A 57,671-nucleotide genomic window follows, 5' to 3' on the forward strand; every position below is an offset into this window, starting at 1 on the left:
AAATAAGGAAGTCCCAGAAGGCATAAAAGCTTTTTCCCTGCGGGCTGCCCCGCAACTCGTCATAGGCTTCAAAGGCATATCCCAAAATAGCCCCTTTGTGCTGCTCTGTACGGGTATGGTGCTCTACGATGGAGCGGTGTATCTGTTTAAAATTGTCTTCCACTTCCCGGAAATCGCCTACCAGCTCATAACACAAACGGGTAAACAGTTCCAGCCTCTCCTGTACCTGTGAATTGCTGTAGCTGTCCGGCGCAATGCCCAGCTCTATAGCTTTGATCTCCTTGTCTATCTCCGCCCGCTTGTCCTTGAGCATTTCCAGCCTTTTACGGGCATCATCCTCCGTATGCTCTACAATGTCCCGCAGGGAATTGAACAGCAGCTTAAAACGGCTTTCTGTGCCCACGTGATGCCGTTTCTGCAGGGTGCTGAACCACTGGAACACACGTTCCGTGTGTGCGCTCAGCTGGTATTGGATCACGCCCTCGGCATCGTTAAAATCCTGCAGGATACGTTTCTGCACCCAGTTCAGGATATACTTGCGGCTGCGGGCCTCTTCATTCTCGCCAAATACTATATTGGCCTCCTCCAGGTTCTCCGTACCGTCTGAATGGGCTGACAGCGCTTCCGCCACCAGCTGGATGAATGTCTTCTCCTCCACCAGGAAACGGTTCTCCTCCTTAAAGACCTTGTACAATAATGGCAATACCCACCGCGCATTCTGCAGCCGTAGCATCTGGAAAGCCGGGTGGGTATTGAGTGTATGTGAAATGTCTTCGCTATGCATAGTGTATCCTATTCATTCTACGGTTTGGCCTGTATGTATTTTGCTGGGATGGGCAGGAATATGACTGCCAGGGGAATATATAATTACATGACTGTCAACGTCTCTCCCCTTGTTTTGACCGGTAGCAATCTGGCAAATATAATTAAAGTATTCAGGCTAAAAACGCGCTGCCGGCAGGAGTTATACACAATTGTGGAAAGCTGTCAGCCTCGCCTGAACGCCGTCATCCACACGGAAAACCCCGGCCGTTCCACACCCTGCGCGGCACAAATTGTCACAAAACTGTAAGACACTACCCCGGATAGTTTACTTATATTGCCATCGCAAACCCGCTTTATTTACCCTTAAATAGCTTGTTTTAGCGATCTAACACATTGAACGATAGCAGTAACCATCACAAAACAGACATGTTAACGCAGTGCGTCAGCTTTTTGAACGCCATCGGTATTCCAACCCTCTTCAGGAAAATTGAGAAAGAAAGTTTTCTGCCGGGCTTCCTTATTGAGCATGGCGCCATCGTTATTGACGAGCAGGCGCTGGAACAACCCGGCGATATCCTGCATGAAGCCGGGCATATAGCCGTGGTGCCGGCGGCAGACCGTCCCAAACTGATGGGCGCCACGATCATTGACCGCCGTGACCGCGAAGCGGAAGAAATGATGGCTATCGCCTGGTCCTACGCCGTTTGTATCTATTTACAGATAGATCCCCATTTTGTATTTCATGATAAGGGATACAATGGCGGCAGCAGCTACATTACGGATACCTGCAGCAAAAACATCTATTTTGGCATACCCATGCTCCAGGCAATCGGGCTAACGGCTAACGACTATCCGGACGTGGTGAGGTGGCTGCGGGAATAATTGGCAATCCTCTCCCAGATACCCTATCTTTAGCCGCTTATTCCATCGATATGAACAAACGCCTTTGGTCCGTATCCTTTTGCCTTATATCCGGTATCATCCTGTTATCTCAATGCATCCGCAAAGCCAACCAGCAGCAAGACCTGCGCGGGCCGCAATTTGCCGGCTCCGCCGCCTGTGTAAGCTGTCACAAAAGCATTTATGAGTCTTATGTAGCCACCGCCCATTACCATACTTCCCGCCCGGCCTCCCAGGCTACCGTAAAAGGCGGCTTTAATGCACCGGGTAACATCTTCCAATACAGCAACGGCATGCAGGTGCATATGGAAGCGCGGGATAGTGGCCTGTTCCAGGCAGCATATATGAACAATGCCATCCAGGAGGCCCACCGTTTTGATATTGCCGTGGGCTCTGGCCGCAAGGCGCAAACCTATCTTTACTGGACAGCGGGAAAGTATTTCCAGCTGCCCCTGTCTTATTTTGTAACAACACATAGCTGGGCCAACAGCCCCGGCTTCCCTCCTTCCTATCCAAAGTTCGACCGGATGATACCCGGCACCTGCTTTGGCTGCCATAGCTCCATGGTGGGCATTAAAAGCACGCAGATGGTAGGCCGGCACATGCAGGAGGAGTTCGAAAAAAACCAGCTGATCTACGGTATTGACTGCGAGCGCTGTCATGGCCCCGCCCTGGAACATGCCGTTTTTCATACAGACCATCCGCAGGAAAAAGAAGCGCATTATATCACCAATATCCGCTCCCTGAAAAACCAGCAAAAGCTGGATATGTGCGCCGTATGCCATTCCGGCCTGCAAACGCCGCAGAAATCCATCTTCGGCTTCCGCCCCGGCGATGCCTACAGCGACTATTTTTATCCGGATATTATGGGCCCCGGTAAACCGGAAGAGCTGGATGTACATGGCACCCAATACCAGCTGTTTACCGGCAGCAAATGTTTTAAGCAAAGCGTGAACATGAACTGTTCCACCTGCCATAATCCGCATACCAGTGAAAGGAATGTGCAAACGCTCTCCCAACGCTGTATCAGCTGCCACCAGCCTGATAGCCATCCCTGCAAGCTTACTTCCCTCCCGGCGGAGGTACTGGCGCAAAACTGTGTAGACTGCCACATGCCTAACCTACCCTCCGGCAATATCACCCTGCTTACCAACGGGCAGCAAAGGCCCACCGCCGATTCTATGCACACGCACCTGATCACGATTTATCCCGAGGCAACCGAGAAGATCATGCAGCAACTGGCTGTTAGCCATTAGCAACAAAAAACATCCCCCAAAACCTTTCGGCCGGGAGATGTTGTACTTATAGGACATGATCAAAACCCGTTGATCTACTGCAGATGAAGCTTTAACTCCGTATACAATTGCCGTAAGGAAACCTGTACCGCCGGCAAATGATTGATCGCATTCAGTAACTGAAAATCATGGATCATACTATTGTACCGTACCGTAGTACATTCCACGCCGGCCTCGCTTAATTTTTTACCATATGCTTCGCCTTCATCCCGCAGCGGATCATTTTCTGCCGTTTGAATAAGCGCGGGGGCCACGCCCTTCAATTGCTCCAATGTTGCCTGTAAAGGCGCTGCATACCGTTCCTTCCGTGTAGCGGCATCCGGCGCATACATAGACCAGCCATACTGCATAAAAGCCCTGGACAGGAAACGTTCGTCAGCAAACGCCTTGTAGGATCCCGTTTCAAAGTTCGCATCCAATGCAGGATACAGCAATGCCTGGAAGCGTATGGCCGGCGCGCCCTTATCCCTGGCCATCAGCGCCACGGCGGCCGCCATGTTGCCGCCCACGCTGTTGCCCGCTAAAGCTATACGCGAGCCATCCGCTTTGATCTCGCTGCCGTGCTCAGACACCCATTTAGTAGCGGCATAAGCCTGGTTGATCTGCGTGGGGAATTTTGCTTCGCGGATGAAAGTATAGTCAACAAAAACGCCTACAGAATGCGTGTTCACCACCAGATCGCGTACCAGCCTTTTGTGATTTTCAAAACTACCGGCGATCCATACACCGCCGTGAAAGAACATAATTACGGGCAACACCTCCTGCGTACCGCTGGGCCGCAGGATATAGATAGGCACTTCTACCCCATCCTGCGTAATGGTCCGCTGGGTAATATCCACACCACTAAGATCTACCTGGGTCTTGTTCTGCAAACCAGTGAGGCCTTCGCTGGGGCCTTTACCCGGCAGCAACCAAAGCGGTGTGGTATTTTTACCAGCTTCGTTTAATTCCTTTAAGAAAGGACGGATAGCAGGATCAATATTGGGATCCTTTGATGCGTCTACATGTTGTGCGGTAGCGCCAATAGATATGCCGATCAGAGCCATAAGAAATATGAGTTTAGTTTTCATGATCCATTTTTTTTTGCAGTAAACAGAGATGGTTTTTGTTTCGTACAATGCTGTTGTTTTATTATGATAACTCAAAGTTAGCTATGCCAGGCGGGCCCCATTTGTGATATTCACCAGATATCAGGTAATTTTCGTGGACCGTTATGATCCGGGCGCCCCAAAAAAAACAGGTAAGCAGCTGTTGCTATCAACAGCTGCTTACCTGTAAATTTTAAACCTTACTGCTATAATTACTTTGTTCTTCCGCTTACACTATATGGAACAGGCAACCACTCATAACCGTTACCCGCAGCCCTTAAGCGCCCAAGGCCAGGATAAGAAAGATGGTCTGCTGCAATCAGGTAACCCCGCGCAGCCGCCTCCTGGTATAACCGTTTCCGCTGGGCTATGCCTTTTTCCTTGTCTACATCAAACCCGTCCGGAATACCCGGATCCGCAAACTGCACGCCACCTACATGAATAAGATCACCCCAGAACACCAGCTTATCTCCATCGCTTTCCAGCACATAGATAGTATGGCCAGGCGTGTGCCCCGGCGTAGGTATACGTTGTATGCCCGGAAACACCTCCATACCCTCCGTAAACGTTTTGACCTTGCCGGCGCTCAGGTAAGGGGCAAACACTTTTTGTGCATTGATAAATGATTTCTTGTTAGAAGAAAGGGCAACCGTATCCGCTTTTTCCATCCGCTCCTTATCCAGCCAGTAATCAAGATCCAGTTTGTTTACATGTATAACGGCATTGGGGAACACCATTTTTCCCTGTATGCTCAATCCGCCGGAATGGTCGTTGTGAATATGCGTAAGCAGGATATCGCTGATCTGCTCCGGCTCGTAACCTGCTGCCCGCAGGCTACTCACCAGACGGCCGCCATAATGAGGCCCAAATAATTCGCCGGAGCCGGTGTCCAGCAGGATCATTTTATCTCCGGTATGGATCAAAAATGCATTAATGGATACTTCTATCGGATTATTAAGATAAGCGGAGCGTAACAACGCCGGCGCTTTGTCCGGTGCTTTTGTATGCAGCAATTTTTCTGCATCCAGCGAAACAGTGCCGTCGGATAAAGCAATCACTTCCACACGCCCTACCTTGATACGGTAATACGCCGCCTGTTGGGCAAGTAGGGTATTAGTGGCAATAGTAAGTAAGAATAATAAGATAACGTGGATAGGATACATCGTTTTCATTGTTCAATATTTTATGGTATCCCAAATGTAGATGTAGCCGGTGAGAGCCACTGGTAATATTCACCATAGGAACGGTAATATTCGTGAATCTAATGACAACTTCCCGCCCTGGCAAAGGAGTTCCGGAAATCCTCCGGCGGCAGCCCCGTTTGTTTTTTAAAGAATTTAGAGAAATAGGAAGCGTCCTTAAAGTTCAACTGGTAGGCAATTTCTGATATGGATAGATCTATATTGGTGATCAGGCGTTTTGCCTCCAGCACCACGCGGTCCCGGATGATCTCCCCCGCCGGCTTGGCGATGATCGCGTTACAGATCATGTTTAGATAATTGGGCGATATACAAAGCAGGTCAGCATATTCACTGGGAAGCCGCAGCGTGGTGATGTTCTTGTCTGTGAGATCAATAAACTTCTTAAAGATATTAAATTGTGGATGGTGGAGTTTCAGATGGAGGTTTTCGTGCTGTAGCCGGCCAAGATTGATAAACAGCGCTACCAGCAATACCTTTATCATATCCGCGCTATTGGGCTGATTGGCCTCTGATTCCTGCACGATACAGGTCATGAGCCGCAGGATTTCCGGCTGCAGTTCCTCCGGCAGGTATATCACAGAAGTGGATGGCTTTCCGCAGAAATAAGGAAATTGGTCAAGATAACTGGGATTTAATAAAAATGCTTTGAAGAAAGGAGCCGTAAAATTGATCACGATCCCATCCACTTCCCCTTCAAAATCCCAGCTATGTACCTGTCCGGGAATCATAAAGTACATCTGGAAAGGCGTTACGGGAAACGTTACAAAATCGATCGAATGTGTGCCTCCTCCCTTCGTAAAAAGCAACATATGAAAGAAATCATGCTTATGCGGCTGGCATAAATTGGGATGCGTCTCCAGGTAGGGAGCAAATCGGCTGACAATAATATCCTCACTCTTAAAATCCGATATTTTTCTGATGTTGTAAACGGGCAGGTCCTTTTTCATATGACGTAAAGATTGTTGCGCAGATTGGAAAGAAATGGCTGGCTGATGTTAACTTAATGTTATTTCCCGTATTGTTTCAGTAAAATGGCACAGGCCGCATGACATGGAACTGCATAGCAGCATGGTGATCAAATTTGCCATTTGGTCTTGATGTTTGTTCACTGTTTGCCTTTAAATAGCTGAAAAACAATTACATATGAAACAGCCTTTTAACCATCTTCAAGAGGGGGCTTAAGAACCTTGAAGCGCTGTACCCCAAATGTAAGTTTTGTTTTAATAAATCCAATACATGCAGCGCCAATTAAAAATCCCCCCATCGTAAAGACGGGGGGATACATCGCACTTATCAACCATCAGGGAACAGGGACAGGACGCATAGGATAGGTGTCAACCTTTTATCAGTACTTATTTTATCGCAAACTTTCTGGTGATCTTGTCATTCATCTCCCGCAGGTGGATCCTGGTGATATTATCCAGCCCCGGGTTTAACAGGCTCTTTTTGATCAGGGCCTGCTGTGTGCGCAGCTCCTCCCGCAGTATGCCCTGCAGATCGGAGTAGGTAGGGTGAAAAGACCCTATGGTGATATTATACTGGTCATCCGGGGCAAATGCCTGCTCCAGCACGCGGTTCAGATAAGTCTCCTGCAGGTTGCGGCGGTATACTTCCACATTTTTGCCCTGGTACAGCTCTGTATAGATGGACTTATCCATATCAGCAAAGAAATCCTGCACGCCATAGGCTTTTTTACCCTGCTCTATCTCTGCCGTCAGCAGGTGGCTCAGGCGCGCACGGCTTATGAGGCTGTTCATGGCAGATATCTGCAGGTCGGAGAGCTCCATCGTAAAGTTTACCTGGCAACGCTCTATCAGGCTTTTTTCGTTCAGCCACATGGGGGTGATAAAGAACTCCCGGTTGATGAATGCCATGGCTTCCTGCTGTTTCGCCTTGCTTACGATCTCCTCTATAGGGCCAGGCTGGGCGCCCACTTTAGGGGTATGGTATACGCCGCCTATGTTCTTCATCACATGGCCTACATACATAACATATTGGCTCCATATTGTGCCCAGTTCATCCTTCACCCCTTCAGATGATTCTTGCGGAGCGGCGTTCCAGGCGGCCACCTGCGGCATAATACGTTGCAGGTTCTTAATGCCGTAGGCGCTGGCCTTCATGGCGTTGTCGCCCAGGTCTTCGTTCTGACTGCGCGGGTCTGCCGGCTCCATTTCGCTGCCAAACCACAGACGCGGGTTGCGCAGGCTGTCCGTCACGATCTTTGTCAGCGCCAGCTGCTCTTCCCAGGGCGTTTTATACTCCGGCCGCCAGCGGTAACCCCATTCAATGGCCCAGTTATCATAGTCATTAATACGGGGGAACAGGCCAGCCGCGCCAATATGATCCTCCGGCTGCGCTACGTAGTTAAAACGTGCATAGTCCATAATAGAAGGCGTATGGCCATGGGCTTCCACCCATTGTTTGTTACGCAGGTTCTCTACCGGCACGGTGGAGGAAGCACCAAAATTGTGCAGCAATCCCAGCGTATGTCCTACTTCATGCGAGGATACAAACCGGATCAGCTGTCCCATCAGCTCATCGTCAAACTCGCGTTTACGGGCGCGCGGGTCCACAGCGGCGCACTGCACCATGTACCAGTCGTGCAACAGCTTCATAACATTGTGATACCAGAAAATATGGCTTTCGATGATCTCGCCGCTGCGGGGGTCGCATACGTTAGGCCCCATGGCATTCATGATATAGGAAGGGCGGTAGATGATAGCAGAATGGCTGGCGTCATCCAGGCTCCAGGTGCTGTCTTCCTGTTCAGAAGGCGCTTCCCTGGCATAGACCGCATTTTTGAAACCGGCACGCTCAAAGGCATGCTGCCAGTCATTTACGCCCTGTATCAGGTACGGTATCCACTTCTTTGGCGTGGCAGGGTCTATGTAAAACACGATGGGTTTGGCCGGCTCTACCAGCTCTCCCCTTTTGTATTTTTCTACGTCTTCCGGTTTGGGCTCCAGGCGCCAGCGGCGCGCATACACCACTTCTTTTACGCCCTGCGGGTTAGCGTCAAAATCGCGGAAGCCTGTGGCAAAATAGCCAACACGCTCATCCCGCAAACGGCCCTGCATGGGTTTTTCCGGCAGCAGCACCAGGGAGGAGTTCAGCTCCAGCGAGTAATTGGCCCCGGCAGGATTGAGCCCTGCCGCATAGGTTTTCAGGGCCCGCACCTCCAGGTTGTTGGTATAGGTATGAACGTATTTTATGTAGCTGCGGTCATTCTGCTGGCCGCTAACGCCGGCACGCTCCTTTATCTTCTGATGCTGGAAATACAGGATCTCATTATCGCTGTTCAGGAAATCAGTTACGTCTATCACCATAGCACTGGAGTCCGGGTTAAAGGCCAGTATAGGGAATGCGGCGGCAATAGGCTGCACGTTATTCTTTTGCACGGCGGCAAACATGGCACGGGTGCTGTCAGAAGTGTATTCAGAAAAAGACATCCTTCTCAGGAACAACTTATTTGAAGGCCCTCTTTCAAAGCTGTACACCGCTTCGCCTATCTCATCGCCAGCCAGGCCCCAGGGACCGTTACGCATGTCTACAGAGGCTTTGGCAATACGGTTCACGGTTAGTATATCACGGCCAAACAAGGACCTGGGGATCTCGAAATAGAATTTATCATCCTTACTGTGCACGGTAATAAACCCTTTACAGGTATGCACATCTTTGGTGATCACTTCCTCATACTTCTTGATGGGAGTGGCTTCTTTTTTCTTGGCGGAATCAGCTGCCGGTTTATTGGCGGAAGGAGCAGCGGCCGTTTCCTCTTTTCCATGTTTCCGTTTCTTTTGAGCGATGGCGGTGCTGCCTGCGCTGATCACAGCGCACAACAATAGCACGCCAAAAATACTGGTGCTTCGTTTCATTATAGAGCTATTGATTGTTTGATGGTCATCCGACCAGTTTTCGTTACTTTTTACTTACCGCGGGTTTTGTGTGATCTCCGGGTTCATAGTGATATACTTGTTGGCGATAGGGAACATATAGCGGTTGCCGTTAGGTTCCAGCGTATAGGTTTGCCCTTTGAAGCTGCGGGTAACCGTAGCAGCAAAAGCGGCCTCTTTGTTCAACCGCTTCTGGTCAAACCAGCGGAAACCGCGGCCCATCAACTCCAGGCCCCGCTCATCTATAGTCAGGCGCAGGGCGGCGGCAGGGTTAGTTGCCTGCAATGGCGTATAGTCTTCCGGTTTAAAACGGTGCCGGCGCAGCTCATTCAGCACATCCAGCGCGGCGCCGGTATTACCAGCCCTGGCGGCGCATTCTGCTTTTATCAGCATCATTTCCGGAACAGAGGGCCCTACAAAGGCGCCTTCGTTGGTGATCCTGGGCCGGTAATAACCGCGCCCTACAAAACCGTAGTAACCAAATACTACGCCATCCGCGGTAAATAACTGGTAACGCAGGTCATGGGTGGTATCAAACTTTTGCAGCAATGATTCGCTGAGCGGAAAATTATACGCCGTGCTATTAGCCAGCTTCTTTTCGAAAATGATCTCCGGGTCCTGCAGCTTCAGCGGCAGTTTGGAAACATCTGCCGCATAATCTGCCAGGTTCAGCAACGTATGCTGGCGGGCCAGCGCGCTATCGGCATATTTACCGGCATTGGGATAATCGCCCTGTTGCAGGCAAGCCCTGGCCAGCACGGCATAAGCGCCCGCACGGGATGGGGTGATGGAATAGGCTGGCAGATCGTCCAGGTCTGGCATAGCTGCCTGCAGGTCCTCTTTTATATGGTCGTATACGGCCTGTACAGAGGCCCTTTGCAGGCTGCCGGTAAAATCCGGCGTTACCGGCATCGGCACGCCAGCATCAGTAGCGGCCGTGGCAGCGTCATATTGTTTGGCATATACGTTTACCAAATTCAGGTAAGCCAATGCCCGGTGTACCAGGGCCTGGGCGTTGATATTCTTTTTCTCCGCGCCTGTACCGCCATCACTGTCTGCTACGCCGGCAATGACCAGGTTGCAGTAATAGATCTGCTTATACATGATATTCCAGTCCGGATCATCATTATCCACGTATATATCCGGCGCCCAGGTATACACGTTCACTGCGGCCTGTGGTATGCGGGTCTGCAGGTTATCATCCAGCGCGCCAATATCATCTGCCGCTACCATCGGATAAAAGCAGGCATTCTCCATGGTAAGCTGATCGTTTAGTAATCCCTGGTAATCTTTGGTCAGGTGCAGGGTCCTTTTACCCACCTGCTCTATTTCCACGTATTTGCGGCAACCGCTGCCTGCCAGCAGCCACAGGCCCAGCAGGTATATGATATATCTCCTATTCATGATTGGCATAGATTAGAAAGTAACATTGAGATTAAATGAGTAGTTCTTCGTAGGCGCCCACCCGGTATAAGATCCGGCAAACATGTAATCCGGGTCTATATGCTCCTTGTTCTTGCGCCAGATGATACCCAGGTTATTCACGGAACCGTTCACCACCACTGATTTTACCACTTTTAGCCGGGTAAGCGCTTTGCCGGGCAGCGTATACCCCAGCGATAGCATCTGCAGGCGTATATGATCCGCATCAATAACGTTGGCAGTAGCGTTCATATAACGGTTAATACTCGTTCCGTTATAATTTGTAAGGCCAGGAATGTTGGTAAAGGCTTCATCTCCGGGCTTGCGCCAGCGGTTCACCAGGTCTTTACTGGTTTGCAGGAACCCCTCGAAGGCGTCGCCTGTGGGATAGAAAGAAGTATTAATGCCCTGTTTCATCACTTTATAACCCAGGTAATAGGCGGCTGTTATATTCAGCGACAGCTGTTTGTAACGCAGGCTTTGCGAAAAGCCGCCAAAATAAGCCGGCGTGGTGCGCCCCACATATACCCGGTCTTCCGGTTTCAGCTCCGTATCATCAGCGGAGCTGATGATCTTCCCCTGCGCGTCATAGATCTGCGATTGCCCCGCATTATCCAGGCCTGCCCAGCGGTACAGGAACAGGTTATCTACCGGGTAACCGGCAATGGGCATGGAGTTAACGTACGGGCTCAGGTTCGAAAAAGGGAAACGGTTGTCTGTTACTTTGCTCGTGCTGTGGCTAATGTTATAGCTGGCCGTCCATGTCCAGTTCTTTGCGCGGACAAGATCTCCCGTCAGACTCAGCTCCACGCCATTACTGTGCATATCAGCGGTATTATACGCCAGCTCAGGCCACCCATAGGTTGGGTTTACCGGCAGCGAAGCCAGTATGCCGTAAGAATGTTTGCTATAGATATCAAAAGTGACCATCAGCCGGTTTGCAAAAGCGCCGGCGTCTATGCCAAAGTTCAGCTGCCGGGTGGTTTCCCAGGTAAGGTCACGGTTGGCGGGTATCCCTAAGGTGGCAGACCCCGTAGGTGAGTTCAGCGGGTCTGCGGCATTGATATTGACGATGGCAAACGGCGTGGCGGTGGAGGGGATGGTACCACCCGTTCCCAGTGAGGCGCGTAAGGATAAACCGCTCAGCCATTTGTTAATAGCCGCCCGCATAAACGACTCGCCGCCCACATTCCATCGTAAGCCGCCAGACCATAGCGGAATAGCCCTTTTACGCCGCTCTACCCCTACCAGGTTATGATCGTCAAACCGCACGCTGCCGGATATAGCATAACGGTGCTGGTACTCATAAGAGGCATTGCCGAAATAAGAGAGATAACGCAATTTATACACGGCTACGGAGGTATTCTGGCCGCCAATGATAGAGGTAGCGCCATAGATGTTCTTATACGGCGTGGTAGGATTCACAGATATAGAGGTATAGGTTTCCTGGTCAAATCCGTAGTGCGACTGGCTATAGGCACTACCGGCCGACTGCCGGATCTCGCTGCCGCCGATCATGCTGATATGATGTACATCGTTAAAGGTCTTATCAATATTCAGCTGCGCGCGCAGGGAATAATCTTCCGTAAGGCTATGACTGGTATATAGTATATCTCCCTTCGGAAAACCGTACACCGGCTTGCCATTGGTGAAGGTGGTGCCTTCATTGATCTTGTTCTTTACCACATAAGCGCTCATTTGCTGCAGCGCATCCATATCTACGATATTGCGCTGGTACATGCCGGCAAAATCCACATGCAGCCAATCTGCGATATTAGCCCGTATCTGCGAGGTAAGGCGGGTACCTGTAGTTTTGTAGCTGTTACCGGATTGCAGCTCGTCAAACGGGTTATAGGTCCAGGGCAGGTAACCCATCCGGGTAAAACTGTCTATCACCTCCGGTTTAAAGAGGAGAGCACGGGTAATAGGCTGGCCCTGCTCATCCACCAGCAGATCATAGGGGCGCAGGCCAAACTGGCCGGGGCTCATTGCCTGCTGGGCGGCGCTGTTCACTCTACGGTCGCTGTATAACTGGTTCAGCCCCGTGGTCACCGTCAGCTTTTTATTAAAGAAATCATTGGTAAGGTTCGCCAGCAGGGAATAACTCTTACTGTCATTGTTCCTGAACACCGGCGTGTTGGCAGAGTAGTTGCCGGATATATAGTAGCTGCTGTTCGCAGCCCCGCCAGACAAAGAAAGATTGTGTTGCTGGGTAATAGCCTGCTGTAACAGGTATTTACGGATCTGGCCCACATTGTTGCGCTGTGATAGCTGCTCCAATCGGGCGTCCATCTGCGCGGCCGTAATATCCCCGCGCTGGGCGGCATACATGATATTGGAGGCTTCGCTTACATTAGGATTACGCCAGTAGCCAACAGGATCGCCGCGCAGGTAGCCTTTGTCAAACAGTTCTTTCTCAAAATCCACATACTCCCGGCTGTTCATCATGTTCAGGTTGTTCATATCCGGCATGGCAGATACGCTCAGGGTGGAGTTGGCATTCACCGTGGTACGGCCACGCAACCCCTTCTTGGTCTCTATCACTATTACGCCATTGGCCGCCCTGGAGCCCCAGATGGAAGCCGCTGCGGCATCCTTCAGGAAGGTGATGCTCTGTATATCTGCCGGGTTAAATACGCTGAGGATAGTACTGTTGGTAATAGGGATACCCGTGTTGGAATTAGGATTGATAGCGCCCTCGCTAAACGTGGAACCGGGGTAGTTGGCCAGGTTCTGTTCTATGGCAGGAAAACCATCAATAACGATCAGCGGCGTGCTGCTGCCCGCGCCAAAATTATTATCCCCCCGGATCTGGATCTTGTTTTTAGCTACGTCAAAACGTACGCCCGGTACTTTGCCTTCCAGCCGCTCCATCAGGTTAATGGAAGGATTGGCCTCTATCTCTTTGGCCGTGATCAGCTTATAGGATCCGGTATTGGCGGTGGGGTCTATCTTCTGATAGCCCGTGCTGGCTGCCGATACGTCCACACCGGCCAGCTCCCGCCGCCGCGAATACATACGGAACACAGTGTATTCCGTTTCGCCTTTCATCTTCAGCTTCTTTGTTTGTTTAACATAGTTTACATGCGTAATGGTGAGGGTATAGTTGCCCTCCGGTATGCTGTCAAAACTGAACGATCCCGTAACATCCGTTACCCGCTGCTTATTCAGCGGCTGCAGGGTCACAGAGGCGCGTTCAACAGGCTGGCCTTCCTCATCCTCCACCCTCCCGTAGAAAGGCTGGGTTTCCTTACCGGCCGCCTGTTCCAGCAGCTGGCTCACCAGCGATTTTTTACTGACCACGATCGTTCTGTCTTTCACCGTATAACTCAGCGGCAGATCTTTCAGCGCTTTGTTCATAAAGGTCTCCAATGGCTGGTCCTTTGCATACAGCGTTACGCCTGCCAGCGTATCCAGCACGGCCTGGTCATAAAAGACCACATACCCTGTCTGTTGTTTGATCGCTTTAAATACATTCATTAATGACTCGTTCCTGCAGGCATAGGTGACGGTCTGCGAATAACTGCTGGCGCTTACCTGTAAAAAGGCGGTCAGCAGGATGATGGTTGATAACTTCATAACACGCAGTGCTAGAATGGTTAACCGGCAACTGTCCTTAAAATTTCGCGCCGGTATTTGTCTACTACGGCTTCCGGGCATGACAATACTTTCCCGGTTACAAAAAGCCTTAAAATGCATACTTTTGTAAAGGTTTTTGGTTGATAATAAAAATGATGTCTTCAGCAGACCTTATTTACATACCGGCCGGAACCATCCGCCGTTCTACCTCCCCGTAGAACGGTTTCTTTTTCCAGCACGGTCTTTACCGGTTATCCCGGTAGTACGATCACTTTCTTTTCATTTTCTATTTTAAATTTTACGTCCATTGTTTCCAGTATCTCCAGTACGGCAGAAAGGGGCAGGCTGCGTTGTATTTCACCGCCAAACTTGCGTTCCGGCGCTTTACCGGCAAACACCACTTCTATATCATACCAGCGGGCCAGCTGCCGCATCACTTCCGTTAAGCCCTTGCCGTTAAAATTGAATACGCCGTTCTTCCAGGCCACTGCCTGCTCCGTGTCTGCATGATCCAGCACGCGCAGCTCATTCTCCCCACTTGTCTGCGCCTGCTGTCCCGGCCTTAGCACAACGCTTTTCCCGGCGCCGGCTGCCACCCGTACGCTGCCCTGCAACAGCGTGGTATTGATGGCCGCTTCATCTGCATAGGCATTTACATTGAACTGTGTGCCCAACACTTGTATATCCGTAGCATTGTTCACCTTTACCATAAACGGTTGGGCAGCATTGGCGGCTACTTCAAAATATACCTCGCCGGTCACGGCCACCTTACGCTCCTTACCGGTAAACGCAGTAGGGTAAGTGATGGACGAAGCGGCATTCAGCCACACGCCGGTGCCATCCGGCAGCGTAAGCCGGAACTGTCCGCCCTTGGGCGTACGCAGGGTATTATTACTTACCATCGCATCGTTATTGCCGGCCTTGTACACCAGGCGCCCACCCTGCTGACTAACCGTTGTCCTGCCCTGTTGTATCACCTGGCGGCCGGTACTGTCCAGCATTACGGTGGCCCCATCTGCCAATACCAGCACCGCCTTATTACTGCCCGGCAATATTACCGGCGCCTGCGCCTGGCTGATCTGCGGCGGCGCCGGCATACGCTGCTGCCATAGGATAATGCCAGCCATGATCAACACCAGTATCACCGCTGCGGCAGCCCAGCCATGGCGGTATAACGGTATCACACGTTTGTTACCGCTGCCCAGTATATGCTGTAATATCCCCGCGCCCTGGTCCGCGCTAAACTGCGGATCGGCTACCGGCAGTGATTCCCAGTGCCGTTGCAGTAAAACCGGCAATACCTCCCGCGCAGCGGGGTCCCCGGCGATTAACGCCATCAACTCAGTTTCCTCTTCACGGCTGATCCTGTCTTCGTAATAAAGCTCAAACAAATGTTGTATACGTTCCCTGCTTGTCATGGATGAGATGATTGGTGGTTTGTATAAGGACAAACCCAACCGGCAAAAAGTAGATATGGGAACAGGAATTTTTTTAAAAAAACTTCCGGAGCAGGAAAATGGGGATGGCCAGCAGGGGATGTCTGTCCTTAATATAATCGCTGATAGATGCAACGGCCAGCTGCATGTACTTCTTTACCGTGGCTACGGTAAGCCCCGTACGGGCGGCTATCTCTGCCTGCCGCAAACGCTCGCGGCGGCTTAACAGGTAGATCTTCTGTTGCTGGGGCGGTAACTGGCGGATGGCTTCATCGATCAGCGAGTGCAGCTGCTGCAGGTCATCATCCACGCTGTCTGTTTCCGTTTGTCCTTGCAGGTAGGCCGTAAGATTGCTGCGCTCCCGCGCTGTTTTCTGCAGGGCATTTAATGCACGGTGTTTGGCGATCACCCACAGGTAGGCACGGAACGCCGTTACATGGCACAGGCTTTCGCGTGTTATCCATATTTTAAAGAATACATCCTGCACAATCTCTTCCGTTTCCTGTTGGGAACGGGTAATGCGGAATACATGGGTAGACAACAGCGGATAGTATTGGTTGAATAGCTGGGTAAAAGCGGCTTCGTCTCCGGCTGCTACCTGTAGCAGCAACGCCCGCTCTTCCTGTTGTGGATCCACTGCGCTCAAAGATTACCTCCTGGATTTACGTACCGGGGGCTAAAAATAATAAATGCAGCGCTTTTTTTCTATATCCTCACCACCCCGGATATTTGATTTGCGCAAACATTGGATTGAATCCCGCAAACAACACCCCTCCTGCTCACGGTAACTTTGTGCTACCGAAAAAAGGAATATATCATGGACTTAAAATTATCAGGTAAAAGAGCCCTTGTCACCGGCTCCAGCGCAGGGCTGGGCGAGGCCATTGCCCGCCTCCTGGCGGCAGAAGGCGTAGCAGTGATCGTGCATGGCCGCGATGAAGCCCGCACCCAGGCCGTAACAAAAAGCATACAGGCAGCAGGCGGTAAAGCCTTCGCCACTACCGGCGACCTCTCCACAGACGCCGGCGCGGACGCCGTGGCAGCGGCCGCCCTGGCAAACGGCCAGATAGATATACTGGTGAACAACGCAGGCGCATACCCGCATAGCGGCTGGACAGACACCAGCTCCTCCAGCTGGGTAGACACCTACGAACAAAATGTAGTATCCGGCGTGCGCATGGTACAGCGTCTATTGCCACAGATGCGGCCACTGGGCTGGGGCCGTATTATCCAGATTGGCGGTGGCCTGGCCGTACAACCTATCGCCTCCCTGCCCCATTATAACGCCTCCCTGGCAGCCCGGCACAACCTGGCTGTATCCCTGGCCCGGGAGCTCAAAGACTCCGGTATTACCTCCAATGTAGTGGCGCCGGGCGCTATCCTGCTGCCCGGCATAGAAACATGGCTCAGGAACATAGCCCCCAAATTCGGCTGGGGCGATCAGTTGGAGGATATGGAGAAAGGGGCGGTGCGCGATATAGTGCCCAATGATATTGGCCGCTTTGGCCGGCCGGAAGAAATTGCCGCCGCAGTGGCGTACCTGGCCAGCCCCTGGGCAGATTATGTGACTGGTGAAGTGTTACGGGTAGATGGTGGTACTATTAAATCAGTATAAGAAAATGGATGTAGACCTGGTAAGAAAGGCGGTTGTGCTCAGGTCCTCTACACCGAAACAATTAATAGTACGCTACCACTCTTTTCTTACAAAATTCAAATAATCTCAGGCCCTGTACTTCAACGGGGCCATCCCCGCTTCCTTCTTAAAGAAGTTAGAGAAATGCGCCACTTCATCAAATCCCAACGACCAGGCGATCTCAGAAACCGTCCAATCCGTTTGTTTCAACAGGATCATGGCCTCTTTAGTTACCCGGCCGGAGATCAGGGCTGTAGTGGTTTTACCCGTTTGTTCCTTTAATACTTTATTCAGATGGTTTACATGCACCGCCAGCCGGTCCGCATAATCTTTGGCCGTCCGCAGGCTTAGCTGCTGCTGCGGAGACTCAATAGGGAACTGTCTTTCCAGCAATTCAATAAACAGGGAAGATACCCTGGCAGCCGCATTATGCGTAGGATACAACGCCGTAGCCGGCTGCAGCTTTTGCCCGTAATGGATCAGCTCTAATACGTAATTACGCAACAGATCGTATTTATAGGCATAATTAGAAACTAATTCCCGGTGCATCTTTACAAAGATCTGGTTCAGCTCCGCTACCTCTTCTGCTGATACCTGGAAAACAGGATAACCGCCGGACTTAAATATAGGCAGCTCATCTAGCATAACGCCACTCTTGGTCCTTACCAGGAACTCATCCGTAAATATGCAGAAATGCCCTTTCTGGTCCAGGTTCTCCGGCAGCCAATGGTAGGGCACTTTGGGCGTACCAAACAACAGCGCACTATCTTCAATTTCAATCACCTTATCTGCATACTCCGCCCGGTTACGGCCAGTGATCAGGCTTATCTTGTAATACGCCCGCCGGTTATACGGCATAGTGCGGTCTTTGCGGATGCCCTGCATCACCTCCGCTATGTTAAATACATTAAAATGGCCTATCTCTTTATGGATATCAGGCGGCAGTAAGGAACTCAGATCAACACCTGTTGCACCCGTAAGGTCCTCGTAGAACTTTTCAAGTGATCTATTCATGATGCACCTTTTTTGCAAATTTCAAATGTAAAGGTACATCATCCCGGCTAAATCACCGGAAGATGTCGCCAGATCACTTACTCATCTGTAAAAAAAACGGGGGGCATCTTAACAGACGCCCCCCGTTTTATGAAGGTACTGATAGTCATGATCTTTATTGATCCCGCTGTCCTTTATGGCGGGCCACCATCCACCCGGGATACTGGGCAGGCAGGGGGCTCACCGCATCCAGCTTTTTCAGATCATCTGCAGACAGCATAATATCTGTGGAAGCGATATTGGCATGCAGCTGTTCGGTCGTTTTAGCGCCAATAATGGTGCTGGTAACGCCCGGTTGCTGCCGTACCCAGGCCAGCGCTACCTGCGCAGGCGTGGCATTGTATTGCTGACCAATGGTCTTCATCACATCCACCGTATCATATGCTTTCTCCTTGTCGATTGGCGGAAAGTCGAACGTTTCCCTGCGGGAACCGGCAGATCCGCCTTCCCGGGTAAATTTACCGGTCAGGAAACCGCCTGCCAGCGGGCTCCAGGGGAAGATAGACAAGTTATGGTTTGCCGCCATCGGTACCAGCTCATGCTCAATATCACGGCTTACTACAGAATAGTAATGCTGCAGCCCCATGAATTTATGCCAGCCGTTATAGAATGCTATTGCCTGGGCCTTAGCTACCATCCATGCAGGCCAGTTACAGATCGCAATATACCGCACCTTACCGCTGTTCACGATATCGTTCAGCGAACGTAAGATCTCTTCTATCTCCGTATAAGGGTCTACGCCATGTACGTACAGGATGTCCACATGATCCATCTGTAAACGTTGCAGGCTCTGATCTACGGAATTAAAGATATGATAGCGGGAAAGCCCTACATCATTGGGTTTTTCGCTCATCCTTCCCAGCACTTTGGTGGCTATCACTATCTCATGCCTGGGAATACCCAGGTCTTTCAGGGATTGCCCCAGCAGCTGTTCTGATTGTCCAAGGGAATATACATTGGCCGTATCTATAAAGTTGATGCCTGTTTCGATCACGGTCTTCATCATATCATTCACATCCTGCTGCTGCAGTTTGCCGATATGTCCCCATATACCTGCACTCTGGCCGCCAAAGGTCATGGTGCCAAAACACAGCTCAGATACCCGCAGGCCGGTGTTCCCTACATAATTATACTTCATCTGTCAAAAAAGGGTTTAATAGTATTTACTGTAAACATACATTCACAGCAATGGATTAATAATCTTTGGCTGTCAGCATCAGTTGCCGGCAATAGACTTCATGTCTATCACAAAACGGTAGCGTACATCGCCTTTCAGCAGGCGTTCGTAGGCTTCGTTGATCTGCTGTATGTTGATCAGCTCAATGTCTGAAACGATCCCGTGTTTGCTGCAGAAATCCAGCATCTCCTGGGTTTCTGCAATACTGCCAATGGCGGAGCCGCTGAAGTTCCTGCGGGGCAGTAACAGGTTAAACGCAGCTACCGGCAGTGGATGCTCCGGCGCGCCCACCAGCGCCAGTGTGCCATCCAGCTTTAACAGCTGCAGGTAAGCATTGATATCGTGGCTGGCAGAAACGGCGTCCAGGATAAAGTTCAGGCTCTTGGCTTTTTTAGCCATTGCATCGGCGTCGCTGGAAAGTACCACTTCATCAGCGCCCAGGCGCATAGCGTCTGCACGTTTGCTTTCTGAGGTGGTGAATACGGTTACATGCGCGCCCATGGCATGCGCCAGTTTAATGGCCATATGCCCCAGACCGCCTATACCTACCACGCCTACTTTTGTGCCGGGGCCTACATTCCAGTGCCTTAACGGGGAATAGGTAGTGATGCCTGCGCATAATAAAGGCGCTACAGCGGCCAGCTCCAGGTTCTCCGGTACGCGCAGCACAAATTTTTCGTTCACCACAATGCGCTCAGAATAACCGCCAAAGGTCCGTTTGCCTTCCTGGTGCAGGTCCGGATCATTATAAGTGCCGGTAAAACCTACCTCGCAGTATTGCTCCTGCCCTATCTTACATTGCTCGCATTCCTGGCAGGAATCCACCATACAACCCACTGCGGCCAGATCACCTGTTTTAAAACGGGTTACGTGATCACCTACCCGCACTATCTTGCCTACGATCTCGTGGCCAGGCACACAGGGGTAAACAGTGCCATGCCATTCGTTGCGGGCAGTGTGCAGATCAGAGTGACAAACACCGCAGTACATGATCTCGATCTCGACATCATGCGGGGTGGGCTCCCGCCGTTGAATAGACATAGCAGCCAGCGCCTCATCAGCCGCATTGGCGCCAAAAGCCCTGACGTTTGTCGTTGTTACATTTGTAGTTGCCATAATACATTGATTTTTTAGCAGAGCCTTGCAAAGCTCCGTACGGTGATTGATCTTTCAACAAAAAACATGAATTGGATAATAGGAAACAACTACCGGCCTGCCCGTTAACGATAATTTTAACTGCCGGGGCCTCACAGGCGGAAAGCCCGGAGCGATTGCCGCGCGTTTTCCTCAAAGAAGCGGATAAACTCCGCAGGCGCCCTAAATCCTAACGCCGTGGCGATATCTGCAATGGGCCAGTCCGTATGCTTCAACAGTCCCTGCGCTTCCTGCAAAAGCCGGTCTGTGATACATGCGCTGGTACTTTTATCCTGCTCCGTCTTTAATGCCCGGTTCAGCTGCGCTACAGATACGCCCAGGCAACGGGCAAATTCCGCCGGCGCCCGTAATATGGCCCGCGGCGGGTTGGGCCGAACGGGAAACTGTCTTTCCAGTAACTCCCTGAAACAAGCACTTATCCGGTCGCTGCCTTGCTGGGTGAATGCCTCCGCCGGCTGCAGTTTAGGAGCGCGGTGCAGCAGCTCCAGCACAATGGCCCGCAGCACATCGTATTTATATGGATAGTTGCTATTGATCTCCGCCTGCATCCGCGCAAAGATGCCCGCTATCTCCTCCTTTTCCCCGGCATTCAACTGGTAAACAGGATCGCCGCCCGGCTTAAACACCGGGTAATCCTGCAATACGCCCAGCCCCTCGAAGAATGCCGCGGTAAACACACAGCAGTACCCGGATTGATGCAGGGGATCCAGCTGCTCAACACTATAAGGTATCAGCGGGTTGCCAAAACACAATGCAGGCGGCTTTGTTTCAATAGAGCGGTTGGCATAATGATACACATTCCGGCCCAGCACCAGGCTTATCTTATAATAATCCCGCCGGCTATAGGGCCATGGCTGCGGATGCACGCCTATATAGGCATCCAACGGAAATACATTGAACTGGTCAATATCCTTTTTCACCGCATCCGGCAGCAATGCATCCTTATCCCTGAATGGAGCTTTCACCGGTTCAATGGTTCACCATCTTCGCGTTGAACTCATTGTACCGTTCCCCTACATTGGGGTATTGGGCCAGGATGCCCGCAATGGCGGCCTGGTCTTCCTGTGATAGCTGAATATCTGCCGCGGCCGCATTCTCTACCAGGTATTTCTGTTTCTTGGTGCCGGGAATGGGAATAATGTCGTCGCCCTGGTTCAGTACCCAGGCAAGTGCCAGCTGTGCGGCTGTCCAGCCTTTGCTTTCCGCAAACTGCCGGAAGGCCTGCGCCAGCGACAGGTTATTTTGCAGATGGTCGCCACTATAACGGGGAGAGGTTCTCCTGAAATCATTATCCGGCGCCTGGCTCATATCAATACTGTCATTGGTCATAAGACCCCTGGATAGCGGGCTGAATGGCACAAACGAAATACCCAGCTCCCGTAAAGTGGGCAGTATCTCCGCTTCTACGCCCCGGGTAAGCAGGGAATATTCGCTCTGCAGCGCGGCAATTGGATGTACCGCATGCGCCTTACGGATGGAAGCCGCAGATGCTTCTGACAGCCCCAGGTACTTTACCTTACCCTCTTTTACCAGCTCAGCCATAGCGCCTACCATCTCCTCTACCGGTACATTGGGGTCAATACGGTGGGCATAATAAAGATCTATCTCATCAATGCCCAGCCGCCGCAGGCTGCCTTCTACCGCCGTTTTCATATAGGCGGGAGATACGTCCAGCGTGGCGCTCATATTGCCGCCGCCCAATGCCATATTCGTAAATCCAAACTTGGTGGCAATAAATACTTTGTCGCGGTTAGGTACCAGTACCTTTGATATCAGCTCCTCATTTTTACCGGCGCCATAGATATCCGCCGTATCCCAGAAATTAATACCCAGGTCCAGCGCTTTATGCAGGGTGGCGATGGATTCCTGGTCATCGGGTACGCCATAGGCATGGCTCATGCCCATGCAACCCAGGCCTGTAGCAGATAATGCTACGTCTGTATTTCCTAGTTTCCTGTATTTCATGATGGCTATTGTTTGATCTTGCGTGCACAAAGTTCAGGGTTATCTGCTTGCTTTGTATAACCGCAATCAAACAAAAAATAGCAAAATTCAAACAAGTCTTTTATTTCCGGAAAGCATTGGGGGTTTGCTGCATGTTCTTCTTAAAGAAGGCTATAAAATGGGATGGTTCTTCAAATCCAAGACAGTAGCCAACTTCAGCAACGTTCCAGTCCGTATGTTTAAGCAGGATACGCGCTTCCTGGATAATACGCTCCGCGATGAGCCCGGAAGTGGTATGGCCGGTCACAGATTTTAAAGACCTGTTCAGGTGATTAATATGTACAGAAAGATGGGTGGCAAAGTCTGCCGGCGTACGCAGCTGCATTTTCTGCTGGGGCGACTCAATAGGGAACTGCCGCTCCAGCAACTCCACGAATAAAGACGCAATACGGGTATTGGCATTGCTGTCAGTAAAAAAGGTGGTATCCACAGGCGTCATGCGCATGGCTTTATGGATCAGTTCCAGCACCAGCGCCCGTATCAGATCATATTTAAAGGCATATTCTGTTTTGATCTCCGCAAACAGCCGCTCAAAAATAGCCTGCACCTCCTTCAGCTCCTCACCCTTCAGTGAGAAAAAAGGGCTGGTGCCTGGCTGAAAGACAGGATATTCCCGGATATTGCCAAACTGCGAAAAGAAGGCTTCTGTAAAAATGCAGAAACAACCGTCCTGCTGCTCATCCAGGTGCTCGCATTTGTAGGGGATCATCGGGTTGGAGAACAACAGCGCAGCATCGGCTATCTCAACCGTCTTATCGGCATAGAAATACCGGTTCCGGCCCTTAACAAGGGTGATCTTATAAAAATCCTTACGGCTGAAAGGCGCCGGCGCCGCATTAGGGCCAACAAATTCCTTCATCCGGAAAACATTAAAATGGCCTATTTCCCGTTTCAGGTTGTCTGGCATCCAGTTTAGTTTCCGCCGGTAAAATTCTTCTATATTCTCCGTCTTTTCCATGGCTATACTACTTATAACATGCAAAACTAGCAAAATTCAAACAGATTAGCAGACAATCGCCAAAACCGGTCATGCTACGCTGCCTTCCATTTTCGTGGCCCATTCCCTACATTTGTCACAATCCAACAACATTCATGAAAAGCTTAACTGTATTCTGTGGTTCCAATACCGGCAACCACTCCTCCTATCTCCAGGCCTGCGACCAGCTGGCAGAACTGCTGGTAACCCGTAATATGGAACTGGTATATGGCGGCAGCCATCTTGGCCTCATGGGCAGACTGGCAGACGCCGTTCTCTCCAGGGGCGGAAAAGTGACCGGCGTGATCCCGGAAAGACTGGTGGAAAAGGAAATTGCCCATACAGGCCTCACCATGCTGGTAGTGGTAAAGACAATGCACGAGCGCAAGGCCCGGATGGCAGAGCTCTGCGACGGGTTCCTGGCGCTGCCCGGCGGCATTGGCACCATTGAGGAGATCATGGAAGTGTATACCTGGAACCAGCTGGGCTACCATGCCAAACCCTGTGCCCTGCTGAACATAAATGGCTATTATGATCATTTGAACAGCTTCCTGGATCATATGGTGAACGCCCGGTTCCTGAGGGAGGAACAACGCTCATTATTGCTCAGCGGCGACAATATCGAAACGCTCATCGACCAAATGGCCAGCACGAAAATTGAATTCCAGGATAAATGGATCAATGGTAAATAATATATCCCGTCTCCATCAAATACCTAAATAAAATAGGGTGTACCATACCTGATACACCCTCCATAAGATCGCCTGCAAACAAGATCAGGCATAAGTAACGCCCAGCGTAATGGGCACGCTCAGCGCTTTTGAAATAATACAACCTGCTTTGGCGCCTTCCGCAATCTCTTTAAACTGGGCCTCGCTTACGCCGTCAATAGGCGCGCCTTTGATCTCCAGGTGGATACCGGTCACGCTCAGTGACTGCATATCCAGGTCCAGGATAGCCTCTGTATTAAGATCATTAGGGGTAAAACCAGCCTTGGTTAAGGCGGCGCTTACAGCCATGGTAAAACAACCGGCATGCGCTGCTGCCAGCAGCTCTTCCGGATTGGTACCTATACCATCAGCAAAACGCGTCTTAAATGAGTAATTGGTATTATTCAACACGGTGCTCTGGGAAGTAAGTTCTCCCTGACCTTCTTGTAATGAGCCGTTCCAATGGGCTTTGGCTGTACGCTTCATAGTTGTATATTTAATTGGTTACGCGCCAAAGTTAGGCATTCACCCGTCATCATCCATTGTAATATTTCTGTTAATTATTGTATTTTTTATAAGGCATGCCCCGTCATTAAAAAGGGCCGGCCAGATATCCCTGGCCGGCCCCGCTACGTTCACCAAAAAACTGCTATTTGAAAAGCAGTACGTTAAACATCTGAACAGACGTTTGTACGTTGCTGTTAGACAGCTTTGTATTCCTGAACCGGATATTGGTGAAGTTATTGCGACCGGTATAAAAAACATTAAAAGGTTGGGTGATCTGCTCGCCGGTAGAGAAAGATACCGTAGAGATACCGGTATAAGTATCGCCCGCAGCCAGCACAAACTGGATATCGATCCTGAAACTAACGTCGCCGGTAAATACCTGGTCAAATAACACAAACTCATGGTGCAGATCCCGGTCAGCGCCAAACACTAATACCAGGTCATCAGCTGTAGCTGCTTCCGGATCTACATTAGAGATCCTGCCGGAGCCGGATAATTGGATAACACCGTCTGCATTGGCCAGCTCACGGTTATCAATGGTGGCTACGGTGGAGATAACGCCGCCGGCAGCCGCATCACCGGATCTGCCTAAATGGCCTGGGGTACCTTGATTGAGGGAATTGTCTACCTGCTGGTAAATTCTTGACTTTAACATAACTGATTACGCTTAATTTTTAATAATGGTGTAGAGATAGCTGCTGTCACGTTCTATGCGCCGGTGACAGCGCCGGAAATGAGCGGCGCGCTCAGGAACAGGGGTCCTTTTGGGGAACGGGTTACATTTACATGGTTTTAAAATCGGGTTAAACAATCTGGTAATGTTGCAACGTTACTTAACAAAGATACCAGACGGGTACGCAACCTTTATGCGTAGTAGTAAGGAAGAAAAATTTGTCCATGATCTTTCGTAAAGCGAGGAGGTGTCGCCATTATCATGACATTACCTCTCCTCTGCAACCGCTTTCATTTTCGCCAGGCTGGTCTTCGCCACCAGCAAAGCATCCTGCTGGTAGTAGCTTTTATTAAAAACTTCCAGCGACAGCACGACCGGATGATCAGGGTATTGTATACTGCTTAGTAATTGTTTCAACGGCGCTATGCCATCCCCGGGATAAATACGGTCCGGCTCTGAGATCTTATCCGGCTGTATGCCCGCAGGATAATCGTTGATATGCATGATATCCATCGCCTTCCGCCCCACCAGCGGTACGCTGTCAAAACTGGAACCGCCTTTAAATATATGAAAGGTATCAAGTAAGACTGTTGCGTCTTTATGCCCGGTTTCTGTGGCTACATACATCACCTGGCTGATCTTCTTCAGGTTGGGTGATGAGCCCCACATTTCCAGGATGGGTTTTACCCCGGTCTCCGCTCCCATCTTTAGGATGGTCAGGTATCTTTCCGTAATTACATTCAGGTCTATTAACGCAGCCCCGCTGCTGTTAGCGCCCGCCGGCGGCGCCGCTACCCGCTTGCAACCTATCTTTGCCAGCATCTCCATTTCCTGCTGTAACTGCGCAAGGCCCGACTTGCGCGTGGTCTCATCATCCACGATCCAGCGGGCAAAACCAATGGCATTTTCAATCGTCAGCCCCAGGTCTTCAATGATCCTTTTGGCCTCCGTAGCCGTGCCGCCATTCCGCAGGTACGCCTGCAGCGTATCTATCCATATTTCTACGGAAGAAAAGCCGGCTTTAGACGCAATTTCCAGCTCCTTTACAAAGCCCAGTTTCTGCCCGCGGATGGTGCTCATATTAAGGGAGTATTTAAAGGCCTTTCCTGATACGGGACGATGTGCCTTTGCAGTGGCGGGTAATTTGAGCAAGCTGGCGCTTAATCCTACACCAAGGGTCTTTAATGCCTGACGGCGGCTGAATGAGATACTGGTCATTTTAACAGGCTTTTAAACGTGAAAATATAATCCCCCAAAATAACCATATTTATGATATATGCAGGCCGCCGGCAATATTCACATGATAACATCCTCCAATATTTTATCCTTTTACTATACTAATAGTTGCCAAAGTCAAATAGTTTAAATTACCTTTGATCTTTAGGTGAGATCCTTCACAAAGAAACATTTATACATGCCCAACGTTCAGCTTAAAATAGCAGCAACAACCCGTGACTTCGAACAAGCCAGGATATTATTTGAAGAATATGCCCGTTCTTTAGATTTCGATCTGAGTTACCAGGATTTTCAGCAGGAACTGGACGGCATTGCCCAACAATATAAAGCGCCCGAAGGGGCCTTACTCCTATGTTTCGTTGACAATGAAAACGCTGTAGGTTGTGCGGGGGTACGCAAGTTTGCAGACGGGATAGCGGAACTCAAACGACTGTATGTAAACCCTGATCACAGAAGTTTGAAAATAGGCAAACAGCTGCTGGAAATGGCGATCCGGACGGCCGGGCAGCTACATTATGAATATATGCGCCTGGACACGGTCCCAGGGCAAACAAAAGCGCAGGAATTATACCATTATCTGGGCTTTTATGAAATAGCGCCATATAGATACAGCCCCATTAAAGGCACTATTTATTTTGAGAAAAGGCTGGTTGAAATTTGATAACCGCGCCCCTGATACTTCTTAGATTGAAAACCATATGGCAACAATCGGGCGGATGATATATGCACCCCTGTTAGCTCCATTCCATCCCACGGGTGCAGCCTGCAGATAATTACGTATTTTTAATACAAACCATTACCACCATGCCCTTTTCCAGAAGAGACTTCATCATCACCGGTTCCAAAGCCGCGGCAGTTGCCGGCCTCACCCACCTCGCTCCCGGCGCTTTGGCAGCGGCACAAACTGCCGCTGATGACAAGATCAATATCGCCCTCATCGGATGCAGGAATATGGGCTTTGGCGACCTGCAGAATGCCCTTAAATTACCCGGCATAACCTGTGGCGCCCTTTGTGATGTGGACCAGGACATACTGGATAAACGCACCGCAGAAGTGGAAAAGATCCAGGGCAAACGCCCCCTGCAATACAAAGACTACCGGAAACTGCTGGAAAATAAGGATATCGACGCCGTTATCATTGGTACGCCAGACCACTGGCATTGCCTCCCCTTTGTGGAAGCCTGCCAGGCCGGCAAACACATCTATGTCGAAAAACCACTGGCCAACAGCATTGCAGAATGCGACCTGATGGTAAAAGCTGCCCGGAAACATCAAAGGATCGTACAAGTAGGACAACAACAGCGCAGCGGCACTATCTGGAAAAATGCCATGGACCGTATAAAAGCCGGTGACATTGGCCAACTCCGGAAAGTGAATATATGGGCCAATTTCAACTATGGTATTGGTCAGCCTAAAATGCCGGACGAGCCGGTACCTGCCGGCGTTGATTACGACCGCTGGTTAGGCCCCGCCCCTGCCCGGTCCTTTAACCGTACGCGCTTCCATGGCAACTGGCGTATGTTCTGGGACTATGGTGGCGGCCTTATGACAGACTGGGGCGTACACCTGCTGGATATGGCCCTCTGGGCAAAGGACACCCGGGACCTCCCGCTCTCCGTAGTAGCTGCCGGTGGTAATTTCAGCTACCCGGATCATGCCCACGAGACCTTTGATACCATGCAGGTCACCTACCAGCTAAAGGATCAAATCATCAGCTGGGAAAATACTGCCGGGGTCCAGAATGGCCCCTATGGCCTGTCATACGGCCTGGCCTTCATAGGCAACGATGCCACCATGGTAATTAACCGGGAACAGATGGAGATATTCCCTGAAATAGTAGACAACAAACCCAAGGTACCCGCAGTACCCAAACAAACCGGCACTGACTCCCACGATCTCCACATGAAGGATTTTATCGACTGTATACGCACGGGCAAAGAACCGGTATGCCCTGTTGAAACGGGCCGTCTGGCAGCCGTATATGCGCATATGGGTAATATAGCCCTGCGCACCGGATCCACCCTCACATGGAACAATAACGAGCACCGTTTCAATAACAATACCGCCGCCAACGCGCTCATCACGCCTTCCTACCGGGCTCCCTGGAAATTGCCGGCCTTATAGGCCTTATTCACTCCAGGGAGAGGCCAGGATGGCGTCGCAAAAGTTCCCTCTCTGGTAATCGGGTATCATAAAAGCGCAGATATCGGCATTGATAGTGCCATAGGTGGTGCCTGGCTTATGCTTGAACCCTTCAAAGAAGGTAGGTATGATCTGTTGCTTGAAACCGGTACGCGGAAACTGCTTAACGATATCTTCCCGGTGTTGTGCGGAGAGGTCCTGGTATCCTCTTCCCACTACATCCAGCGCCACGGCATAATTCAATAACGCCACTTCCGCTTCTTTATACGGCGCCACGCCAGGGATGGTATGCAAGGCAATGGCGTCCCAGACCAATTGCAACGCCTGGTGTGGTAACCCATGGCTCTGTAGGAAATCACGCGCCGCATTGGCCCCGTCTATTTCAAATCCCTTATCCGGACTGCTATAATGTGGCGTAAGTCCCAGGTCATGAAAAACCGAACTAACATACAACAGCTCCGGATCATACTGTACCTTTTTGTTCACTGCTCCCAGAGAGGCGAATACAAACGTCCGCAATGAATGATTGTACAAGAACTCTGTACCATGTTCAAGCAACAATTCAGTAGCCTGCCCGGCTATCGCACTGTCTGGTATCTTAATGCCGGCAACGGCTTTAGGTTTATTGATACTCATATTACCTTATTTTAAAAACTGATCCATCTACCCCGGAAAACCGGGGAAAGCGCTTTCTCAGGATACTGTCGTCTTTGTGGAAACACCTACGCGGTTCAAAAAGTTGATATGACAGATGCAGATAATGATATCCGCTATTTCGCTGGTGTTAAAATAAGCCTTTACCTTTTCATAGGTTTCATCAGCCACACCATGAACAGAGATATGGGTGATCTCTTCCGTCATTTGAAGCACCGCTTTTTCGCTTTCGGCAAAGAGAGGGCTTTCCTGCCAGGCGGAAAGGGCAAAGATCCTGCGCTGCAGTTCCCCGCCCTTTAAGGCTTCGTAGGTATGGTAATCAATACAGTAAGCGCATTTATTGATCTGTGAAGCACGGATCTTAATAAGCTCTATGAGGCTGTTAGGCACAGATGATTCATATATGCGTTTTTCTATAGCTGCAATATGATCCCAGTAGGATGGTTCTTCTTTCCAGACATCTAAACGATGTTTAATAACTTTTGACATAATTGAGCATTTTTGTTTGCTATGGCAAAGTTGCGTAACAAAAATGTCCTGGCCCTTAAACTGGTTTAAGAAAGCTGTTTTATAGGCCTCCTTAGGGCCGTACAGCCTAAAAAAAACAAAGCCGCTCCTAGAACGAGCGGCCTTTTTCCTTAACGCCTATTTAAACAAATACGCCCCATCATCCGGCACATGGCAGCGATGGCTTAAACTATGGTCCGCCAGTGCAGTCTTAACATCTGCCCGGCTTTCGGTGGATGGGTTAACGGATTCCATATGTACCACATACACCTGGGCCAGGGGAGCGTATTTACAGACCGTGATAACATCGGCAATATTCATAATGATGGGATCTCCAATAACAAAACGGGCTGCGCTGCCGTTCAATACGATCCGGTTAGGTCTGAACCTGTCCAGTGTTTGCGCCACTTCATCGCACCAGATGCTATCCCCGGCAATATAGAGCCGCTCCTCTCCTGCTGTGATCACATAACCGGATACGGCCCCCGTTAGCTGCGTAATGGCGCCCACACCATGTCTGCCAACGCTACGGTAGATGGTGATGCCTTCCCAGCACAATTCATCCGTAACAGGTATTACATTCGTAAAACCGGAGGCCCGGATCGTTTCCGCGTCTACCGGCTGACAAAATACCGGCAGCTGTTTTGGCAGCATTTGCTGGGCAGCCGGGTCCCAGTGATCAATGTGCAGATGCGTGAGCAATATAGCATCCGTTTGGCCAATGAGCGCCTGCAGCTGGGCTTCATTTATTGGCAGGTCTACTAAAGGATTTCGAAGGCCATTATCCGTATATGGGATAGGATCATAGCTGTCCCTGGCCCCCAGCATGGGATCTACCAAAATAGTCTTACCGTTGACCTGCACAACAAGCGTAGCATTCCGCAATAATTGAACGTTCATAAAATGAATTATATTTGAGTGGCAAAGATGAATAGCTTCATCGCTGCCGCCAAGAAGGTCACATATATGTAACCTGTTCACAATTTGGTAACCATGAAGAATAACGAGTACAAGCATTGTGGCCTGAATGTAGCCCTGACAATACTTTCCGGGAAATGGAAGCCAATGATCCTGTATTATATCTCCCATACCCCTGAAATGCGTTTCACAGAGCTATGGCGTATCATACCAAAGATCACCAAAAAGGTTTTACTCGATCAGTTAAAACAACTGGAAGCCGATGGGCTTATTCTGCGACAAGAGAAGTCCGGTTTTCCGCCGGAGGTGTCTTACCAGATTTCGGAAAAAGGCCACGCGTTGTCGCCCGTGCTTTCAGCCCTGGAAGAATGGGCCAATGTGCATGTAAGTGAGAAAGTAGAGCAATTTGAACAGGAATCAGGAACCCGGCGTTGGAGAAGGAATGGCCGGTAGCACGCATTCATGACCATTTTGCTGATATCAGCAAAATGGTCAGATAAATAGGTTACTCCAGCTCATTAGGATAATCAATTTCTTCCAGATCTTCCTTTAGCTGTTCCCAGTGATCAAATTCTTTATTAATAGTAAGCACCATGGCTGTTGTTAAGGTATGCCCCTGGTATATGTCCGTTATCGTTTTCAGCACGTCTTCATTGGCCTCAAAATCATCTTCATAGTAATCTGTCGCCCAATCAATATACGTTTCAGGTTGGCCGTCAAATATCCCCAGCAGCCCCTCCGAACCATCTGCAAAACTCTCCGGCTGCCCAATTTGCCAGGCGCCATCGCTGTTTGCCCAGATACAGAACGTGGTCCCGATGGTTTGCACCGGCTCGCCAAACATAAACTCGTTATAAATTCCAGGAAGCCCTTGTGTCAGTTTTGCTTTATCCTTTGGATAAAATTCATGCGCAAGACCATTTATTACACATCCGTCAGCTGTGAACAGCACTAACATTTCATCGCCGCTTCCATCCCTCATGCTTGCTACCTCCTTATTTTTCGCCCATTTGGAATTATAGGTATAATAACGGTCATTCCAGTCTTCCGCTATGATGGCCTCAATTACGGCAATACTTTTGCAGATGTTTCTTAACCGGTTCCTGTCAGGTAGTGCGGAATAATTACTTGTAGAGATCATATTTCCCATTTTTTTAACAAAGCCTAATATAATAAATTTATTCTATCTGAATAAAGTCTATGCTCCCTTTTTATATGTACGCTTTGCCTGCGCATTGTCAAAATAATAATGCCCGCCAATCCTTATCAGGGATGCCTCCAGCTCATAAGTGCCCCAGCTGAAAGACGAGCTGACCCGCACCGTTTCCTTTTTCACCGCCGGTGGCGCCTTAGTGCCGGGATGGACCAGGAACTCTTCCATCACCCGGCCATCCATAGCGGCAGGAACCGGGATATGCCGCAGCATTAACACCGTAGGCACAATATCAACATTGGAAGTGGGCAGATCAGACACATAATGTTTCCTGAAAGCTGGCCCGGACAGGATCAATGGGATATGGATCTCATAAGGACTAAGCCCTCCGTGGCTGGCTACCCCTTTTTTCTCTGTGATCCCTTTAAAATGCCAGGCGTTTTCCCCATCATTCCAGGGCGAAGCGATCAATATATCCGCGGCCCTGTTTGGATGGCCCCAGTGAATAACGTCAAAAGACAGCGTTCCTTTTACTACTCCTTCATTGCCGCCTCCTTTCTTAGCGGGGGTAAAGATCGGCCCAACCCATGGTTGCCCCTGCAGCCCTTCCACCATTTTGCGGATGAGGGCCGGATCATGATCCTTCACAAAAATGGCCCCGTCTACCACCACCACATCGCCGGAGGTTTTGTCCCTTTTCCATCCTTCTTTGATGAGGAAACCCGTCAGCGATGCGTCTGATCCTCCCCCATTAGTGATGAAACCATGATCTGCGGTGATAATGATGTTGAACTTATCTGTCAGCTGGCGTGCCTGTAAGGTATCCAGTATACGCTGAAACTGCTCATCCACCCCGGCAAGCGATTTTATAGTGGCCGGCGATCCCACCCCCGTGGCATGGGCCGTTTCATCCGGATCGGAATACCAGATGGCGCATACTTCCGGGCCGTTATCCGGCAATCCATAATGAAACAGCGCATCTGTGGCCCAGCGATGCAATCCTATAAAACCGTCCGTATGATTGGGAGCGGGCGCTTTGCCTAAAGTCTGGATAACATCCGCTTTCAACGCTGCCGGCAAAATAAGCTCCGGGTTGATAACCCCGCCGTTTACAGTATGATTCTGCAATAGTGCCTGTCCGCTGGAGCCGGAACTAAAAACAAACATCTTTTGTCCATTGTCCCGCAGTATCTCTCCCAGTGACCGGGTAGTGAGCAGATGCCCGTTCGTAGCGCTGTCAATCGCCATCAGGTCCCTGGCGTTCCCGGTATTGAAGATCCGTAGCGAGTCCACCATCGGCAGGAATATATTATTACCCAGGATCCCCGTCTTCCAGGGGTAGGACCCGGTAGCATACCCGGAGGAGTTAACCCGGGTAACACACGGAAATACGCTATGGCTGGCATTGCCGTAACTATTTGCCTGCTTAAAGCGATACAGGTTGGGCATGATCTCCGGCGTAATATAATCCGGCCGTAAACCATCAAAAACAACGATCAGATTCCTTGTTTGCGCCTGTACACCCTGGCAGAACACCAGGCAACAGCTAATTACTGTCAGCAAAAGATACCGCTTACCGCTCATAACTTGTTCAGTTTAATACCCGTATAAAAGGCCGCAAGTTTTAGCTTTTGCGAAAAAAAGGGAAGGGAAAATTAATTGATAACCTAAAGATAATGAAGCAAAAAAAAGCCCATCACAACGAAGTGACGGGCATGATGTGTCCTAATGAAAGCAAATTTAAACCGTATCGTTTGCAGTACGTTTCTGTAAGCCTGAAATTTACTACAGATCCTGGAAGTATTTTCCAGCGATTGGAATAAGCGGGCTGTTCGCTGGAATCAGTGGTACGATCCGGGGAATAAGGCATTACAGCACCTCATTCCGATTAGTCTTTAAACAATCTTGACAACAACCAGATCACACTGGCCGTAGTATGCGTCCATATCTCTTTATACGTGGCATTTACCTGCATAGGCATATAAGGCGCATCCTCGTTCTCAAACGTTTCAATCCCCACCGGTACCGCCCCTACTACATCTCCGGCATATGCGCCATACAGCGGCGGGTAATCATAACCATCCCCGTAGATCGTGCTCATGGCAAAGGGGTTATACCCAATGATATACTCCAGCTGTCTTGTTCCGATATCCCTCAGATATCTATCCTTTAGCACATCAGCCAGTATAAAGGCTGCCTTGGCCTTGGCCATCAGCACCGCATGAAAACCCCTGAACTGATAAGCCACCGGAAACCGGCGCAGATAAAAACCGCCGCCCAGCGGTATCCCGTTTTTCACCTGTGCATTATACTCCTCCATAGTTGGCATACCTACTTTATCCCCTTCATGGTAAATACCGGAATAGTCTGTATTATTCACCTCGTAGATACCAGCAGACAGTATTTCATAAGGTTTTATGCCGGTGGATATATCATGCAGATAATCTGCATACGCCTGACAAGAAGCTCTCCACAAAGCCGCATCCGGATGCGAAGGCGCATCCGTTAATAACATGGCCAGCCCTTCCACCATAAACTGTTCGTCACTACGATGGAAATAAGTAAGTATCCTTTTCTTCTTTCTTGATTCATAGAAGAATCCATGCATGGGAATGGACCAACTGCTGATCCGCTCCTGTTGCTGACAATCCATTACCACCCGTGCATATTGAACGGCCCTATCCAGGTAGGCCTGTTCTTTGGTAAGCCGGTACAACTGCATGGCGGATACCAACGCCAGCGCATACAGGTCTGTTTCATTTTTGTCATTAACAGCCACTCCCAGCAGCTGACTTGCGAATGCAAAATCTTCCCTGGCGCTTCTTTTACACCAGTTGGCAAAAACCGGATCTTCAGCTATATAAAAAGGAACAGCCAATGCGCAATAGCTGGCGGCTATAAAATTATCAAAGGGATTGTTAGTCGCTTTTCCCTGTATATCATCCTTGGTGCCGATGATATTGTCTGTCCAGATGCCGATGATCAGCCCTCCCTCCCGGTAGCCATCTCCAAACCGGGTGCGCATTGTCCAGTTCAGGCCCCAGCGCGCTTCCTCCAGTAAACGTTGATATAATTGTACATTTTTATGCTGTACTGATCTGGCAAGCTCCAGCATGGCTATTCCTCCCCGGGCCGTATTACCTACTCCTTGCGAAAGGTCCGCCGCATCATGCCATCCTCCGCTTATGTGTAAGCGTCTTCCATCAGGATGTACGCATACTACATCCTCATGGCATGCCTGGTGAGTGCCGGGTTGGTCATAACCACATCTTTCCGCAAAAAAATAATTGAGCGTGCGCCAGGCGGTAGCCAGGTAGGCATCATCCCCTATCGGGAAAGGCTGGGTCATCCTGTCGCCAATCCTGAGCCGGTAATATCCCGGTTTATCAAAAGCGCTGAAATCCAGCTGCATGAAATTGCTGTCTAATCTTGTTCCCTTGCCGGTAAACACGGTCTTTTTCTCCGCATTAAGTATTTCAAAGGTAGCATCCGTCACATTTTGTACCAGCGCCTGTTTCCGTGCGCCGGTCTTGTAGCCGGAATGACTATAAGCGATAGCATGCTCCCGTAAATTAAAGCCCCTGGTATTTTCAGCATCCACTTTTTCGATACGCATATCATCTACATACAGCTTCATATCATCTGCTGCTCCCTGCGGAGAACCGGTCAGCATAATATTTACAGAAAACCCGGTCACTGAATCCCGGTACAGGTCAGGGATCTCCCAGATAATATGCTGCCATTTACCGGGATATACGGTAACAAAATGCTGACCTTCAAACCTGCCCGGAGCAGGCATAATATGTTTCCCCTCGTTATATAAAGTACAACCCACAAAGAAAGAGTAAAAACCCGGTGCATCCGCATACACCCATACAGAGAAACGGTTATAGTCACCCAGGTCTTCCCCTTTCAATGGCCGTATAACCTCCGCAAACGCATAACTTCTGTTGCTGGGGTTCTTTTCACCCAAAGACGCAGGCGTTTCCAGCAGGATGCTGCCTTTACCGGAGATGGTCTTCCCGTGATCTATGCTGATCGTACCCGGTCCTTTCGTTTCCAGCGCATTGAAATCCTCCGCCAGCGGTAGAACCCGTGAATGCATCACTTTTTTCTTTGACCATCTTGTAATGCCGGCGTAAGTAGAATCGGCCTTCATGGTATATTGCAGATAATGGCTCTGCTGGAGCTGTTTCATTAAATGGGTATCCTGGGCCATTGCAGGATGTATCAGGTATGTGCAGGCAGCTACTAGCAGGAATACAAGCCGTTGGGTCATTCTCAAAAAGACATTAAGGATAAAATAGCTTTAATATAAGCGAAAATGACCAGTTTCTTTATAGACACTAAAAAATTGAACAAACAATGAGTAAAACAACATGGTCCCGGTAAAGTCGGGACCATTTGTTGACGAAGGTTAGCTGTTTTGCTGAAGGCTTTTAAGATAAGCCACCACCCGCTCATCCCGCTCTTTTGCATTTCGTTTAAGGAGCTCCTGGCCTACCTCCGTTCCCTGCGCATCAATTCCGGCAATCAGTTCCGGTAATGGAAGATCTGTACAATACACGGCAGTTCCGCCCTGTTGCCTCCAGGAATCTTTCGTCTGGGAGAGACCTTACTGCCCGTCATCTGCCAGATGCATAAATGGGGCGAGGCCCATCGCGATGAAATTACAGGCGGCGATGTTTTTGCGGGCAAAACAATCAGCGACAACTGGAACGCCAACCAGCATGGTAATCATTGTACCGTCTCCTCATAAGCCTGGTTCACCAGATCTGGGTTACCCTCTTCAAAAACCGGCGTCATTTGCAACCGGGTTACCTTCCAGACGCCATTGTCATGGATCAGTTCATGTTCATACCGGTTGTAAATAAACCAAAAATCCTCTCCTTCGCTTAGCTGCTGTTTATGAAGCGCACGTCCGTAGGAGTACACCGTAGCCCTGTCCCCATCTATCTGCACTTCATGGTTAAAGCTCATATGCATGGTCGTCATATTTTTATACGCGATCTTTGCCCATGCTATCAGATCGTCAGCTTTCACCTTTTGAGCCGGTTTCACTCCGCCAAAATCAATTGTCAGCTCATCCGCCCAAAGCGAACGTTGCAATGCAAAATCCTTCCGGTCGGTTGCATTGAACCCTTTTATCAGCGATTGTATAACCGCGTTTGTTTGATTTTCCATTAATTTTGTTTTAGCAAACTTAGTGGTAACCAAATTTCACCGCAATAACTAATCCGGAAATGAGCACTAATAAAAAAGCCAGTTCACCGATCAGTTTCAACGAAGAGATCTTAAACGAGGCATGTAGCTTCAATGAAGTCATCCGGGTCATTTCTCCTGTATGGAAAATGCAGATACTGTTTTCCATTTATGAGGGGATCAACCGGTTCAGCATGCTAAAAAAAGAATATAAAACACTGTCCGACGAGATCCTGGGAAAAAGGCTAAGAGAGCTCACCACCGGAGGCTTCGTTGAAAAAGTAGATGGCCCGGACCCCAAACATCCGGTGGTGCAGTATTTTCTTACCCAAAAGGCCAGGGAATTATTGCAACTCGTGCCGTCTTTTTGCAGCTGGGGTGATAAATGGCTGTAAATACCTACAACTCCGCTATCATCTTATAAAAATCTGTGGACAAGATCCGGTCAATGGACTTTTGCTTATCAAACGGTGTTTGATTGAAATCATAGCTCTCCGGAACCGCTATCTCTGTACCCAGGAATTTGAAATAATAATTTGTATAGGAACTGGTCCCTTGTTTTATCTCCTTTGGATAGATTTCCTCTACTGATTGATCCAGCTTTGCTTTTAGCCCAGTCTGATCTTTAAGTAACTGCCGCAACGCATCAATTATTGCGGAATTGTTCTCAAGCGTAATAAAAACAGCCGGCAGCAGCTTGTTGATAGCTTTTTCCGGTTGCTTTAACCGCTGGTATATGTCAGCATACCTTAAAGCCATATCAATATCATTCATAGCATAGGCATTGCCGCAAAAATGTATATATGGATGTACCGTATCTGACAACGACAGGTAATACAGTGCAGAATCGTATTGCTCCCTTTTGTAGTAGATGCCGCACAAGGTCTGGCTTGCATTATGCTTATAATTAGCATAAGGGTTAGACATTATATCACCGCCCAGCTGTTCCCTTTCATCAAAATGCCATTTAAGCACCGATTTAAAAACCGATATAGCCTGCCCCACGCTATCCTGAACAAGATAAATATGACCGGTGTTATAAAAAGCGGCTGGATATGACTCATTTTTCGGATGTTTGTTAACAATGTATTGATAAGCGGCAAGGGCTTTATCATATTCTCCTTTTTCATAGCACTTGCCCGCCTCCTCAAAATAATCGGAAGGCATTTTTTGTGCCTTAACAGCAAGTCCCAAAAAAAACACTGGCAATATAACAAGTAAGCGTCTCAAAGCGATAGTTTAAATTGATAGATCGATAAACCCTTAACGCCATAAAATATCAATTCTTTGTCGTTAAAGAAATAACTTTTTTCAAAAATGTGGCTTACACCCTTTAGTTCTTTATAAACCCTGTTGTTTACATTGATGTTATATCGGGAATCGCCGGTTTTTTGAATGGAGAAAAACCTATCATCATTAAAATCCCCCAGTACAATCTCGCCTTTTTCCTTTTCACCCCAGGAAACTTCTCTGGCAGGGAACATAGGTTTGGAGAACACACCATTGAAAACCCAAAACCCTTTCGTTCCATATTTAACATACAGAAGAACATTCCCATTTCTGGCTTTATGCTGCCATCCTATATGTGGCAAAAATTTTTCATAGCTTTCAACATAAAAACCGGAGTCCCTTACTATAGGCTTAAAAAGCAGGGTGTTGTCCCTGTAAAGGTAAATGGAGTCGTCCGTAATAAATGAATGGATGGATTGCCCCCTGGGACTAATATAAATAGGCGTGGGCCGCACGCCATATTTTGTGATGGGAGCTGCCACCTGTTTACCATTAATTACCTTATACAGGTAATAATCCTTTAAGAGATAAAAAGCAAATTCATTTTTATCCCCAATGTTTGGCAGCAATATCGCCGCCTCCGGATAGCAGTACACCTTGCCACTAACATTTAATTGTAGATCCTTTCCCTCCTTGTACCTATACAAGTAGTTGCGTTTATTAAACAACGTTATATCCGACACATCCTTAACATCTTTTTGCAACGAATTATTGATGACGATGTAACCAGCCCCATTATCATCACCGCTAAAATAATAACCATCGTTTATCATAAGATCACTTTCCCAGGCGGTTCTCACCGGCCCCATAATGGTATCAGGCGTATGAAGAAAGAACTGGTAGTCATGACCGGCTGGCTTTCTGACTTCGGCGTAAATATAATTCCCTTTGTCATTTATGTGCAGTTCGTAAAAGCCCTTCAGCGATTTATCGATCAAACGGCTATTTACAAACAGCTGGTACAATGAGTCTTTCTTTATATAGTAGATGCAGTTACCGTTTTCACTAAAGGCGCACCAGTCACGATTGCTGATATCCAGTTGATCAAGTTCCTTTTTTAAGTTTTTTGATACCAATTTGCCATTTATATAGTAGCATACCGTGTCCGCGTAGCTGGTTGTCATTGCGATATTTCCACGTGTACCACTGGTGATGGATTTCTCCAGTTTCCCATCTACAGGACCATACACATCTACTGCCCTTGTGTTTTTATAATACCATCCCTTCTCTTCACCACCAGTATAAGAAGTGGTATAGCTGACATCATTATCCCTGTCATAGGTATACCTAATGTCCTTCAGCCCTTCTATCTTACGCTTATTTGTCAAAAAGAATGCTTTGCCTTCTTTCTCAACTCCAAAACAATAATTGCCCACTTTATCAAAAGCGTGGGTTGCGTTTTTTAGAAAAAAGGAGTCTTTTTTGTCAGTCAGGATAAGTTTCTCCGTTATTGTCTGGCCCCAACAGGTTAGGTAGCTAAACAAGGTAAGGGAAAGGATGAGCGTTTGTTTCAAGCAGGGATGGTGTTTTAAGTTAGCGGACAAATTTAATAAAAACAAATTAGTTGGGATATGCCTTGTCTGACCCACTCATATCAGGGTGATTGGGGATAGGGATTAAATATATCAATTGCTGACCGTGCTCCATAAAATTTACCCATTACTACAAAATCCTCATTCTGGCTAATCATTGTCCTGTTCTGGTTAATTAGAAATTTTGAGTACAAGGGAAATTTGCATTATCAAATGTCAAACAATTAAACCTTCAAAAATGAACAAAACAGTATTAATTTCAGGAACCTCATCCGGATTTGGAGCTGCAACCGCCAATTATTTCGCAGCAAAAGGCTGGAATGTCATTGCAACAATGAGAGACACAAGCAAAACGGAAAGCCTTGATAGATCAGAAAACATTTTCGTCACAAAATTAGACGTTCAGGACAGAACATCCATCGATGCAGCTATTGCTGCAGGCATTAACCGCTTCGGCAGCATTGACGTAGTTGTAAATAACGCCGGATATGGGCAGTTTGGAGTGTTTGAAACGGTGTCCCGCGAGACCATCCAAAAACAATTTGATGTGAATGTATTTGGAGCCATGGACGTAACAAGGGCTATTCTTCCTCATTTCCGTGCTAAACGGTCAGGCATTATCATTAATATCAGTTCCGGTGCAGGCGCTATTGGCTTTCCTATGGCCTCTATTTATAGCTCATCCAAATTTGCCCTGGAAGGATGGACGGAAGGAATAAGATATGAATTAGCTTCATTAGGGATCAGCGCAAAGATCATCGAGCCAGGTGGCGCTTTGCAAACTGACTTTATGAACCGCGTAGGCGGCGAAAGTGCAGGCCTGCAGTTGATTAACGACTATGTACCTTTTCTGGAGCAGATCGGTAAAGCATATACTCGGATGCGGAATGCTGTAGATGCGGATGCCATCGAAAGGGTTGTATTATCCATTTACGAAGCCGCTACTGATGGAACCGATCGTTTGCGCTATTTCCCCACTAGTGATATCCAGGCTCTTTTAAATGCCCGCCGCAACACTTCGGAAGAGGAATATCAGGCCTTTACAGACAAATTCTTTGCGGCTGAATAAAATTATCAGATGAAAACGGCCGGGATGCCGGTAAGCAAACGCTTATACAGAATTGTTTGATAAATTTATATGGCAAACAGCCAGCTGCTAAAACGGTTCAGGATTGAAACAACATTCAGTCCTGGATCCTTTTAGGATCAAAGCTTATAAAAACATAAACCATGATAGATAGATCTGTTCTTGAAAATGGTATACATCACTTCAGGTCAATATCCGGACTGTGCGGAGCATTAGGGGTTGCCAGGCCCAAACATCCATTAATTACCATGATCAATCATGATGATATCGCAGCGGATGCTAAAGTAAAATATCTCGTTCACGACTTCTACATGATTTCTTACAAAAGCAATCTGAATGGCAAACTAAAATACGGACAAGGCTACTACGATTTTGACGAAGGAGGACTGATCTTTATAGCGCCCAACCAACCCATATCTGTCGTGGATGACAATGACGTATGCAAAGGATACAGTTTATTTTTCCATCCTGATCTGCTCTCCGGAAGCCACTTGATAAAATCCATCACCAAATACGGTTTCTTCAATTATAACATCAACGAAGCCCTACACCTTTCAGAAAAAGAAAAACAAAAGATCCTGAACATCTTTGAAGAAATAAAGGATGAACTGGAGACTGCTATTGATGATAGCAGTCAGGAGCTGGTGGTTTCCTATATAGAAGTCTTACTGAACTATAGTAACCGGTATTATAAGCGGCAATTCATTACAAGAAAAGCAGTGAACAGCCCGGTCATTGAACGATTTGAAAAGACGCTGAATAATTACTACGCAGAAGACCTCCCGTTACAAAATGGCATCCCATCAGTAAAATATTTTTCAGATCAGCTGAATGTTTCAGCTGGTTATTTAAGTGACTTGCTGAGAAACCTTACAGGATCAAATACCCAGCAGCACATTCACGCCAAATTGATTGAAGTCGCTAAACAGAAGCTGGCTGCCACAGACCTGACGGCGGCAGAAATTGCCTATGAATTGGGCTTTGAACACCCGCAGTCATTTAATAAGCTGTTCAAGAATAAGACTAAAATGACGCCATTGCAATACAAACAGTTAGCAGGATAGTTGGCCATTATGCGGATGCGCTTACCACTCCCGCCATTCGTCGGCTATACCTTCGCCGCCTGCGTAATCTTTAGGGTTCATGCCGGCGGCAATTGTTATCTGGTCTATTAATGCACATAGATCTTCACGTTCTCCCGTTTCGATGAGACCTCCAATTTCGTCATTTAATGCATTGAGGGATAAAACTGCTGTCCTAAATAATTCAACTTTATCACTCTCCTTAGCATCCGCTCCAAGTGCGCCTAATTTTTCGATCAGCGTATCGAAAACCGCTTTTGTTTTATTACAATTTTCCGCTGTGTATTGTTCCAGTCCATTATCATAACCGTCCCGCCATTTATCGAAAGGATAATACTGTTTTGTAGCGTCAAGCTGCTCTTTGTAAGTCATACCGTTTAGTTTGAAGTAGTATAAACTGCGCTGTCTTTGTTCAATCCCATTGCCTCACTGTTTCCGTTTGAAGAAAACTTGCAGGATAACAGACCGCTCGCTGTTCATTCCATCAAACTGCTTGCCGGTATCCGCCCCGGATATAGGATTTCCGCTAAATAAAAAAAGCCTCACTTTCGTAAGGCTCCTGGCGGAGAGAGAGGGATTCGAACCCCCGGACCTTTAACAGTCAACGGTTTTCAAGACCGCCGCAATCGACCGCTCTGCCATCTCTCCGGGCGCAAAAGTATAAAAGGAATTTAATTTAAAAAATTTTTTTTCTCCTCTCTCGGAAAAAACCAGCCCCTGCTTAGACATATCAGCCACCATAGCGACCTCACAAGAAATCCCACCTTCATATATTCGTCTTCCCCCATCCCTCCGTATATACTCCCCATCAGAAAGCACAAAAAAATCCCCCCTCCTGCCCACACAAAAAAACGCCGCACAATTAAATTGTGCGGCGCTAAGTCAAGTCCTACCTGTTTACCTTTTATCCAACCTAATGATTAAAACGTTTTAAAGCCTTATGGCCGGCATTTTATCTGGTGATGGGACTCTAACCCTCAAACTCGCTAACACTCCCTTAAAAGACCTGTAAAAGGTCCGGGGTTCGAATCCCCTTCCCTATACAAAATCTGCGCTGTTCCAAATCCCGGTCGCTATACCCAAATCCATCTTCCGATAAAACATCCGGCCATCGCTCTAATATCTTCAGCAACTTATTTCCAACCGCCACCTAAAGACCTGTACAGCTCCACGCCTGCACTCAACTGCTGCCTTACCACATCTGCTCTTGTCAGCTGGGCCTGTAAAGAATTACTCTGGGCAGTGATCACCTCCAGGTAATTGGCCAAACCGCTGCGGAAAAGCATACGGGATTGCTCAATGGCCACATCCAGCGTTTTCACCTGGTCGGTAGCTATCTGGCGCTGTGCCTGTAATTTGTCCAGGCTTACCAGCGCATTGCTCACTTCTCCAATGGCATTCAGCGCCTGCTGACGGAAACGGATGGCCGCTTCATCGCGCGCTATCTTCGCCTGCTCCAGCTGTGTTTTCAGCTGACGGCGCTGGAAGATCGGCTGCGTAATACCGCCGGCCACTGTGCCAAACAGGGAGTTGATATCAAACCAGTGCGCTGCTTTATAGGAGTTCAGCCCGCCGGTACCCGTAAGTGTTAACGTAGGGTACATGCTGGCCTGGGCTACGCCTACCTGGGCATTCGCTGCTACCAGGTCCATTTCAGCCGCCCGTACATCCGGACGTTTGCTGATCAGCTCTGCCGGTAAACCGGTGTTCAGTTGCTCCCACATACGGATGTCTTCCAGGCTGCCATTACGTGCTAACGTGCCCGGTAGTTGACCGGCCAGTATACGTAAACCATTTTCCTGGATGGCAATGCCCTGCTCCAGCTGAGGTACCAGCAACGCAGCGGTCTGCTGCTGCGCGGTAGCCTGTTGTACAGCCAGTTCAGTTACTTCGCCGGCTGCTTTCTGCAGGCGCATCATCTGTACGATGGAGTCGCTGAGCGCCACATTATGTTTGGCGATCTGCAGCTGCTCATCCAGCATCAGCAGATTATAATAGCTGTTGGCCACATTGGCTACCAGCTCCGTCTGCACCGCATGGGCGCCTTCATAGCTCTGCAGGTAAGCAGCCAAAGCTGCTTCTTTCTGCCTTTTGATCTTACCCCATACGTCTATTTCCCAGGAAAGATTAGCCGCCAGCGTATAGTCTTCAATATGGCTCGTCTTCAGGAAGCTGCTCAAACTAATACCGTTTAAGCTGTTCTTGGAAGGCGATGTGGTGCTGGCCGTTGCCTGTAAACCCAGGGAAGGCAGCCAGGCTACTTTTGCCTGCTTTACATATGATTGTGCGCTTTCAATGCGCTTCAGGGCCAGCTGCAGATCGTAGTTGCCTTTCAGCGTACTGTCGATCAGCGCCAGTAAAGTGGGGTCCGTAAAGAACTGTTTCCACTCCACTCCGGCTATACTACTGTCAGAAGGGGCCTGGGGCTGACTGTTGAACTGTTCCGGCAGCACCAGGGCGGGCCGTTCGTAATTACGACCCACCCGGCAAGCTGCCAGCACTACAACTATCAGGAAAAATATTGTTACAATTGATCTCTTTTGCATGTATAACATGAATTTTATTAACCTTAGCTATTACCTCAATGTACTGCCACTTCTTCTTCCATCTCCTCTTCATACACCCGCAGACCAGGACGGCCTGTTATTCTCTCCTGCAGGAACTGGAAGATCACGTACAGTACCGGAATAATAAATACGCCCAGTATTACCCCGCTCAACATACCGCCTATGGCGCTGTAACCAATAGAGTGGTTACCCACAGCAGATCCCTTCTGCACAAATACCAGCGGTATCAGACCTACGATAAAGGCGAATGAAGTCATCAGGATCGGCCTGAGCCTAGCCCTTGAACCAGCCAGCGCAGATTCCAGCAAGCCCATACCATTGCGCCGGCGCTGCACAGCAAACTCCACGATCAGGATCGCGTTCTTCGCCAACAGACCAATCAGCATGATCATACCAATCTGTACATAGATGTTATTGTCCAGACCCGCAAAGCCAATAAAGGCAAATACGCCCAGGATGCCCGTGGGTATGGTCAGGATAACCGCCAGCGGCAGTACATAGCTTTCAAACTGTGCTGCCAGCAGGAAATACACGAATATGATACTTAGCAGGAAGATATAGATCTGCTGGTCACCCGCTTTGATCTCCTCACGGGTAGCGCCGGTCCACTCGTAGCCATAACCTTGCGGTAATGACTGCTTCGCTGTTTCCTCAATCGCTTTGATGGCGTCACCTGTACTATAACCTGGTTTAGGCGTACCGTTGATGGTAACCGCATTATACAGGTTGTTACGGGTTACCGTTTCAGGACCATATACGCGTTTTAAGGTAACCATCGTTTTCACCGGTACCATCTCATCCTGGCTGTTCTTCACATAAATACCATCCAGTGAGTGTATATCGTTACGGAACGGTATATCTGCCTGGGCTACCACGCGGTAGTATTTACCAAAACGGTTGAAATCCGACACATAACTGGCGCCATAGTAGATCTGCAAGGTGCCCATCAGGTCGCTCACATTTACGCCCAGCTGTTTAGCCTTGAAATTGTCTACTTCTACCCTGTACTGCGGGTTACCTGCAGAGAAGGTGGTGAAGGCGGCGCCTATCTCTTTGCGCTGCATCAGCGCGCCGATAAAGCCCCATGCATTCATGCCTAGCTGGCCCAGCGGACGGTCCAGTTTATCCTGCAGCATGAACTCAAAACCGCTCACGTTACCAAAACCCTGTACCGTTGGGAAGGTGAAGAAGAACGCGCTGGCGTCTTTCAGCTGGCTCGCCGGTCCATACATCATACCGGTGATCTGGTCAATGCCTTTCACCTGTCCCCTGTCCTTTATATCTTTTAAGCGCACAAAACCTGCGGCATAAGGAGAGGCAGCGGCGTTACTGATAAAGTTAAAGCCATCCACCGTCCAGATATGTTTTACTGCCGGATTCTGTCCCAGCATGCCATTCAGCGCGCTGGTAGACTTATGCGTTCTGTCCAGTGAGCTACCCGGAGGCGTGTTCAGCGCATATAACACAAAGCTCTGGTCCTCCGTAGGAATAAATCCTGTCGGAGCCCTTCTGGCCAGTAAGAATGCGCCAATGGTGATAATTACCAGCATACCGATAGCCAGCCATTTACGGCGGATCAAAAAGCCAAGGCTCTTGATATAACGGTGTGTCATCGCCTGGAAGGCGGCGTTAAACGCATTAAAGAACCGGCTTCCAAATCCCCGCTTCTTACCATGCTCGCCATGACCATTGCTATCGTCATGCGCATTCTTCAGGAACAGCGCACAAAGAGCAGGGCTCAGGGTCAATGCGTTGATCGCGGAGATCATGATAGATATAGCCAGGGTAAACGCAAACTGACGGTAGAATACGCCCGCAGGGCCCTGCATGAAACCAACCGGGATAAACACCGCCATCATTACCAGGGTAATGGAGATGATAGCGCCGGATATTTCATCCATTGATTTCAGCGTAGCCTTTCTCGCAGGCCATCTGGTCTGCTCCATCTTCGCATGCACGGCCTCCACCACCACGATGGCGTCATCCACCACGATACCGATGGCCAGCACTAACGCAAACAGGGTGAGCAGGTTAATACTGAAACCAAATAGCTGCAGGAAGAAGAACGTACCCACAATGGCCACAGGTACGGCTATCGCCGGGATCAATGTAGAACGGAAATCCTGCAGGAACACAAACACCACCAGGAACACCAGTAAGAATGCGATCACAAGCGTTTCACGCACCTGGTCAATAGAGGCGTCCAGGAAGTCCTTGGCGTTATACATCACTTCTGTCCTAACGCCCTTGGGAAGCGTAGACCTGAAGTCCACCAGCAAATGTTCTATATTCTCCAGGATCTCGTTGGCGTTGGAGCCGGCTGTCTGGATGATCGCAAAACCAGCGGCGGGTTTACCGTCCAGCATGTTGTTAGCTCCATAGTTCAGTGAGCCGAATTCCACACGTGCCAGATCTTTCAGGCGAAGCATAGACCCATCGCTGTTCGCCTTTATCACCATGTTCTCATAATCCTCGTTCTGGGTCAGCTTACCCTTGTATTTTAATACAAATTCAAAGGTTTCCTTGCTGCTCTCGCCTAAACGGCCGGGAGCCGCTTCAATATTCTGGTCCTTGATAGCCGCCAGTACTTCCTGTGGTGAGAGGTTATTCGCAGCCAGACGGTCTGGTCTTAACCAGATACGCATGGAGTAATCCTTGGCGCCAAAGATCTGCGCCTGCGCTACACCGGGCACACGTTGGATCTGAGGGATCAGGTTGATCTTAATATAGTTCTGCAGGAACTTCTCATCATATTGTTTGGGATCATCACTGGTCAAACCCATGAACATAATGAAACCGTTCTGCACTTTCTGCGTGCTCAGGCCCGCGGTTACCACTTCGGAGGGTAACTGGCTGGTAGCTTTAGATACCCTGTTCTGCACGTTCACCGCAGCAATATCAGGATCTGTGCCCTGTTTAAAGAACACCGTTAACACCATACTACCATCGTTACTGGAGTTGGAAGTCATATACGTCATGTTCTCCACACCGTTCACCGCTTCCTCTATCGGGTTAGCCACGGAACGGGCCACCACTTCGGCGTTGGCGCCGGGATACGAGGCAGTCACCGTCACACTGGGCGGCGCGATGTCCGGAAACAAAGTAACAGGCAAGGCGAAATAGGAGATAATGCCCAATAGTAGTAGGATAATGGACACTACCGTAGAAAGCACCGGCCTTAATATAAATCTTCTTAACATGATAAATTCACTTTTTAGATTGTAAGTAAAATCGATTCTTACATGTTATACTTTACAATGAAAGTATAGCCTGTCACTTACAATGATTTTGACTTAAGCACACTATCTGCAGATACCGGCTGAGGCGTGATCACAGCGCCATCCTTCAGGTTGCCGGTTCCGGATAAAACGATCTTGTCACCCGCTTTCAGTCCATCGCTTACAAAATAAACGCTGGCGGTTTTACCTGCGATGCTGATAGGCCTGCTGGCTATCTTATTGCTATCGCCCAAAGTGTATACAAACACTTTGTCCTGTATTTCGAAAGTAGATTCCTGCGGGATGCTGATAGCGGAGCTAACCTGCTGCGCTAACCTTACTTTACCGGTGTTGCCGGTACGCAGTATGCCCTGGGCATTGGGGAATGTAGCACGGAAGCTGATAGCGCCGGTTGTTTTATTGAACTGGCCTTCTACCGTTTCTATTTTCCCTTTGTGCTCAAATGCGCTATCGTCTGCCAGGATCAGCTCTACCGGAGGCGCTGCCTTCAGTTTCTCCTGCAGCGTATTACCTGCGAAATTGTTTTTGAATGCGATGAAATCAGGCTCGCTCATGGAGAAGTAAGCATACATTTCACTTACGTCAGACAGCAGGGTAAGCGGCTGTGCATCGTTGTTGCCTACCAGCGCGCCTATTTTATAAGGGATCCTGCCTATGTAACCGCTCACAGGAGCTGTTACCAGGGTATACCCTACATTGATGCGGGCATTGCCTACTGCGGCTTTAGCTTGTGCTACTGCGGCTTTGGCGGCCTCAAAATTTGCTTTGGCTGTTTTCAACTGTACGTCAGATACTACGTTGGCAGTTACCAGGGGCTGCAGGCGGTCCACTTCTACCTGTGCACGCTCCATATTGGCTTCTGCAGCAAGTACGTTTGAATTGGCGCCGTTCAGCTGTTCAGCGTATACGTTCGGGTTTATTTTAAACAAAGGCTGACCTGCTTTAACATAAGCGCCTTCGTCTACAAATATTTTCTCCAGGTAACCGGATACCTGCGGACGTACTTCAACATTTACCTTTCCTTCCAGGGAGGCGGGGAATTCCAGGTAGGTAGTAGCCTGTTCTGACGTAACTGCCATTACGGGCAATTGCGGGGGCGGCGGCGGCGGTGGCGCTGCCTGCTTGGATGAACAGCTATATAATAATACTACCAGTAAACTTAAGATGGCTTGTCTCATAACTATAATTAAATTATTTAAATATTAAGCTTGATAAAAAATGTGCACCGGCATTCCGGCCTTCTTCTGAGCTGGCGGCAGACGATCTGCAACCATACAGAACAGCGGCCGGCAGAATGCCGGACAAGTAGCCCGTAGGCTTGCGCGTGATCATGTGTTTTGATAATGGTTCCATTGTTATAGTGTTATATATGTTATGCTATTATGACGATCCAAAACCTGCAAATAGGACAAAACATGGCCTATATTACTTATAACAGTAATTGCAACATTTAAGTTTTAGTGACAGTTGGGTAGTGGTTTAACAGAAACGGTCAAACAAGTGGTGCATGGTTAGATCCCACGTGCCTCCCTTATACGGATAAACAAGTCAAATTGTTACAGTGTAATAAAAATTCAACCCAAAGGATTCGTGGGCGTGTCTGACTTCATTTTCATTAGCTTATAAAACTGACGCAAAAATAATACAAGCGCTCGCAATCCTTACTAACCAAATTGCGGTATTAATTGTACTTTTCCCGGATACTACGTTGAAACAATGCCGGCGTTTGCCCGGTGTGTTTCTTAAAGAAGCGGTTAAAATAAGCGTCATCCTCAAAATTCAACTTCCAGGCAATCTCCTTCACGGAATGCTCACCCCAGAATAACAAACGCTTTGCCTCCATGATCCGCTTCTCGTCTATAACCTGCTTGGCTGTTTTCCCTACGGCAGATTTGATCGTATCATTCAGGTGCCCGGGCGTTACAAATAACAGTTCCGCGTAGTTGGATACCTGCGTCTTATCCCGGAAATGCTGATCAGAGAGCTCGTTGAATTGCCGTACCATCCGGTTCTGCGCGCTATCCACCAATTGCATATAGGCTATATTGTGTTGCGGTAAACGGCCACAGGCCATTACCAGGGCGTTCAGCAGGTTACGGATAATACTCTCGCGCAAGGGCCGCACATTGGCATACTCCTTCAGTATCAAACCCGCAAAATTCATCAGCTCCTGCATCTGCGCCGCCTTTACAGGGATGGCCCGTTTGTAGAAGATACATGCCCAGCAGTTCATCATACCCTGCGATTCCGCCAACAGAAAATCTTTATCAAAGTGGATATACACGGATTCACTGATGGTATCTTCCTCTCCATGTTGATGTACCTGGTCCGGCGCTAACAGGATCACAGCCGGCGCGCTCACAGTGTGCTTTTCAAAATCAATATACTGCGTCAGCTGCCCGGATAGCAGCAATGTAATAGTGAAGCCCGTATGACGGTGCGGCTCATTGTTATGTGCCGGCATATTCAGGGAACGGCCTACGGCAAATCCATCAATGGCCAGATTACCTGCATCATGTTTGTTTATATCATATACGGGTATTAACACATTGTTCTTCATATGAATAGCGTTTTGCAGATCATGCAGTGGATATAAAGGCAGCAATAATTGATACTACTAATACAGCTTACAGAACACGCATTCACATCGATTATCGCAAAGTTAAAATATCCTCCCAGCATTTATGAAATAATTAGAATTAATTCTTCATGACAACTTGCGCAGATCAAACTAGATAAGTATTTAGTCAGCTAAGGATCAGGTCAGATTTCGGAGCACCTGCATCAACAACCGTTTTAATAATATCCGCTCCTCTATACTAAAGTTGGCCACTGTTTCCTTTTCCAGTTCTTCCCACATTTTTTCTGTGATGCTTTCCACCGCCTGCTTTCCCTTCTCCGTAAGGTATACACGTACGGAGCGCTGATCTGCCATACACCGTTCCTTTTTCAGAAACCCGTTCTTCTCCAGGCGCTCCACCATCCGCGTTACCGTTACGGCAGATACGCACATATCACAGGTCAGCTCATTCAGGGTAACCCCCTCCTGCTTACAGATCTGTTGCAACAATAATTCCTGTCCCGCGTGCAGATCCAGGGATGCCAGCAACGCATTCGCCTTGTTACGGTGCGCTTTGGCTATTCTTGAAAGCAGGTAACTCACAGTATCCATCACCGGTGTCTTGTTCATCCTTTCATGTTTTATCTTTTATGGGTTACCTTCCGGGCAGGAAATCCCCGCAATATCAACTTCACCCCGGTTCACGGAACAAAACTAGAGATAATTAGCCAGCTAAGCAAGTCAGGAAATGCCATAAAATCGTCAAAAAAAGACAGGATATATTATAATCAATTGAAAATCAATATAAATAACGGGTATATTTTTTATCGGGGGTAGTTAATCGCAGAGAATGGTGGTATGTAACCATTCCTGCACTACGAAAATAAAAAGGTAACAGCTTACCTCAGTAGTCTGTTACCTTTCCGGAATTAGTAACAATTCCGCTATTCAAATTACGAATAACCATTATCCAGTGCTCCATTGCAACAAACGCCTCTGACACCTACTCAGACCTCAAACTCCTCACCGGGTCCGCCAACGCCGCCTTCACCGCCTGAAAACTCACCGTCGCCAGCGTGATCGCCAACGCCATCACCGCCGCCACTATAAATACCCCCGGCCCCATCGTGATCCGGTAATCATATTTCTCCAGCCAATGCTGTAAAAAATAGAACGCTGCCGGCGTGGCTATACAACAGCTGATCATCACCAGCCACACAAAATCCCCCGATAACAATACCCATACCTGCGTTACAGACGCCCCCAGTACCTTCCGCACACCTATCTCCTTGGTACGCTGCTCCGCTATATAAGCCGCCAGCCCAAATAACCCCAAACAGGAGATCACAATGGCCAGCACAGCCAATATCCCGGACAAACGCCCCATCAGCAGCTCCTGCTGGAACTTCCGGTTATATTCCTCATCCACAAAACTGTACTGGAAAGGAAACGCCGGACTATGCTTTTTAAAGATCGCCGTTATTTTTTCCAGGGCGGAATGTACCTGCACACCAGGCGCCAGCCGGTACATAATATAACCTGCTGTAGTATTCGTGGCGGAAAATAACATCGGCTCTGCAGCTGTATAGGGAGAAGCCAGCAGCGCATCTTTCATCACCCCAATGATCCGCAGCTGCGTGCCCTGAAAATTAATGACCTGGTTCAGCGGGTCTTTTAAACGCATCTGCTTCACCGCCGCCGTATTAAGTATCACATCCGCCGAATCCGCCGGATAATTACCCGTGAAACTCCGGCCGCTTTGCAGCGTCATCCCTATCGTCCTGAAATAATCCTGGTCCACCTGCACAACTCCCATCTCTATTGTCTCATCCGGGTATTTACCCGGCCACTGGTCAACATCAGAATGCCACTCCACATTGGTAGCCGGACTGGAAGCCGTGGCTACAGACTGCACTACGCCGCTGCGCAGCAGATCGTCCTTCAGCGCCCTATAATGGGGCGATAGCTCGCTGTTGGTATTGCTCATTATCAGCTGACTTGCCTGGAATCCCGTAGGCCGGTCCTTTGCATACTGGATCTGCCGGTATACCACCAGGGTGCTGACAATCAGCGCCACGGAACAACTAAACTGCACCACCACCAGTACTTTCCTTGAAAATATAGCGGAGCGGCCCGATTGTACCGCGCCCTTCAGCGTTTTTACCGGGTTAAAGGAAGAAAGATAAAATGCAGGACGGCTACCAGCCAGCAAACCGGTTAATACAATCCCGCCCATGACTGCCAGCCAGAATACCGGGTTGGCAAAAGGTATACGCAATGTGCTGCCCGTAAGGCCGTTAAAGGCCGGTAATGTTAGCAGCACCATTAATAAAGCCACTACAAAAGCCAGGAAAGTAAGCAGGAATGATTCTGTCAGGAATTGGAGGACCAGTGCATTACGCGCAGAGCCGATCGCCTTCCGGATCCCCACTTCCCTCCCCCGTTTGGCGGAACGCGCGGTGGTAAGGTTAATAAAGTTAATACAGGCTATCAGCAGCACCAGTATACCCACCACGCTAAAAATCCGTACATACTCAATAAAACCGCCTACCTCTTTACCATTTTTATACTCCCCATGTAAATGGCCGCGGTAAAAGGACTGCAGGATCACATCAGACCGTTTCCCATTCTCGTCGTCCCCGCTCTTTTCAATATCTTTAATTTTAGCCGCTACCCTGGCATAACTGACGCCTTCCCGCAGCTTTACAAACTGCTGAAAGGAATTCCAGCTAAACCCGCCCTTACGGGCGTTCTGCACCCAGGTGCCCGGTTGATCCCAATAGCTAAAAGGAACCAGGAACTTAAATTGAAAGGAGCTGTTCGCCGGCAGGTCCTTTAATATGCCCGTCACTTTCAGGTCATGCTCATTATCGAACCGTACGATCTTCCCTACCGCATCCTCCGTATCAAATAAAGCTTTAGCGGTGGATTGTGTCAGCACAATGGAAAACGGCTCCTGCAATACGCCCGCCGCCGTTCCCTCCACCAGGGGAAACTGGAAGATCTTCAGGAAATCACTGCCGGTGATGCCTCCCGGAATATACAATTTGCGCTCTCCGGCCATCAGGCCATGAGGCCCCATCCAGTCCGTTTCCGCCACATATTCTATCTCCGGGATATTATGACGTAGCACATCCGCCAGCTTTAAGGAAGTAGTATTAAAAGTAAGCAGCTCGCCATTGGAGTTAAAATTCCGCTTTACCTGGTAAGCCTGCTCATACCCCGGCAGGAACTTGTCATAAGAATGTTCCTTATACACCCATAACGCAATAATAAGGGCCACAGCCATTCCCATAGCCAGCCCCAGTATATTGATCGCGCTATAAACTTTATTGTTGACAAGATTGCGCCAGGCAATCTTCAGGTAGTTGGTGATCATGAACAATGATGGGTTTATAGGACACCACACTAAGAAAATGCCAGATAAATACCCATCTATTAATCAACACATTAAATATTATAACATGTCTCACTTGTCCGCTTTCGATACATCAGCTGTCCACTTTCAGCCGCCAATATTTCCGGGCATTCATTCATACATTCATTCATTCACTTCGCTCCAATCCATCTGCACATTTGCACATCAGCACATTAACTACTCCGTCGGTTCCTTCGCCCTTTCCTGCACCACCACCAGATCCGCCAGCTTCACATTCATCGGCAGGTTGCCTATCTTCACGATCACCCGTTTATCCCTTATTTCCAGCACTTTGCCTACTGAGTTGTTCGTGATGATCTTCACCTGGTCGCCCACCTTCACCGTTCCGCCAACTTCCTGGAACTTATCATTCACTTTTTTCTCCTGTTTCTCATTGATCTGTTTCTGCCGTTTGTGGAACAGCAGCGCTTCCGCCTGTTTCATCACCTTCTGCTTATCGTCCGTACGCTTCCATTCTACCACGATCTGCTTCATCTTGCGCTCCATATCCTTCAGGTACTGCAGCTCATCTTCCCGTATCTTGTTCTGCAGCTTCAGTAAAGCCTGTTGCTGTTTTTGGCGTTCTTTATCAGACAGGATCTCGTATTCCTTCTTCAACCGTTCATTCTCTTTCAGGAGTTTCTGCAGGTCCTTTTCTTTCTGCTCCACTTTCTGCAGATCCTGCTCCGCTTTATTCAGCAGCTTATCCAGCCGGAAATGCCCCTCGTCTACCAGCTTCCGCGCCCGGTTGATCAGCCCCTGGTCCAGCCCAATACGCTGGGCAATGGAAAAAGTATAGGAGCTGCCCGGTTTGCCCACGATCAGTTTATACATGGGCAGCAGGTTCTGCTCGTCAAAGCCCATGGCGCCGTTAATAATGCCTTTTACCTTATTGGCCATGATCTTCAGGTTCAGGTAGTGCGTGGTCACAATCCCAAAGGAGTGTTTCCGCGCCAGCTCTTCCATGATCACCTCCGCAAAAGCGCCGCCCAGGTTAGGGTCAGAGCCGCTACCCAGTTCGTCTATGAAAAACAACGTTTTACCGTTGGCGTTCTCCATAAAGTACTTCATATTCTTCAGGTGGGAGCTATAGGTGCTCAGCTCAAACTCCAGCGATTGCGTATCGCCAATGTGGATCATCAGCTGCCGGAAAATACCCAGCTGTGAGGTAGGATGTACCGGCACCAGCAACCCGGCCTGCAGCATCAGCTGTATCAGGCCTACCGTCTTAAGGGTCACCGTTTTACCCCCGGCGTTAGGCCCGCTGATCACCAGGATATGGCTATCCTTGTCCAGCGTAACGTTAATGGGGATGGTAGGTTTGGTGTTCCGGCGGTTATACAGCAGTAGCAGCGGATGGTAAGCCTCTACCAGGTGTACCTGCGCATGGGCCGTAAGCATGGGATAATTGCCGTCCATATCCAGGGCCAGCCGGGCCTTGGCACGTATAAAATCGTACAGCCCCAGTATATCATGATAGGTGTTCAGTAAAGGGCTGAATTGGCTCAGCGCCACCGTTAGGGTGCGCAGTATCCGGTATATCTCCTTTTCTTCTTCCCTTTCCAGGCTAAGCACCTCGTTGTTGATCTCAATGGTGTCCTCAGGTTCTATAAAAGCGGTCTTACGGGTGTCAGACTCCCCATGCAGGATACCCTTTACCATACGCTTATTCTCCGCAAAGATGGCCAGCACGCGGCGGCCATTCAGGAAAGCCTCTTCAATATCCGCCAGGTAACCCAGTTTATTTAACTTCTGCAGTGCACGGTCAAACACCCGGCGCAGCTCCGTACGTTTACGGAACAGCTGCATGCGGATCTTTCCCAGCTCAGGGGAAGCATTATCCCGCACCTGCCCGGCTTCATCCAGCACATCGTCTATCAGGGAAATGATCTTTTTCTCATAATGGGTCTGGGTCACCACTTCGTATAACCCCGCATACTGCACCCGGCGGTCATGGTCAAAAAACCGGAAAATACTTTGCATGATCTCCGCCAGCTTGCGCAGCTGCATCAGCTGGTCTTCTTTCAAAACCGCCCCCTGTATGCCTAACAGCCGCAGCTCCGTTTTGAGGTTCAGCACCGGGTCATTGGGGAAATACTCCTGTAACAGTACCAGTTGTTTGTATTCATGCGCCTGTTGCAGCGCCGTTTTCACATAATCGATATGCGTATGCAGCCGGAGCTCCTCGGCCATCTGCTTGCCCAGCTCCGTTTTGCAATGTTCTTGTAATAAAGCCTGTATCTTGTCAAACTCCAGTTGCACTAAGGCCGAATCGGGAAAATATCTCATCTCGTTAAATCTAAAAGAATGTTAAAGTTACTTAACTTGACGATCTAAAGCATCGCCATTATCGTAATTTACGTATCCGGCAATAAATTCATTTATGTTAAGACTCTCATTTTTAAGCAGTTTGCTGGCCATTACCATGATTGCATGCGCACAGGAAAATGCCAGCAAAGACAAAGTACCCGATGATATGGACGCTCCTAAGGACACAAAGTTAGAAAAAGCAACATTTGGCGGAGGCTGTTTTTGGTGTACGGAAGCCCAGTTCCAATACCTGGATGGCGTAACAAAGGTTGAATCCGGTTACGCTGGCGGCACCGTAGCCAATCCCACCTACGAAGAAGTATGCACCGGCGCCACCGGCCATGCAGAAGTGATACAGGTAACCTACGATCCGGCTAAAGTAACCTACGATGAGCTGCTGGAAGCTTTCTGGCAAAGCCACGATCCTACCCAGCTTAACCGCCAGGGTAACGATGTAGGCACCCAATACCGCTCCGTGATCTTTTATCATAACGAAGACCAGCACAAAAAAGCGGAATATTATAAGGATAAGCTGACCAAATCCGGCGCCTTCGATAAACCGATCGTAACGGAGATCTCCCCCTTGAATAACTTCTACCCGGCAGAGGATTATCACCAGAATTATTATAACCAGAACGGCTCCCAGCCGTATTGTTACTATGTGATAAAACCCAAACTGGAGAAATTTAAGAAGGTGTTCAAGGATAAGCTGAAGCACAATTAATTAATAAATACATAATATAACGGAAAAGGGCATATCAGGTTGATATGCCCTTTTTTTATGCCGCTAACATGTCTAACGCCAGTCCATTTCCCCCAATTACCGCATATTTTTATCCACTTTCCAAACCGGCCCTGCTAAATAATCGTATGTTTTAGCAAACAAAAAAGTTAACCTGTTGCCATTATCAGATGATAAGCGTAACTTTACACCGGTTTTTATGATAAAAACTATCAAACACAAAGGATTGCGTTTGCTTTGGGAAGGAGAAAAAGGTTATCGGTTACCCGCAGACCAGGTAGAACGGATAGAGGATATGCTGGAAGTAATTGATAGCGCCGTATATGTGCCTGCAGATTTTGAATTTTATAAATCCTGGAAGATCCACCCTTTAAAAGGAAACCTTAAAGGGTATTGGAGCTTAACAGTAAAAGAAAACTGGCGTGTAATCTTCTGCTTTGATAGAGAGCATGCCTATAATTTAGACTACATTGACTATCATTAACTTAAAACACACCACCATGGCAAAGCGTGCTATGCCGCCCCTACACCCGGGCAGGCTTTTCCGGAACGAGATCATTACCG

48 protein-coding genes and 1 tRNA gene (2 of these 49 cut by a window edge) are annotated in these 57,671 nt (G+C 48.8%); 13 read left to right on the top strand and 36 right to left on the bottom strand.

What is annotated here, in order from left to right; all coding sequences use genetic code 11:
- Window positions 1-784, bottom strand: partial view of a DUF3375 domain-containing protein gene (locus F0L74_RS25220; protein ID WP_149840682.1) — the 5' portion only. Its footprint begins 683 nt before the window's first position; 784 of the gene's 1,467 nt are visible here — the first part of the coding sequence; it begins with the start codon at window positions 782-784; its stop codon lies beyond the left edge, outside the window.
- 407 nt (window positions 785-1,191) lie between these two features.
- On the opposite strand from F0L74_RS25220, the gene F0L74_RS25225 reads away from it, so the two are divergent.
- A complete protein-coding gene (locus tag F0L74_RS25225) occupies window positions 1,192-1,647 on the top strand; it encodes a hypothetical protein (protein ID WP_149840683.1) in 456 nt (151 codons plus the stop codon).
- Between the two features lie 50 nt (window positions 1,648-1,697).
- The gene (locus F0L74_RS25230) at window positions 1,698-2,921 is read left to right on the top strand and encodes a multiheme c-type cytochrome (protein WP_149840684.1); all 1,224 of its coding nucleotides are present in this window, start codon (window positions 1,698-1,700) and stop codon (window positions 2,919-2,921) included.
- Between the two features lie 74 nt (window positions 2,922-2,995).
- Here F0L74_RS25230 and F0L74_RS25235 read toward each other — a convergent pair whose 3' ends face one another.
- The 8 genes from F0L74_RS25235 to F0L74_RS25270 form a co-directional block, all read right to left on the bottom strand.
- Entirely contained in the window at window positions 2,996-4,006 is a 1,011-nt protein-coding gene (locus tag F0L74_RS25235; protein ID WP_213087077.1) for an alpha/beta hydrolase, read from the bottom strand.
- Window positions 4,007-4,260: 254 nt separating this feature from the next.
- A complete protein-coding gene (locus F0L74_RS25240; protein ID WP_149840686.1) occupies window positions 4,261-5,220 on the bottom strand; it encodes an MBL fold metallo-hydrolase in 960 nt (319 codons plus the stop codon).
- Between the two features lie 89 nt (window positions 5,221-5,309).
- On the bottom strand, window positions 5,310-6,197 hold the full coding sequence (locus tag F0L74_RS25245; RefSeq protein WP_149840687.1) for a helix-turn-helix domain-containing protein: 888 nt from the start codon (window positions 6,195-6,197) through the stop codon (window positions 5,310-5,312).
- Between the two features lie 405 nt (window positions 6,198-6,602).
- A complete protein-coding gene (locus tag F0L74_RS25250) occupies window positions 6,603-9,125 on the bottom strand; it encodes a zinc-dependent metalloprotease (protein ID WP_149840688.1) in 2,523 nt (840 codons plus the stop codon).
- Between the two features lie 54 nt (window positions 9,126-9,179).
- Complete coding sequence (locus F0L74_RS25255; RefSeq protein WP_149840689.1) at window positions 9,180-10,547, bottom strand: RagB/SusD family nutrient uptake outer membrane protein; 1,368 nt, start codon at window positions 10,545-10,547, stop codon at window positions 9,180-9,182.
- A gap of 12 nt (window positions 10,548-10,559) precedes the next feature.
- Window positions 10,560-14,144, bottom strand: a complete 3,585-nt coding sequence (locus tag F0L74_RS25260) for a SusC/RagA family TonB-linked outer membrane protein (RefSeq protein WP_188316153.1) — start codon at window positions 14,142-14,144, stop codon at window positions 10,560-10,562.
- 251 nt (window positions 14,145-14,395) lie between these two features.
- Window positions 14,396-15,562: a FecR family protein gene (locus F0L74_RS25265; RefSeq protein ID WP_149840691.1), complete on the bottom strand. Its 1,167-nt coding sequence runs from the start codon at window positions 15,560-15,562 to the stop codon at window positions 14,396-14,398.
- Window positions 15,563-15,635: 73 nt separating this feature from the next.
- The gene (locus tag F0L74_RS25270; RefSeq protein WP_149840692.1) at window positions 15,636-16,217 is read right to left on the bottom strand and encodes a sigma-70 family RNA polymerase sigma factor; all 582 of its coding nucleotides are present in this window, start codon (window positions 16,215-16,217) and stop codon (window positions 15,636-15,638) included.
- A 180-nt stretch (window positions 16,218-16,397) separates the two neighbouring features.
- Here F0L74_RS25270 and F0L74_RS25275 point away from each other — a divergent pair, with 180 nt between their 5' ends.
- On the top strand, window positions 16,398-17,195 hold the full coding sequence (locus F0L74_RS25275; RefSeq protein WP_149840693.1) for an SDR family NAD(P)-dependent oxidoreductase: 798 nt from the start codon (window positions 16,398-16,400) through the stop codon (window positions 17,193-17,195).
- 105 nt (window positions 17,196-17,300) lie between these two features.
- Here F0L74_RS25275 and F0L74_RS25280 read toward each other — a convergent pair whose 3' ends face one another.
- The 6 genes from F0L74_RS25280 to F0L74_RS25305 all read right to left on the bottom strand — a co-directional run bounded on the left by F0L74_RS25280 (window position 17,301) and on the right by F0L74_RS25305 (window position 23,560).
- Complete coding sequence (locus F0L74_RS25280; protein ID WP_149840694.1) at window positions 17,301-18,227, bottom strand: helix-turn-helix domain-containing protein; 927 nt, start codon at window positions 18,225-18,227, stop codon at window positions 17,301-17,303.
- A gap of 154 nt (window positions 18,228-18,381) precedes the next feature.
- Window positions 18,382-19,404, bottom strand: a complete 1,023-nt coding sequence (locus tag F0L74_RS25285) for an aldo/keto reductase (RefSeq protein ID WP_149840695.1) — start codon at window positions 19,402-19,404, stop codon at window positions 18,382-18,384.
- Between the two features lie 78 nt (window positions 19,405-19,482).
- Complete coding sequence (locus F0L74_RS25290; RefSeq protein ID WP_149840696.1) at window positions 19,483-20,559, bottom strand: NAD(P)-dependent alcohol dehydrogenase; 1,077 nt, start codon at window positions 20,557-20,559, stop codon at window positions 19,483-19,485.
- A gap of 131 nt (window positions 20,560-20,690) precedes the next feature.
- Entirely contained in the window at window positions 20,691-21,563 is an 873-nt protein-coding gene (locus F0L74_RS25295) for a helix-turn-helix domain-containing protein (protein WP_149840697.1), read from the bottom strand.
- 4 nt (window positions 21,564-21,567) lie between these two features.
- Entirely contained in the window at window positions 21,568-22,563 is a 996-nt protein-coding gene (locus tag F0L74_RS25300) for an aldo/keto reductase (RefSeq protein WP_149840698.1), read from the bottom strand.
- A 100-nt stretch (window positions 22,564-22,663) separates the two neighbouring features.
- Entirely contained in the window at window positions 22,664-23,560 is an 897-nt protein-coding gene (locus F0L74_RS25305; RefSeq protein WP_149840699.1) for a helix-turn-helix domain-containing protein, read from the bottom strand.
- A gap of 134 nt (window positions 23,561-23,694) precedes the next feature.
- On the opposite strand from F0L74_RS25305, the gene F0L74_RS25310 reads away from it, so the two are divergent.
- Entirely contained in the window at window positions 23,695-24,270 is a 576-nt protein-coding gene (locus F0L74_RS25310; protein ID WP_149840700.1) for an LOG family protein, read from the top strand.
- A gap of 84 nt (window positions 24,271-24,354) precedes the next feature.
- On the opposite strand, the gene F0L74_RS25315 is transcribed toward F0L74_RS25310, so the two are convergent.
- The 3 genes from F0L74_RS25315 to F0L74_RS25325 form a co-directional block, all read right to left on the bottom strand.
- Entirely contained in the window at window positions 24,355-24,774 is a 420-nt protein-coding gene (locus tag F0L74_RS25315; RefSeq protein ID WP_149840701.1) for an OsmC family peroxiredoxin, read from the bottom strand.
- 163 nt (window positions 24,775-24,937) lie between these two features.
- Window positions 24,938-25,450, bottom strand: coding sequence for a hypothetical protein (locus F0L74_RS25320; protein ID WP_149840702.1), 513 nt, complete (start codon window positions 25,448-25,450; stop codon window positions 24,938-24,940).
- 285 nt (window positions 25,451-25,735) lie between these two features.
- Window positions 25,736-26,686 (bottom strand): sugar phosphate isomerase/epimerase family protein, encoded by a 951-nt coding sequence (locus F0L74_RS25325; protein WP_149840703.1) that lies wholly within the window; start codon window positions 26,684-26,686, stop codon window positions 25,736-25,738.
- Window positions 26,687-26,882: 196 nt separating this feature from the next.
- On the opposite strand from F0L74_RS25325, the gene F0L74_RS25330 reads away from it, so the two are divergent.
- Both F0L74_RS25330 and F0L74_RS25335 read left to right on the top strand, forming a co-directional pair.
- Window positions 26,883-27,365, top strand: coding sequence for a GNAT family N-acetyltransferase (locus F0L74_RS25330; protein ID WP_149840704.1), 483 nt, complete (start codon window positions 26,883-26,885; stop codon window positions 27,363-27,365).
- Between the two features lie 143 nt (window positions 27,366-27,508).
- Entirely contained in the window at window positions 27,509-28,828 is a 1,320-nt protein-coding gene (locus F0L74_RS25335) for a Gfo/Idh/MocA family protein (RefSeq protein WP_149840705.1), read from the top strand.
- Between the two features lie 3 nt (window positions 28,829-28,831).
- Here the strand turns inward: F0L74_RS25335 and F0L74_RS25340 are convergent, their stop codons facing one another.
- The 3 genes from F0L74_RS25340 to F0L74_RS25350 form a co-directional block, all read right to left on the bottom strand.
- Window positions 28,832-29,482, bottom strand: coding sequence for an HD domain-containing protein (locus tag F0L74_RS25340; protein ID WP_149840706.1), 651 nt, complete (start codon window positions 29,480-29,482; stop codon window positions 28,832-28,834).
- 57 nt (window positions 29,483-29,539) lie between these two features.
- Window positions 29,540-29,989 carry a carboxymuconolactone decarboxylase family protein gene (locus F0L74_RS25345; protein WP_149840707.1) on the bottom strand — a complete coding sequence of 150 codons (450 nt, stop codon included), beginning with the start codon at window positions 29,987-29,989 and terminating at the stop codon, window positions 29,540-29,542.
- Between the two features lie 156 nt (window positions 29,990-30,145).
- Window positions 30,146-30,907, bottom strand: coding sequence for an MBL fold metallo-hydrolase (locus F0L74_RS25350; RefSeq protein ID WP_188316154.1), 762 nt, complete (start codon window positions 30,905-30,907; stop codon window positions 30,146-30,148).
- Window positions 30,908-31,000: 93 nt separating this feature from the next.
- Between F0L74_RS25350 and F0L74_RS25355 the strand changes: the two genes are divergently transcribed.
- The gene (locus F0L74_RS25355) at window positions 31,001-31,378 is read left to right on the top strand and encodes a winged helix-turn-helix transcriptional regulator (protein WP_149840709.1); all 378 of its coding nucleotides are present in this window, start codon (window positions 31,001-31,003) and stop codon (window positions 31,376-31,378) included.
- A gap of 52 nt (window positions 31,379-31,430) precedes the next feature.
- Here F0L74_RS25355 and F0L74_RS25360 read toward each other — a convergent pair whose 3' ends face one another.
- From F0L74_RS25360 to F0L74_RS25375, 4 genes are all read right to left on the bottom strand, one after another.
- A complete protein-coding gene (locus tag F0L74_RS25360) occupies window positions 31,431-32,066 on the bottom strand; it encodes a hypothetical protein (RefSeq protein ID WP_149840710.1) in 636 nt (211 codons plus the stop codon).
- A gap of 57 nt (window positions 32,067-32,123) precedes the next feature.
- Window positions 32,124-33,662, bottom strand: coding sequence for an alkaline phosphatase family protein (locus F0L74_RS25365; RefSeq protein WP_149840711.1), 1,539 nt, complete (start codon window positions 33,660-33,662; stop codon window positions 32,124-32,126).
- Window positions 33,663-33,966: 304 nt separating this feature from the next.
- Window positions 33,967-36,357, bottom strand: a complete 2,391-nt coding sequence (locus tag F0L74_RS25370; protein ID WP_149840712.1) for a glycoside hydrolase family 9 protein — start codon at window positions 36,355-36,357, stop codon at window positions 33,967-33,969.
- Between the two features lie 458 nt (window positions 36,358-36,815).
- Window positions 36,816-37,262, bottom strand: coding sequence for a nuclear transport factor 2 family protein (locus tag F0L74_RS25375; RefSeq protein ID WP_149840713.1), 447 nt, complete (start codon window positions 37,260-37,262; stop codon window positions 36,816-36,818).
- A 59-nt stretch (window positions 37,263-37,321) separates the two neighbouring features.
- Between F0L74_RS25375 and F0L74_RS25380 the strand changes: the two genes are divergently transcribed.
- A complete protein-coding gene (locus F0L74_RS25380; RefSeq protein WP_149840714.1) occupies window positions 37,322-37,675 on the top strand; it encodes a winged helix-turn-helix transcriptional regulator in 354 nt (117 codons plus the stop codon).
- 4 nt (window positions 37,676-37,679) lie between these two features.
- Here the strand turns inward: F0L74_RS25380 and F0L74_RS25385 are convergent, their stop codons facing one another.
- Window positions 37,680-38,447 carry a tetratricopeptide repeat protein gene (locus F0L74_RS25385; protein WP_149840715.1) on the bottom strand — a complete coding sequence of 256 codons (768 nt, stop codon included), beginning with the start codon at window positions 38,445-38,447 and terminating at the stop codon, window positions 37,680-37,682.
- 59 nt (window positions 38,448-38,506) lie between these two features.
- Window positions 38,507-40,084 carry a hypothetical protein gene (locus tag F0L74_RS25390; RefSeq protein WP_149840716.1) on the bottom strand — a complete coding sequence of 526 codons (1,578 nt, stop codon included), beginning with the start codon at window positions 40,082-40,084 and terminating at the stop codon, window positions 38,507-38,509.
- A gap of 256 nt (window positions 40,085-40,340) precedes the next feature.
- On the opposite strand from F0L74_RS25390, the gene F0L74_RS25395 reads away from it, so the two are divergent.
- Together F0L74_RS25395 and F0L74_RS25400 are read left to right on the top strand one after the other, a co-directional pair.
- Window positions 40,341-41,171: an SDR family oxidoreductase gene (locus tag F0L74_RS25395; RefSeq protein ID WP_149840717.1), complete on the top strand. Its 831-nt coding sequence runs from the start codon at window positions 40,341-40,343 to the stop codon at window positions 41,169-41,171.
- Window positions 41,172-41,332: 161 nt separating this feature from the next.
- Window positions 41,333-42,253, top strand: coding sequence for a helix-turn-helix domain-containing protein (locus F0L74_RS25400; protein ID WP_149840718.1), 921 nt, complete (start codon window positions 41,333-41,335; stop codon window positions 42,251-42,253).
- 21 nt (window positions 42,254-42,274) lie between these two features.
- Here the strand turns inward: F0L74_RS25400 and F0L74_RS25405 are convergent, their stop codons facing one another.
- The 9 genes from F0L74_RS25405 to F0L74_RS25445 all read right to left on the bottom strand — a co-directional run bounded on the left by F0L74_RS25405 (window position 42,275) and on the right by F0L74_RS25445 (window position 56,344).
- Entirely contained in the window at window positions 42,275-42,643 is a 369-nt protein-coding gene (locus tag F0L74_RS25405; protein ID WP_149840719.1) for a hypothetical protein, read from the bottom strand.
- A gap of 188 nt (window positions 42,644-42,831) precedes the next feature.
- Window positions 42,832-42,919: transfer RNA gene (locus F0L74_RS25410), tRNA-Ser, on the bottom strand.
- A gap of 485 nt (window positions 42,920-43,404) precedes the next feature.
- A complete protein-coding gene (locus F0L74_RS25415; protein WP_246197814.1) occupies window positions 43,405-44,817 on the bottom strand; it encodes an efflux transporter outer membrane subunit in 1,413 nt (470 codons plus the stop codon).
- 35 nt (window positions 44,818-44,852) lie between these two features.
- On the bottom strand, window positions 44,853-48,038 hold the full coding sequence (locus F0L74_RS25420; RefSeq protein ID WP_149840721.1) for an efflux RND transporter permease subunit: 3,186 nt from the start codon (window positions 48,036-48,038) through the stop codon (window positions 44,853-44,855).
- A 77-nt stretch (window positions 48,039-48,115) separates the two neighbouring features.
- The gene (locus F0L74_RS25425; RefSeq protein WP_149840722.1) at window positions 48,116-49,255 is read right to left on the bottom strand and encodes an efflux RND transporter periplasmic adaptor subunit; all 1,140 of its coding nucleotides are present in this window, start codon (window positions 49,253-49,255) and stop codon (window positions 48,116-48,118) included.
- Window positions 49,256-49,758: 503 nt separating this feature from the next.
- The gene (locus tag F0L74_RS25430; protein ID WP_149840723.1) at window positions 49,759-50,637 is read right to left on the bottom strand and encodes a helix-turn-helix domain-containing protein; all 879 of its coding nucleotides are present in this window, start codon (window positions 50,635-50,637) and stop codon (window positions 49,759-49,761) included.
- 198 nt (window positions 50,638-50,835) lie between these two features.
- On the bottom strand, window positions 50,836-51,267 hold the full coding sequence (locus F0L74_RS25435; RefSeq protein WP_149840724.1) for a MarR family winged helix-turn-helix transcriptional regulator: 432 nt from the start codon (window positions 51,265-51,267) through the stop codon (window positions 50,836-50,838).
- A 373-nt stretch (window positions 51,268-51,640) separates the two neighbouring features.
- On the bottom strand, window positions 51,641-54,016 hold the full coding sequence (locus F0L74_RS25440) for an ABC transporter permease (protein WP_149840725.1): 2,376 nt from the start codon (window positions 54,014-54,016) through the stop codon (window positions 51,641-51,643).
- Window positions 54,017-54,232: 216 nt separating this feature from the next.
- Window positions 54,233-56,344 carry an endonuclease MutS2 gene (locus F0L74_RS25445; RefSeq protein WP_149840726.1) on the bottom strand — a complete coding sequence of 704 codons (2,112 nt, stop codon included), beginning with the start codon at window positions 56,342-56,344 and terminating at the stop codon, window positions 54,233-54,235.
- A 94-nt stretch (window positions 56,345-56,438) separates the two neighbouring features.
- Here F0L74_RS25445 and msrA point away from each other — a divergent pair, with 94 nt between their 5' ends.
- The 3 genes from msrA to F0L74_RS25460 all read left to right on the top strand — a co-directional run.
- On the top strand, window positions 56,439-57,089 hold the full coding sequence (gene msrA, locus F0L74_RS25450) for a peptide-methionine (S)-S-oxide reductase MsrA (RefSeq protein ID WP_149840727.1): 651 nt from the start codon (window positions 56,439-56,441) through the stop codon (window positions 57,087-57,089).
- A gap of 175 nt (window positions 57,090-57,264) precedes the next feature.
- Window positions 57,265-57,591, top strand: coding sequence for a type II toxin-antitoxin system RelE/ParE family toxin (locus F0L74_RS25455; RefSeq protein ID WP_149840728.1), 327 nt, complete (start codon window positions 57,265-57,267; stop codon window positions 57,589-57,591).
- A 16-nt stretch (window positions 57,592-57,607) separates the two neighbouring features.
- Window positions 57,608-57,671 carry the start of a HigA family addiction module antitoxin gene (locus tag F0L74_RS25460; protein ID WP_149840729.1) on the top strand. 233 nt of this gene lie beyond the right edge of the window, so 64 of the gene's 297 nt are visible here — the first part of the coding sequence; the start codon lies at window positions 57,608-57,610; its stop codon lies beyond the right edge, outside the window.

The organism is Chitinophaga agrisoli (genome assembly GCF_008386695.1).
GTDB classification, from domain to species: domain Bacteria; phylum Bacteroidota; class Bacteroidia; order Chitinophagales; family Chitinophagaceae; genus Chitinophaga; species Chitinophaga agrisoli.

Excerpts from the sequence above, each read along its gene's own strand:
- F0L74_RS25225 (WP_149840683.1), top strand. The coding sequence starts at position 1,192 with ATGTTAACGCAGTGCGTCAGCTTTTTGAACGCCATCGGTATTCCAACC.
- F0L74_RS25230 (WP_149840684.1), top strand. The coding sequence starts at position 1,698 with ATGAACAAACGCCTTTGGTCCGTATCCTTTTGCCTTATATCCGGTATC.
- F0L74_RS25235 (WP_213087077.1), bottom strand. The coding sequence starts at position 4,006 with ATGGCTCTGATCGGCATATCTATTGGCGCTACCGCACAACATGTAGAC.
- F0L74_RS25240 (WP_149840686.1), bottom strand. The coding sequence starts at position 5,220 with ATGAAAACGATGTATCCTATCCACGTTATCTTATTATTCTTACTTACT.
- F0L74_RS25245 (WP_149840687.1), bottom strand. The coding sequence starts at position 6,197 with ATGAAAAAGGACCTGCCCGTTTACAACATCAGAAAAATATCGGATTTT.
- F0L74_RS25250 (WP_149840688.1), bottom strand. The coding sequence starts at position 9,125 with ATGAAACGAAGCACCAGTATTTTTGGCGTGCTATTGTTGTGCGCTGTG.
- F0L74_RS25255 (WP_149840689.1), bottom strand. The coding sequence starts at position 10,547 with ATGAATAGGAGATATATCATATACCTGCTGGGCCTGTGGCTGCTGGCA.
- F0L74_RS25260 (WP_188316153.1), bottom strand. The coding sequence starts at position 14,144 with ATGAAGTTATCAACCATCATCCTGCTGACCGCCTTTTTACAGGTAAGC.
- F0L74_RS25265 (WP_149840691.1), bottom strand. The coding sequence starts at position 15,562 with ATGACAAGCAGGGAACGTATACAACATTTGTTTGAGCTTTATTACGAA.
- F0L74_RS25275 (WP_149840693.1), top strand. The coding sequence starts at position 16,398 with ATGGACTTAAAATTATCAGGTAAAAGAGCCCTTGTCACCGGCTCCAGC.
- F0L74_RS25280 (WP_149840694.1), bottom strand. The coding sequence starts at position 18,227 with ATGAATAGATCACTTGAAAAGTTCTACGAGGACCTTACGGGTGCAACA.
- F0L74_RS25285 (WP_149840695.1), bottom strand. The coding sequence starts at position 19,404 with ATGAAGTATAATTATGTAGGGAACACCGGCCTGCGGGTATCTGAGCTG.
- F0L74_RS25290 (WP_149840696.1), bottom strand. The coding sequence starts at position 20,559 with ATGGCAACTACAAATGTAACAACGACAAACGTCAGGGCTTTTGGCGCC.
- F0L74_RS25300 (WP_149840698.1), bottom strand. The coding sequence starts at position 22,563 with ATGAAATACAGGAAACTAGGAAATACAGACGTAGCATTATCTGCTACA.
- F0L74_RS25305 (WP_149840699.1), bottom strand. The coding sequence starts at position 23,560 with ATGGAAAAGACGGAGAATATAGAAGAATTTTACCGGCGGAAACTAAAC.
- F0L74_RS25310 (WP_149840700.1), top strand. The coding sequence starts at position 23,695 with ATGAAAAGCTTAACTGTATTCTGTGGTTCCAATACCGGCAACCACTCC.
- F0L74_RS25315 (WP_149840701.1), bottom strand. The coding sequence starts at position 24,774 with ATGAAGCGTACAGCCAAAGCCCATTGGAACGGCTCATTACAAGAAGGT.
- F0L74_RS25320 (WP_149840702.1), bottom strand. The coding sequence starts at position 25,450 with ATGTTAAAGTCAAGAATTTACCAGCAGGTAGACAATTCCCTCAATCAA.
- F0L74_RS25325 (WP_149840703.1), bottom strand. The coding sequence starts at position 26,686 with ATGACCAGTATCTCATTCAGCCGCCGTCAGGCATTAAAGACCCTTGGT.
- F0L74_RS25330 (WP_149840704.1), top strand. The coding sequence starts at position 26,883 with ATGCCCAACGTTCAGCTTAAAATAGCAGCAACAACCCGTGACTTCGAA.
- F0L74_RS25335 (WP_149840705.1), top strand. The coding sequence starts at position 27,509 with ATGCCCTTTTCCAGAAGAGACTTCATCATCACCGGTTCCAAAGCCGCG.
- F0L74_RS25340 (WP_149840706.1), bottom strand. The coding sequence starts at position 29,482 with ATGAGTATCAATAAACCTAAAGCCGTTGCCGGCATTAAGATACCAGAC.
- F0L74_RS25345 (WP_149840707.1), bottom strand. The coding sequence starts at position 29,989 with ATGTCAAAAGTTATTAAACATCGTTTAGATGTCTGGAAAGAAGAACCA.
- F0L74_RS25350 (WP_188316154.1), bottom strand. The coding sequence starts at position 30,907 with ATGAACGTTCAATTATTGCGGAATGCTACGCTTGTTGTGCAGGTCAAC.
- F0L74_RS25355 (WP_149840709.1), top strand. The coding sequence starts at position 31,001 with ATGAAGAATAACGAGTACAAGCATTGTGGCCTGAATGTAGCCCTGACA.
- F0L74_RS25360 (WP_149840710.1), bottom strand. The coding sequence starts at position 32,066 with ATGATCTCTACAAGTAATTATTCCGCACTACCTGACAGGAACCGGTTA.
- F0L74_RS25365 (WP_149840711.1), bottom strand. The coding sequence starts at position 33,662 with ATGAGCGGTAAGCGGTATCTTTTGCTGACAGTAATTAGCTGTTGCCTG.
- F0L74_RS25370 (WP_149840712.1), bottom strand. The coding sequence starts at position 36,357 with ATGACCCAACGGCTTGTATTCCTGCTAGTAGCTGCCTGCACATACCTG.
- F0L74_RS25375 (WP_149840713.1), bottom strand. The coding sequence starts at position 37,262 with ATGGAAAATCAAACAAACGCGGTTATACAATCGCTGATAAAAGGGTTC.
- F0L74_RS25380 (WP_149840714.1), top strand. The coding sequence starts at position 37,322 with ATGAGCACTAATAAAAAAGCCAGTTCACCGATCAGTTTCAACGAAGAG.
- F0L74_RS25385 (WP_149840715.1), bottom strand. The coding sequence starts at position 38,447 with ATGCCTTCCGATTATTTTGAGGAGGCGGGCAAGTGCTATGAAAAAGGA.
- F0L74_RS25395 (WP_149840717.1), top strand. The coding sequence starts at position 40,341 with ATGAACAAAACAGTATTAATTTCAGGAACCTCATCCGGATTTGGAGCT.
- F0L74_RS25400 (WP_149840718.1), top strand. The coding sequence starts at position 41,333 with ATGATAGATAGATCTGTTCTTGAAAATGGTATACATCACTTCAGGTCA.
- F0L74_RS25405 (WP_149840719.1), bottom strand. The coding sequence starts at position 42,643 with ATGACTTACAAAGAGCAGCTTGACGCTACAAAACAGTATTATCCTTTC.
- F0L74_RS25415 (WP_246197814.1), bottom strand. The coding sequence starts at position 44,817 with ATGCAAAAGAGATCAATTGTAACAATATTTTTCCTGATAGTTGTAGTG.
- F0L74_RS25420 (WP_149840721.1), bottom strand. The coding sequence starts at position 48,038 with ATGTTAAGAAGATTTATATTAAGGCCGGTGCTTTCTACGGTAGTGTCC.
- F0L74_RS25425 (WP_149840722.1), bottom strand. The coding sequence starts at position 49,255 with ATGAGACAAGCCATCTTAAGTTTACTGGTAGTATTATTATATAGCTGT.
- F0L74_RS25430 (WP_149840723.1), bottom strand. The coding sequence starts at position 50,637 with ATGAAGAACAATGTGTTAATACCCGTATATGATATAAACAAACATGAT.
- F0L74_RS25435 (WP_149840724.1), bottom strand. The coding sequence starts at position 51,267 with ATGAACAAGACACCGGTGATGGATACTGTGAGTTACCTGCTTTCAAGA.
- F0L74_RS25440 (WP_149840725.1), bottom strand. The coding sequence starts at position 54,016 with ATGATCACCAACTACCTGAAGATTGCCTGGCGCAATCTTGTCAACAAT.
- F0L74_RS25445 (WP_149840726.1), bottom strand. The coding sequence starts at position 56,344 with ATGAGATATTTTCCCGATTCGGCCTTAGTGCAACTGGAGTTTGACAAG.
- msrA (WP_149840727.1), top strand. The coding sequence starts at position 56,439 with ATGTTAAGACTCTCATTTTTAAGCAGTTTGCTGGCCATTACCATGATT.